The sequence below is a fragment of the Microlunatus sp. GCM10028923 genome (assembly GCF_042666975.1).
Taxonomy (GTDB): Bacteria; Actinomycetota; Actinomycetes; order Propionibacteriales; family Propionibacteriaceae; genus Microlunatus.
The window spans coordinates 225,075-280,862 of record NZ_JBHTFF010000010.1 but is presented as its reverse complement, the minus strand read 5'-3'; the positions used below and the strand labels follow the sequence as shown (position 1 = coordinate 280,862).

The 55,788-nt window shown below is 70.1% G+C and carries 55 protein-coding genes (3 of these 55 only partly in view); 14 read left to right on the top strand and 41 right to left on the bottom strand.

Features of this window, described 5'->3' with window-relative positions; all coding sequences use genetic code 11:
• The 3 genes in view from ACFQU4_RS24360 to ACFQU4_RS24350 are tightly spaced (each overlapping or abutting the next) and all read right to left on the bottom strand, a layout consistent with a single transcriptional unit that may run on beyond the window.
• Positions 1-306, bottom strand: the beginning of a protein-coding gene (locus ACFQU4_RS24360; protein ID WP_377496915.1) for a carbohydrate ABC transporter permease. Its footprint begins 588 nt before the window's first position; only the first 306 of its 894 coding nucleotides appear in the window; its start codon is at positions 304-306; its stop codon lies off the left edge, out of view.
• On the bottom strand, positions 303-1,268 hold the full coding sequence (locus ACFQU4_RS24355; protein ID WP_377496913.1) for a carbohydrate ABC transporter permease: 966 nt from the start codon (positions 1,266-1,268) through the stop codon (positions 303-305). The genes ACFQU4_RS24360 and ACFQU4_RS24355 overlap by 4 nt, the downstream gene beginning before the upstream one ends.
• On the bottom strand, positions 1,265-2,584 hold the full coding sequence (locus ACFQU4_RS24350; protein WP_377496911.1) for an extracellular solute-binding protein: 1,320 nt from the start codon (positions 2,582-2,584) through the stop codon (positions 1,265-1,267). The genes ACFQU4_RS24355 and ACFQU4_RS24350 overlap by 4 nt, the downstream gene beginning before the upstream one ends.
• 237 nt (positions 2,585-2,821) lie before the next feature.
• Here ACFQU4_RS24350 and ACFQU4_RS24345 point away from each other — a divergent pair, with 237 nt between their 5' ends.
• Positions 2,822-4,171, top strand: a complete 1,350-nt coding sequence (locus tag ACFQU4_RS24345) for a hypothetical protein (protein ID WP_377496909.1) — start codon at positions 2,822-2,824, stop codon at positions 4,169-4,171.
• A gap of 82 nt (positions 4,172-4,253) precedes the next feature.
• Here ACFQU4_RS24345 and ACFQU4_RS24340 read toward each other — a convergent pair whose 3' ends face one another.
• From ACFQU4_RS24340 to ACFQU4_RS24330, 3 genes are all read right to left on the bottom strand, one after another.
• Complete coding sequence (locus ACFQU4_RS24340) at positions 4,254-5,144, bottom strand: hypothetical protein (protein ID WP_377496907.1); 891 nt, start codon at positions 5,142-5,144, stop codon at positions 4,254-4,256.
• Positions 5,145-5,345: 201 nt separating this feature from the next.
• Complete coding sequence (locus ACFQU4_RS24335; protein ID WP_377496905.1) at positions 5,346-6,185, bottom strand: hypothetical protein; 840 nt, start codon at positions 6,183-6,185, stop codon at positions 5,346-5,348.
• 144 nt (positions 6,186-6,329) lie between these two features.
• Positions 6,330-6,983 (bottom strand): TetR/AcrR family transcriptional regulator, encoded by a 654-nt coding sequence (locus ACFQU4_RS24330; RefSeq protein ID WP_377496903.1) that lies wholly within the window; start codon positions 6,981-6,983, stop codon positions 6,330-6,332.
• A gap of 66 nt (positions 6,984-7,049) precedes the next feature.
• Between ACFQU4_RS24330 and ACFQU4_RS24325 the strand changes: the two genes are divergently transcribed.
• Complete coding sequence (locus ACFQU4_RS24325; protein WP_377496901.1) at positions 7,050-8,069, top strand: SDR family oxidoreductase; 1,020 nt, start codon at positions 7,050-7,052, stop codon at positions 8,067-8,069.
• Between the two features lie 14 nt (positions 8,070-8,083).
• On the opposite strand, the gene ACFQU4_RS24320 is transcribed toward ACFQU4_RS24325, so the two are convergent.
• From ACFQU4_RS24320 to ACFQU4_RS24240, 17 genes are all read right to left on the bottom strand, one after another.
• Positions 8,084-9,058, bottom strand: coding sequence for a polyprenyl synthetase family protein (locus tag ACFQU4_RS24320; RefSeq protein ID WP_377496899.1), 975 nt, complete (start codon positions 9,056-9,058; stop codon positions 8,084-8,086).
• A gap of 27 nt (positions 9,059-9,085) precedes the next feature.
• Positions 9,086-10,672, bottom strand: a complete 1,587-nt coding sequence (gene nuoN / locus ACFQU4_RS24315; RefSeq protein WP_377496897.1) for an NADH-quinone oxidoreductase subunit NuoN — start codon at positions 10,670-10,672, stop codon at positions 9,086-9,088.
• Complete coding sequence (locus ACFQU4_RS24310) at positions 10,672-12,213, bottom strand: NADH-quinone oxidoreductase subunit M (RefSeq protein WP_377496895.1); 1,542 nt, start codon at positions 12,211-12,213, stop codon at positions 10,672-10,674. The genes nuoN and ACFQU4_RS24310 overlap by 1 nt, the downstream gene beginning before the upstream one ends.
• A gap of 11 nt (positions 12,214-12,224) precedes the next feature.
• Positions 12,225-14,144, bottom strand: a complete 1,920-nt coding sequence (gene nuoL, locus ACFQU4_RS24305) for an NADH-quinone oxidoreductase subunit L (RefSeq protein ID WP_377496893.1) — start codon at positions 14,142-14,144, stop codon at positions 12,225-12,227.
• 16 nt (positions 14,145-14,160) lie between these two features.
• Positions 14,161-14,460, bottom strand: a complete 300-nt coding sequence (gene nuoK / locus ACFQU4_RS24300; RefSeq protein WP_377496891.1) for an NADH-quinone oxidoreductase subunit NuoK — start codon at positions 14,458-14,460, stop codon at positions 14,161-14,163.
• Entirely contained in the window at positions 14,461-15,366 is a 906-nt protein-coding gene (locus ACFQU4_RS24295; protein ID WP_377496889.1) for an NADH-quinone oxidoreductase subunit J, read from the bottom strand. It abuts the gene before it with no gap.
• A complete protein-coding gene (gene nuoI, locus ACFQU4_RS24290; RefSeq protein WP_377496887.1) occupies positions 15,363-16,001 on the bottom strand; it encodes an NADH-quinone oxidoreductase subunit NuoI in 639 nt (212 codons plus the stop codon). Before nuoI ends, ACFQU4_RS24295 begins: the two co-directional genes overlap by 4 nt.
• Positions 16,001-17,401, bottom strand: a complete 1,401-nt coding sequence (nuoH, locus tag ACFQU4_RS24285) for an NADH-quinone oxidoreductase subunit NuoH (RefSeq protein ID WP_377496884.1) — start codon at positions 17,399-17,401, stop codon at positions 16,001-16,003. The genes nuoI and nuoH overlap by 1 nt, the downstream gene beginning before the upstream one ends.
• A gap of 2 nt (positions 17,402-17,403) precedes the next feature.
• A complete protein-coding gene (locus ACFQU4_RS24280) occupies positions 17,404-19,911 on the bottom strand; it encodes an NADH-quinone oxidoreductase subunit G (RefSeq protein ID WP_377496882.1) in 2,508 nt (835 codons plus the stop codon).
• Positions 19,911-21,233, bottom strand: coding sequence for an NADH-quinone oxidoreductase subunit NuoF (gene nuoF, locus ACFQU4_RS24275; protein ID WP_377496880.1), 1,323 nt, complete (start codon positions 21,231-21,233; stop codon positions 19,911-19,913). The genes ACFQU4_RS24280 and nuoF overlap by 1 nt, the downstream gene beginning before the upstream one ends.
• Complete coding sequence (nuoE, locus tag ACFQU4_RS24270) at positions 21,233-21,994, bottom strand: NADH-quinone oxidoreductase subunit NuoE (protein WP_377496878.1); 762 nt, start codon at positions 21,992-21,994, stop codon at positions 21,233-21,235. Before nuoE ends, nuoF begins: the two co-directional genes overlap by 1 nt.
• Positions 21,991-23,334 carry an NADH-quinone oxidoreductase subunit D gene (locus ACFQU4_RS24265; RefSeq protein WP_377496874.1) on the bottom strand — a complete coding sequence of 448 codons (1,344 nt, stop codon included), beginning with the start codon at positions 23,332-23,334 and terminating at the stop codon, positions 21,991-21,993. Before ACFQU4_RS24265 ends, nuoE begins: the two co-directional genes overlap by 4 nt.
• On the bottom strand, positions 23,334-24,152 hold the full coding sequence (locus tag ACFQU4_RS24260; protein WP_377496871.1) for an NADH-quinone oxidoreductase subunit C: 819 nt from the start codon (positions 24,150-24,152) through the stop codon (positions 23,334-23,336). Before ACFQU4_RS24260 ends, ACFQU4_RS24265 begins: the two co-directional genes overlap by 1 nt.
• The gene (locus ACFQU4_RS24255; protein ID WP_377496869.1) at positions 24,149-24,703 is read right to left on the bottom strand and encodes a NuoB/complex I 20 kDa subunit family protein; all 555 of its coding nucleotides are present in this window, start codon (positions 24,701-24,703) and stop codon (positions 24,149-24,151) included. Before ACFQU4_RS24255 ends, ACFQU4_RS24260 begins: the two co-directional genes overlap by 4 nt.
• A 1-nt stretch (position 24,704) precedes the next feature.
• On the bottom strand, positions 24,705-25,064 hold the full coding sequence (locus tag ACFQU4_RS24250) for an NADH-quinone oxidoreductase subunit A (protein ID WP_377496867.1): 360 nt from the start codon (positions 25,062-25,064) through the stop codon (positions 24,705-24,707).
• A 403-nt stretch (positions 25,065-25,467) separates the two neighbouring features.
• Positions 25,468-26,379, bottom strand: a complete 912-nt coding sequence (locus ACFQU4_RS24245; RefSeq protein ID WP_377496864.1) for a molybdenum cofactor guanylyltransferase — start codon at positions 26,377-26,379, stop codon at positions 25,468-25,470.
• Positions 26,380-26,384: 5 nt separating this feature from the next.
• Entirely contained in the window at positions 26,385-27,662 is a 1,278-nt protein-coding gene (locus ACFQU4_RS24240) for an isochorismate synthase MenF (RefSeq protein ID WP_377496862.1), read from the bottom strand.
• 195 nt (positions 27,663-27,857) lie between these two features.
• On the opposite strand from ACFQU4_RS24240, the gene ACFQU4_RS24235 reads away from it, so the two are divergent.
• On the top strand, positions 27,858-28,655 hold the full coding sequence (locus ACFQU4_RS24235) for a hypothetical protein (protein ID WP_377496860.1): 798 nt from the start codon (positions 27,858-27,860) through the stop codon (positions 28,653-28,655).
• 21 nt (positions 28,656-28,676) lie between these two features.
• Here ACFQU4_RS24235 and ACFQU4_RS24230 read toward each other — a convergent pair whose 3' ends face one another.
• Both ACFQU4_RS24230 and ACFQU4_RS24225 read right to left on the bottom strand, forming a co-directional pair.
• Positions 28,677-29,519 (bottom strand): DNA polymerase beta superfamily protein, encoded by an 843-nt coding sequence (locus ACFQU4_RS24230; RefSeq protein WP_377496858.1) that lies wholly within the window; start codon positions 29,517-29,519, stop codon positions 28,677-28,679.
• 60 nt (positions 29,520-29,579) lie between these two features.
• Complete coding sequence (locus tag ACFQU4_RS24225) at positions 29,580-30,353, bottom strand: DUF4097 family beta strand repeat-containing protein (RefSeq protein ID WP_377496856.1); 774 nt, start codon at positions 30,351-30,353, stop codon at positions 29,580-29,582.
• A 201-nt stretch (positions 30,354-30,554) separates the two neighbouring features.
• Here ACFQU4_RS24225 and ACFQU4_RS24220 point away from each other — a divergent pair, with 201 nt between their 5' ends.
• On the top strand, positions 30,555-31,499 hold the full coding sequence (locus tag ACFQU4_RS24220; protein WP_377496854.1) for an aminoglycoside phosphotransferase family protein: 945 nt from the start codon (positions 30,555-30,557) through the stop codon (positions 31,497-31,499).
• 4 nt (positions 31,500-31,503) lie between these two features.
• Here the strand turns inward: ACFQU4_RS24220 and ACFQU4_RS24215 are convergent, their stop codons facing one another.
• From ACFQU4_RS24215 to ACFQU4_RS24205, 3 genes are read right to left on the bottom strand one after another with little or no spacing between them, the layout of a single operon-like run.
• Positions 31,504-31,815 carry a hypothetical protein gene (locus tag ACFQU4_RS24215; protein WP_377496852.1) on the bottom strand — a complete coding sequence of 104 codons (312 nt, stop codon included), beginning with the start codon at positions 31,813-31,815 and terminating at the stop codon, positions 31,504-31,506.
• Positions 31,808-32,572, bottom strand: coding sequence for a hypothetical protein (locus ACFQU4_RS24210; RefSeq protein WP_377496850.1), 765 nt, complete (start codon positions 32,570-32,572; stop codon positions 31,808-31,810). The genes ACFQU4_RS24215 and ACFQU4_RS24210 overlap by 8 nt, the downstream gene beginning before the upstream one ends.
• A 2-nt stretch (positions 32,573-32,574) precedes the next feature.
• Positions 32,575-33,186: a hypothetical protein gene (locus ACFQU4_RS24205; RefSeq protein WP_377496848.1), complete on the bottom strand. Its 612-nt coding sequence runs from the start codon at positions 33,184-33,186 to the stop codon at positions 32,575-32,577.
• A gap of 118 nt (positions 33,187-33,304) precedes the next feature.
• Between ACFQU4_RS24205 and ACFQU4_RS24200 the strand changes: the two genes are divergently transcribed.
• Both ACFQU4_RS24200 and ACFQU4_RS24195 read left to right on the top strand, forming a co-directional pair.
• Positions 33,305-33,913, top strand: a complete 609-nt coding sequence (locus tag ACFQU4_RS24200; RefSeq protein WP_377496846.1) for a ClpP family protease — start codon at positions 33,305-33,307, stop codon at positions 33,911-33,913.
• A 2-nt stretch (positions 33,914-33,915) separates the two neighbouring features.
• On the top strand, positions 33,916-34,527 hold the full coding sequence (locus ACFQU4_RS24195) for a ClpP family protease (RefSeq protein WP_377496951.1): 612 nt from the start codon (positions 33,916-33,918) through the stop codon (positions 34,525-34,527).
• Here ACFQU4_RS24195 and ACFQU4_RS24190 read toward each other — a convergent pair.
• The 6 genes from ACFQU4_RS24190 to ACFQU4_RS24165 all read right to left on the bottom strand — a co-directional run bounded on the left by ACFQU4_RS24190 (position 34,524) and on the right by ACFQU4_RS24165 (position 38,836).
• On the bottom strand, positions 34,524-34,949 hold the full coding sequence (locus ACFQU4_RS24190) for a helix-turn-helix domain-containing protein (protein WP_377496844.1): 426 nt from the start codon (positions 34,947-34,949) through the stop codon (positions 34,524-34,526). The two genes, ACFQU4_RS24195 and ACFQU4_RS24190, sit on opposite strands and share 4 nt — an antisense overlap.
• 63 nt (positions 34,950-35,012) lie before the next feature.
• Positions 35,013-35,480, bottom strand: coding sequence for a hypothetical protein (locus tag ACFQU4_RS24185; RefSeq protein WP_377496842.1), 468 nt, complete (start codon positions 35,478-35,480; stop codon positions 35,013-35,015).
• A gap of 50 nt (positions 35,481-35,530) precedes the next feature.
• Complete coding sequence (locus ACFQU4_RS24180) at positions 35,531-35,752, bottom strand: hypothetical protein (RefSeq protein ID WP_377496840.1); 222 nt, start codon at positions 35,750-35,752, stop codon at positions 35,531-35,533.
• 189 nt (positions 35,753-35,941) lie between these two features.
• Positions 35,942-36,475 carry a DUF6886 family protein gene (locus ACFQU4_RS24175; RefSeq protein ID WP_377496838.1) on the bottom strand — a complete coding sequence of 178 codons (534 nt, stop codon included), beginning with the start codon at positions 36,473-36,475 and terminating at the stop codon, positions 35,942-35,944.
• 76 nt (positions 36,476-36,551) lie between these two features.
• Positions 36,552-38,195: a DUF6297 family protein gene (locus tag ACFQU4_RS24170; protein WP_377496836.1), complete on the bottom strand. Its 1,644-nt coding sequence runs from the start codon at positions 38,193-38,195 to the stop codon at positions 36,552-36,554.
• Positions 38,195-38,836, bottom strand: coding sequence for an ATP-binding cassette domain-containing protein (locus ACFQU4_RS24165; protein ID WP_377496834.1), 642 nt, complete (start codon positions 38,834-38,836; stop codon positions 38,195-38,197). Before ACFQU4_RS24165 ends, ACFQU4_RS24170 begins: the two co-directional genes overlap by 1 nt.
• A gap of 102 nt (positions 38,837-38,938) precedes the next feature.
• Between ACFQU4_RS24165 and ACFQU4_RS24160 the strand changes: the two genes are divergently transcribed.
• From ACFQU4_RS24160 to ACFQU4_RS24150, 3 genes are all read left to right on the top strand, one after another.
• The gene (locus tag ACFQU4_RS24160) at positions 38,939-39,640 is read left to right on the top strand and encodes a demethylmenaquinone methyltransferase (RefSeq protein WP_377496832.1); all 702 of its coding nucleotides are present in this window, start codon (positions 38,939-38,941) and stop codon (positions 39,638-39,640) included.
• Between the two features lie 9 nt (positions 39,641-39,649).
• Positions 39,650-41,407, top strand: coding sequence for a TM0106 family RecB-like putative nuclease (locus tag ACFQU4_RS24155; protein ID WP_377496830.1), 1,758 nt, complete (start codon positions 39,650-39,652; stop codon positions 41,405-41,407).
• A gap of 344 nt (positions 41,408-41,751) precedes the next feature.
• Complete coding sequence (locus ACFQU4_RS24150) at positions 41,752-42,147, top strand: hypothetical protein (RefSeq protein ID WP_377496828.1); 396 nt, start codon at positions 41,752-41,754, stop codon at positions 42,145-42,147.
• Between the two features lie 192 nt (positions 42,148-42,339).
• Here the strand turns inward: ACFQU4_RS24150 and menD are convergent, their stop codons facing one another.
• Entirely contained in the window at positions 42,340-43,968 is a 1,629-nt protein-coding gene (gene menD, locus ACFQU4_RS24145; RefSeq protein ID WP_377496826.1) for a 2-succinyl-5-enolpyruvyl-6-hydroxy-3-cyclohexene-1-carboxylic-acid synthase, read from the bottom strand.
• The gene (locus ACFQU4_RS24140) at positions 43,965-44,924 is read right to left on the bottom strand and encodes an o-succinylbenzoate synthase (RefSeq protein ID WP_377496824.1); all 960 of its coding nucleotides are present in this window, start codon (positions 44,922-44,924) and stop codon (positions 43,965-43,967) included. The genes menD and ACFQU4_RS24140 overlap by 4 nt, the downstream gene beginning before the upstream one ends.
• Positions 44,925-45,072: 148 nt before the next feature.
• Between ACFQU4_RS24140 and ACFQU4_RS24135 the strand changes: the two genes are divergently transcribed.
• The 4 genes from ACFQU4_RS24135 to ACFQU4_RS24120 all read left to right on the top strand — a co-directional run bounded on the left by ACFQU4_RS24135 (position 45,073) and on the right by ACFQU4_RS24120 (position 51,685).
• On the top strand, positions 45,073-46,479 hold the full coding sequence (locus tag ACFQU4_RS24135) for a PhoX family protein (RefSeq protein ID WP_377496822.1): 1,407 nt from the start codon (positions 45,073-45,075) through the stop codon (positions 46,477-46,479).
• 33 nt (positions 46,480-46,512) lie between these two features.
• A complete protein-coding gene (locus ACFQU4_RS24130; protein ID WP_377496820.1) occupies positions 46,513-47,628 on the top strand; it encodes an AMP-binding protein in 1,116 nt (371 codons plus the stop codon).
• 10 nt (positions 47,629-47,638) lie between these two features.
• Positions 47,639-48,541 (top strand): 1,4-dihydroxy-2-naphthoate polyprenyltransferase, encoded by a 903-nt coding sequence (locus tag ACFQU4_RS24125; RefSeq protein ID WP_377496818.1) that lies wholly within the window; start codon positions 47,639-47,641, stop codon positions 48,539-48,541.
• A gap of 87 nt (positions 48,542-48,628) precedes the next feature.
• A complete protein-coding gene (locus tag ACFQU4_RS24120; protein ID WP_377496816.1) occupies positions 48,629-51,685 on the top strand; it encodes a CDP-glycerol glycerophosphotransferase family protein in 3,057 nt (1,018 codons plus the stop codon).
• A 273-nt stretch (positions 51,686-51,958) separates the two neighbouring features.
• On the opposite strand, the gene ACFQU4_RS24115 is transcribed toward ACFQU4_RS24120, so the two are convergent.
• Complete coding sequence (locus ACFQU4_RS24115; protein ID WP_377496814.1) at positions 51,959-52,612, bottom strand: hypothetical protein; 654 nt, start codon at positions 52,610-52,612, stop codon at positions 51,959-51,961.
• 55 nt (positions 52,613-52,667) lie between these two features.
• The gene (locus ACFQU4_RS24110) at positions 52,668-53,813 is read right to left on the bottom strand and encodes a glycosyltransferase (protein ID WP_377496812.1); all 1,146 of its coding nucleotides are present in this window, start codon (positions 53,811-53,813) and stop codon (positions 52,668-52,670) included.
• A gap of 29 nt (positions 53,814-53,842) precedes the next feature.
• Here ACFQU4_RS24110 and ACFQU4_RS24105 point away from each other — a divergent pair, with 29 nt between their 5' ends.
• Entirely contained in the window at positions 53,843-54,157 is a 315-nt protein-coding gene (locus ACFQU4_RS24105) for a nucleotide pyrophosphohydrolase (protein WP_377496810.1), read from the top strand.
• Here ACFQU4_RS24105 and ACFQU4_RS24100 read toward each other — a convergent pair whose 3' ends face one another.
• Positions 54,158-54,919: an amino acid ABC transporter ATP-binding protein gene (locus tag ACFQU4_RS24100; protein ID WP_377496807.1), complete on the bottom strand. Its 762-nt coding sequence runs from the start codon at positions 54,917-54,919 to the stop codon at positions 54,158-54,160.
• Positions 54,916-55,788, bottom strand: the 3' portion of a protein-coding gene (locus ACFQU4_RS24095; protein ID WP_377496805.1) for an amino acid ABC transporter permease. 3 nt of this gene lie beyond the right edge of the window; 873 of the gene's 876 nt are visible here — the last part of the coding sequence; its start codon lies off the right edge, out of view; the stop codon is at positions 54,916-54,918. The genes ACFQU4_RS24100 and ACFQU4_RS24095 overlap by 4 nt, the downstream gene beginning before the upstream one ends.
• Position 55,788, bottom strand: partial view of an ABC transporter substrate-binding protein gene (locus tag ACFQU4_RS24090; RefSeq protein ID WP_377496803.1) — a 1-nt sliver only. The gene runs 872 nt beyond the window's last position; a 1-nt sliver of its 873-nt coding sequence is all that appears in the window; the start codon falls outside the window, past its right edge; the stop codon is cut by the window's right edge — 1 of its three bases falls inside, at position 55,788. The genes ACFQU4_RS24095 and ACFQU4_RS24090 overlap by 4 nt, the downstream gene beginning before the upstream one ends.

Below are 55,788 nucleotides of genomic sequence, written 5' to 3'. Positions count from 1 at the left end.
GGCGGTCAGGGTGGCCACGATCGCACTGTTCGCCATCGCCCGGGGCAGGTTCTGCGCGGCCCGGGACGCGAACTCCGCCTGGTCCGGGTTGAGGAAGCGCAGGTAGTTGTCCAACGTGGGCCGCAGCGGGATCCACTGCGGCGGCACCGACACCGCGTCCGCCTCCTGCATGAAGCTGGTCGCGACGATCCAGTAGAACGGCGCCACGAAGAAGATCGCGAACATGATCGCCAGCAGGTAGACGACGATCTTCCGCCAGGGGATCCGGTAGCGCAGCGGGACCGGCGCTTCGACGAGTTCGCTCATACCTCGAAGCTCCCCCGCTTGTGCAGGACCACCACGTAGACGATCGAGATCACCAGGGTGATCCCCATGATCACGTACGCGTAGGCGCTGCCCAGCCCGAGGTCCGTGTACGACAGCGACGTCCGGATCGCCTGCAACGAGATCACGTTCGTCGACTCGCCCGGGCCGCCGCCGGTGAGCAGATAGACGATGTCGAACGCCCGGAACGCGCCCATCGTCTGCAAGATCAACACCATCAGCAGCGGATGCAGCAGCCACGGCAGCGTGACCTGCCAGAACCGCTGCAGCGCGCCGGCCCGGTCCACCCGGGCGGCGTCGTACATCTCGGACGGGATCGCCGTCAGCCCGGCCAGCAGGATCATCGACGCGAACGGCAGCATCCCCCAGACCTCGGCCGCCACGATGACCAGGAAGGCCGAGGTCGAGGTGGCCAGGAACGGCTGGTACTCGTCGATCACGCCGAGGCCGACCAGCAGCCCGTTCAGCGCTCCGACCTTCGCGTCGAAGATCCACCGCCACATCAGGCCGCCGACCACGCCCGGGATCGCCCACGGCAGCAGGATCAGGCTGCGCAGCACGCCGCGGCCGAGGAACGTCTCGTTGAGCACCAGGGCCAAGATCAACGACAGCACGGTCGTGATCACCACCACGACCACGGTGAACAGCGACGTGATGCCGAGCGAGTTGAGGAAGGTCTGGTCGGTGATCAGCGACAGGTAGTTGTCGGCACCGATGAAGCCACGCTTGGCCGGCTGCTTGAGGTTGTTCCGCTGCAGGCTGAGCCAGAACGAGTAGCCGATCGGGAACCCGATGATCAGGGCGATCACGGCCAGGGCCGGCGCGTTCAGCAGCCAGGCCCGGGCGGTGTCGCCGAGCCCGCGGCGGGGCGGGTCGGCGTCGGCGCGCCCGGGCGGAGGTGGCTCGCGCCGGGTCGGGTCGCGCTGGGCGGTGGGAGCGGTCACGCGTACTTCTTCTCCAGGTCGCGGGCCGACGTGGCGAGTGCTGCCACCACCGACGCCGGGTCGTCCTGGACGGTGAGGATCCGCTGGATCCCCTTCTGCAGTTCGGTTTCGAACTCCGAGTACCACGGCTTGGCAACCACCGACCGGGACTTCGCGGTTGCGGACAGCTCGGCATAGACGTCCGGATCGCCCCACCGTTTCAGCTCGGCGATCACCTCCGGGTCCTTGGCCAGCTCCTCGAAGGCGAAGCCGAGTCCGTAGTTGAGGAACCAGAACTTCGCCGTGTACGGCTTCCCCTCGCCGTCGAAGCCGCCGAGATAGGTGAGCAGCTTGATCGCGTCGTCGCGGCGTTCGGTGTTCGCGCTGAGCCCGTACATCCTGGTGGTCAGGACGCTGCCCTGCCCCGGCCCGCCGAGGCCCGGGATCAGCGCCATCTTCATCTTGCCGGCGATCTTGGACTTCTTCGGATCGTTGTACGCCCGGGCGCCGTAGCGCGAGGCGAAGGTGAAGGCGTACTGGCCGGACGACAGCGCCTCGTCCACCGGCGTCGGCCCCATCTGCACCGACGCCGGATCGATGATCTTGGAGACCCGGACCGCGTCGTCCAGCCAGCTCAGCAACCCCTTCGGCACCGGGTCGCTGCTGTCCATGATCGGCTGGAGTTGATCATCGAACATGGTCCCGCCACTGCCGTACAGCAGCGCCCAGAACCAGCCCCAGTAGGAGTCGCTCAGCTGCGCGGCGAAGCCGATCGAATACTTGAGGATGCCGCGCTCCCGGAGCGTGATCGCCTGGTCGGTCAACTCCTCCAGCGACTTCGGCGGCCCGGACAGGCCGGCCTTCTCGAGCAGCTCGGCGTTGTAGAGCAGGGCCGAACAGTCGGTGTAGTACGGCAGGCAGTAGCGCTTGCCGTCGTGGGTCATCGCGTCGGCGTTGCCGGGGAAGATCGCCTGGTACACCTCGTCCACGCCGGGCAGCCCGTCGATCGGCTGCAGGTAGCCGGCGTCCGCCCAGCCGGCCATCGAGTCGTCGTACACGTAGAGCGCGTCCGGCTCCGAACCGGCGGTGAACTCGGCCACCGTCTTCTGCACGTACTGCGAGCCGGTGATCGAGGTGAAGCCGACCTCGATGCCGGACTGTTCCTTGAACCGGGCCAGGTTGTCCTCCACCGCCTGCGGCTCGTAATCCCAACCCTGGAAGGCGATCGCGCCGCCGGGATCCCTGGCCGGAGCACCGCACGCGGACATCGCCGCGGAACCGAGGGCCAGGCCGCCGAGTTGCAGCAACCGGCGCCGGCCGATTTCGTCGTTGATCATGATCCACCTCCAACACGGGTCAATCCGACGGTCCTCCGCCGACCGACCCGCGTCCAGACACCGCGGTCATCACCGCTAGACCACGCGCCGACTCGGCCGTGGTGGGATTTACCGTCGCGCTGGTGTCACGACGCCAGGTACTTCCGGCAACTCGATGGGCGACTGGTCTAACGGGAGTTGCAGGCAGCGGGTCGGCCCCCGGTCCGGGCTCGCTAGCGTGGCGCATCGGAGGTGGTCATGACCGATCTCGCGTACTACCTGACCTTCGGCCGGATGCCGACCCTCGGACTGGACGCCTGGCAGTCGATCTATCGCAGTTACGCCGCCGACGGCGCGACCCGGATCGTGCTCTGGACCGGCGGTGCGTTCCGCTCCCGGCTGTTTCCGATCACCTGGCAGTACAACCGGGAGCATCGCAACATCGAGCAGGACTTCCTCGGCGACCTGATCGACTACGGGCACACGCTCGGGATCAAGACGCTGCTCGGCTTCGTCCCGTACGACTACGACGGGATCAACCAGTTCCCGCTGGAACAGCCACGACTGCGGGCGATCGGCGCGGACGGCAACTACCTCGAGTCGCAGGGCATCCACTGCTGGGGGTACGCCCTCAACCCGGCCCTGTCGGAGTCCCGGCGGCTGGTGCTGGACTACGTGCGGGAGCTCTACCGGGACTTCTACCCGCAGGCCGATGGCATCCTGATCGAGTCCTCCGATCTCAAGCTGGGCAATGGAACCGGCGACTACTTCAGCCTCGAGTACGACCTGATCAAGGAGCTCTCCGAGGACTACTGGAGTGATCATCCGGACGGCGAGCTGATCATCTACCCGCACTACTTCCGGTCCGACCGCGGCCAGGCACATCCGTACGACCCGCGCTGGCAACTGGTCTTCACCTCACACAGCGCCGACCTCGAACCCGGCCTGATCGACCGGGCCAGCTACAGCTACTACGCCGACTATTCGATCATGGTCGGCGACCCGGAACAGGTCCGCCGGTCCTGCCGGCTGGTCAGCGCTCAGGGCATCTCCTGCTACTTCCCGCCGTTCGAGTTCTTCACCTACCGGCCGCCGCAGGCCGACATGCGCGAGCCGCACCTGATCGGCCGGCCGCTGCGCCCGTTCGGCTTCGAGCACCTGTCCCGGCACGACAACCCGTACGAGGATCCGCTGGTCGCCGTGAACCGGCACGCCGTCCGCGCCTTCCTCGCCGACCCCGAGCTCTCCCTGGACGACTTCACCGCCGGCCTCGGCCCCAGCCTGCTCGGCCCGGCCGCCCGGCCGAGCGACATCGAGGACCTGCTCACCCTGCACCGGCTGTACTTCCGCTCGAAGTCGTACTTCAGCGCCGGCCCGGCCGCCGACCCGCGGATGCTGCACCACCGACTCGGCGAGGGCTCGACCGGCCCCGACGAACTGGCCTGGATCGCCGACCGACTCGCCGCCCTGCCCGACCTGCGCACCCGCCTCGCCGCCAGCCCGGAACCCGCCGCCGTCGCCCTGGCCACCCGAGCCGACGACGTCCTGTCCGCCTGGTCCCAGCCCGACCGAGACTTCCTGCACGCCCACCTGGTCGAACGCGCCTAGCGGGCGGAATGTCGACAACCCCACGCGCCTCGGCCGATTCTGCGTGGGAATGTCGACAACCGCACCGTTTCCGGGAGTGGAGTCAGCGGTGTTCGAAGAGGTTCCGCCAGGTGGCGTTGAAGGATGGGGCGCGGCCACGGTAGCCGCGGGCCCGGAGCTGTTCGTCGACGGTCGCGGCGAGCTCGCTGGGTTGCTGCAGCCGGCCGTTGGTGACCCGGATGACGGCGTACCCGGCCTTGATCGCGGCCTCGTGGCGCGCGATGTCGCGGCTCCACTGCATCGGGTCGGTGCGGTGATGATCACCGTCGTACTCGATGAGGGTCAGGTACTCGTCCAGCACCAGGTCGAACCTTCCGATCGGTGCCGTCTTCGTGCCGATCATGGAATTGCACGTCGGCTCGGGCAGGCCCGCGAGCACCAGGAGCAGCCGGAGCCGCGTTTCCTGCGGCGATTCTGCGCCGCTGCGCGCCAGTCCCGCCGCGCGTCGGGCGAGCCTGCCGCCCGGTCCCGTCGCGCCGGCAGCTCTGCTGCGTAACGCGTCGACGGTCACCGCGCCGAGCCGGATCAGCCAGTCGGCGGCGACCGTCGCCTCGACCAGGTCGAGTTCGGCGCAGGCGGCCAGCCAGGCGTCCACCGGCAGGGCGAGCCGGCGGCGGGCCGCCGGCAACCGCCCGAGCCGGGAGAGTCGGATCCCCGCATGAGTGGTGTGGCTGGTGGTGGCCGTGGCCACCCGTACCGGCTGCGCGGAGCCGACCTCGACCCCGTGGAGCCAGAGCGCGGTCACGCCGATGATCACCGCGTCCGCGGGCATGACCAGCAACGCGGCAGCCGCCTGCTCGGTCAACGTCGGCTCGTCGGGCGCGTTCAGGTAGACCCCGCGCAGCAATCGACGAAACCGCGGACCGGAGAGCTGGCGCTCGCTCAGCCCGTGCCGTCTCGCACTCCGTACGGTCAGCAATCTGGGGAGTTCCACTCCAGCACGATCACGCCCTTTCCCCCGCCCCGCTACCCCCGCGGCGAATTCTGTGGACAACCCCGAGCACCCTTTCCCGCCTGTGGACAGCGCGCGGAAGTGGTTCGGTTGTCGACAAACCCACGTGATCGGGCGCGCGTGCCGTCGGGTTGTCGACAATGCCGCGCCGTTCGGGGCGGCAGGCCAGGGCGGGGCGCGGGTTCAGCAGGGGCGGGTCACGGCGTAGTCGTTCTCGTCCTTGCCCTCGGCGGGGTCGTAGTAGCGCACCGTCAGTTCCACGGCTTGGCGATCACCGAGTCGTTCCCGGGCCTGGGCGCAGGCGCGGTCGGCGCGGGTCGGGCCGCTGGCGGACAACTGCACCTGGACGAGGTCGCCCAGCATGACCCGGCGGATGAGGCCCACGCGTTCCAGGTCGGTGAGGATGGCGGCGGTCTCGGCCGGGCGGGCGAAGGCGGCGCGTTGCAGGGTCACGGTCGCGTCGTCGGAGGCGCCGGAGATGATCACCCGGTCGGCGGCCAGCGGTGAACCGGCGGAGAGGTCGCGGACCAGGCCCGCGGCGAACGGGACCGTCGGGGCCGAGGAGGCGAGGGCGGCCTCCGCGGACGAGCCGTACGGGTCGACGGTGATCACGGCCGGAGCGGTCAGCCGGACGACGCCCAGCCGGCGCAGCAGGTTGACCGCGGCCACGTCGTCGGTGGCCTGGTCGCCGACGTTGGCGCGGCTCGCCAGGCGGGCGGATCCCAGCACCAGGATCCAGCCCTCGTCCCGGTCGCGCGCCGCCTGCAGCACCGCGAGGACCTCGTCCGCCGTGGCCCCCGACGCGAGTTCGATCTCGTGCGTGGTGCCGTTGGCGCGGGCGACGCCGGGCAGGCGCTCGATCGCGGCCTGGCGGTTCGCGATCACGGCCCAGATGATCCCGGCGATCAGCGCGACGACCAGACAGAGTGCGACGAACCGGTGCACTCCGTACCGCGGATTCATCAGCAGGTCCCGCACCGTCCGTCGAGTCGTCGGTGCCGCTCCCGCATCGCCTGCATTCATTCGGTTCTCCCGGTTCGCTCCCGATGCTGCGCCGACCCCCGGGGACGCGATCGCGACCCTACCGGGCCGGCGGTCCAGGGCGGTGCGTCAGGCGAACCGACGAGTCGCTGTCGGGCCGAGAGACCTCGCACCCTTGGCGGGTGACTAGCCGGACAGGGCCGCGATCCAGGGCTGGGCCTGCCCGACCGACCGTTCGAGCAGGTCGTCGGGGTCGGCCTGCCAGGACGCGGCGAGATGCGCGAGTTGGCCGTCGATGCACAGGGCGGCGAGACCGTGACTGAGTGCCCAGAGCGCCATCGCGAGCGCGCGGGGATCGGCGACACCGAGTTGGTCGACCAGATCGGTGAGTACGGCCAGCGCCGTGTCGCCCGCCTCGCGAACGGCCGGATGCTTCTCGGGTTCGGAGAGCTCCGGACGGAACATCAGCTGGAAGTGGCCGGGTCGTTCCCGGGCGAACGCGACGTAGGCGGCGACCGCCCGGGCGACGGCATCGGGCGGTTCCCCGGCATCGCTGGTGGCGGCCGTCAGCCGGTCGGCGAGCAGCTCGAAGCCCTGCGCACAGATCGCCGACAGGAGGGCGGCCCGGTCCGGGAAGTGGTGGTACGGCGCTCCTGGACTGACCCCGGCCTCCCGGGCGACCCGGCGCAGACTGACGGCGCCGACTCCCTCGGTTTCGACCAGTCGGGCGCACGCGTCGATCAGTTCGGATCGGAGCGACCCGTGGTGATAGGTGTCGCGCCGACCGGCGCGGCCTCCCCCGTTCGACTGCTCCGGAACTGGTTGAGCATTGACCGGCATGACGGCAATCTATACGATGCTCAGTATCTGAACACTGCTTAGTTGGAACCACGAACCGGAGGCTCCATGGCCAGCGTGCTGGTGACGGGCGGGACCGGCTTCATCGCCGGTCACGTCATCGAAGATGCGTTGCGCAGCGGACATCGGGTGCGCGCCACCGTCCGCTCGCTGCGGGACCCGTCGCGGGTCGCGCACCTGGAGCGGCTGGGCTCGGACCATGACGGCCGGCTCGAGTTGGTGGAAGCCGATCTGACCGACGACGCCGGCTGGGATGCCGCCGTGGCCGGCATCGAGCACGTGCTGCACGTCGCCTCACCGTTCCCGACGACGGCTCCGCGGGACGAGGCGGAGCTGATCAGGCCGGCGGTCGACGGAACGCTCCGGGTGCTGGGGGCCGCCAGCCGCGCCGGCGCCCGACGGGTGGTGATGACATCGTCGATCGCCGCGGTCTCGTCCGGCCGGCCGCGCGAGGAGGTCCGCACCCGGACCGAGGCCGACTGGAGCGATCTTGATCATTCCGCGGCGTACGCGAAGAGCAAGACGCTGGCCGAGCAGGCCGCCTGGCGGTTCGCCGATGATCATCCCGAGCTCGAGGTGGTCGCGATCAATCCGGGGCTGGTGCTCGGTCCGCTGCACCACGCCGCTGCCGGGACCTCGTTGACACTGGTCCGCCGGCTGCTGAACCGGGAGGTGCCTGCCGTACCCGCTCTCGGGTTCGCCACCGTCGACGTCCGCGACGTCGCGATCGCCCACCGGCTGGCGATGGAGACGCCGGGCGCTGCCGGACAGCGCTACATCTGCGCCGGCGCCAACCTGTGGCTGGCGGACATGGCAGAGGTCCTTGCGGACGAGTTCGGGCCGCTCGGTTTTCGGGTCCCCCGGCGGCGGATGCCGTACTGGATGCTCTGGCTGGCCGGCCGGTTCGACCCCGAGGTCCGGCTGGCCCTGAACTTCGTCGGCAGCCCGGAACGGGTCAGCTCGGACAAGGCCCGCGACGAACTCGGCTGGAGCGCCCGGCCGGTGCGCGAGACCCTCGCCGACACCGGCCGCAGCCTGATCGACCACGGCCTCGCGAAGGTGCGCTGACCGGGGAACGTGAGTCAGGCGGTTCGGGTGACGACGGTGTCGCAGAGCTCGACCAGGGCGTCCTTGGCGGGGCCGGTCGGGAGGGGATCGAGCAGGGCCCGGGCGGCTTCGGCGCGCTTGCCGACCTGGGCCCGGGCCTCGTCGATCACCGGGTGGGTCCGCAGCTCCGCCAGCACCGCGGCCAGCGCGGCGTCGTCGTGCAGGTCGCCGTCCAGCCGGCTCCGAAGATCACGATCGGCCGGTGCGTCGTACCCGCGCAGCAGCAGGGTCGGCAGGGTCGGGATGCCTTCGCGCAGGTCGGTGCCGGGCGTCTTGCCGGTGTCGTCGCTGGTGATGTCGATGATGTCGTCGCTGAGCTGGAAGACCAGGCCGATCTCCTCGCCGAACCGGGCCAGCCGCCGCTGGACGTCCGGGTCCGCGTCGGCGACCATCGCGCCGAACAGCGCCGAGGTGGCGATCAGGGCGCCGGTCTTGCCGGCCAGCACGTCCAGGTAGTGCTGCAGCGGATCGTCGCCGTCGGACGGGCCGACCGTCTCGGCGATCTGGCCCTGCACCAGCCGGGCGAAGGTCTGGGCCTGCAGGCTGACGTACTCGGGACCCAGCTCGGCCACCAGGTCGGAGGCCCGGGCGAACAGGTAGTCGCCGACCAGGATCGCGACCGTGTTGCCCCACCGGTCGTTGGCGCTGGGCGAGCCCCGCCGCAGCACGGCCTCGTCCATGACGTCGTCGTGGTAGAGGCTCGCGACGTGGGTCAGCTCGACCACGCTGGCCGCCTTCACGACGGCTTCCGGATCGTGCCGCGGCCCGAACGACGACGCCAGCACGACGAGCATCGGCCGGAACCGCTTGCCGCCGGCCGCGATCACGTGCTGCGCGGCCTCGGTGACCAAAGCGGTGTCGGCCTCGGCGGCACGCAGCAGCGACGCCTCGATCTCGGTCAGCCGATCTTCGACCGCGGTCGCAAAGTCGGCACTCGGCTCTGCTGTCACGGTCCTCCTCCTGGAACGGGGTGCGGGCTAACCCGAGTAGCGCAGGAACTCGCCGGCGGTCTGGGCGATGTCCAGAACCGGGCCGGGGAAGATTCCCAAAGCCACAGTAGCGACCACGCCGATGCCGACCGCGACCAGTGTCGTCCAGCCCGGCCGGATCACACTCGGAGCGCCCTCGCCCGGCTCGGCGAAGAACATCAGCACGATCACCCGGACGTAGAAGAACGCGGCGATGACGCTGAGCACGACGGCCGCGACGACCAGCCAGTGCGCGCCGCCGGACCAGGCCGCCGCGAACACCGTCCACTTGCCGATGAAGCCGCCGGTCAGCGGGATCCCGGCGAAGCTGAGCAGGAAGATCGAGAACACGATCGCCGTCAGCGGGGACCGCTTGCCCAGGCCGGCCCAGCTGGCCAGCCCGGTCGACTCACCGCCCGCGTTGCGGACCATGGTGACGACGGCGAACGCGCCGATCGTCGCCGCACCGTACGCGACCAGGTAGAACATCACCGACGAGACGCTGGTCAGCCCGCCGCCGGCGCCCGTGGTGCCCTGGAAGGCGCCGACGAACGCGGTCATCAGGAAGCCGGCGTGCGCGATCGAGGAGTACGCCAGCATCCGCTTGATGTCGGTCTGGGCGATGGCGAGGATCGCGCCGACGGCCATCGTGGCGATCGCGATCACGGTCATCAGCGGCTGCCAGTCCCAGCGGTCCGCGCCGAGCGCGACGTAGAAGACCCGGAGCAGGGCGCCGATGGCGGCGATCTTGGTGCAGACGGCCATGAACCCGGTGACCGGGGTCGGTGCGCCGGCGTACACGTCGGGGGTCCAGGAGTGGAACGGGACCGCGCCGAACTTGAACAGCAGGCCGACCCCGAGCAGCCCCATGCCGGCCAGCAGCAGCCCCGGGCCCTGCTGGCTGGACCGCAGCGCCGCGTCGATCGCGGCCAGCTCGAACGAGCCCGCGTAGCCGTACAGCATCGCGACGCCGTAGATGAAGAAGGCCGAGGACAGGGCGCCGAGCAGGAAGTACTTCAGCGCCGCTTCCTGGCTGAGCAGCCGGCGCCGACGGGCCAGGCCACAGAGCAGGTAGAGCGGCAGCGACAGGATCTCCAGCGCGATGAACATGGTGATCAGGTCGTTCGACGCCGGGAACAGCATCATGCCGGTCAGCGCGAACAGGGCCAGCGGGAAGACCTCGGTGTGCTCCACCTTGGCCTCGATCGCCTCCCGCTCGGCCACGGTGCCGGGCACCGTCGCGGCCTGGGCGGCGAACACGCTGGCACCGTTCTCCACCTTGCGCTCGGCGAAGGTGAGGAACGAGACCGCGCCGAAGATCAACAGCAGGCCCCAGATGAAGTAGACCGGGCCGTCGACCACGACCGAGGTGCCGGCCGTGATGCCGGCGCCGATCACGCCGACGTTGCGCAGCGTCATGAACAGCGCGGCGGCGATCAGCGCGAAGCTGACGATCAGCTGCGCCGACAGCCGGTACGCCCGCGGCACCAGGGCCTCCACCAGGACGCCGATGCAGCCGCCGACGAAGACCAGCAGCAGGGGCATGATCAGCCCGTAGTCGATCGCCGGCGGATCGATCTGCAGGATGGCGATCATCACCGTTCTCCCTCCGCGCTGATCATCGGTTTCGGATCAGTCATTCCGGCCTGGCTCATGGTGGCCGCCACCGCCGGCTCGATGGCGTCCAGCAGCGGCTTCGGGAAGAACCCGATCGCCAAGATCAACAACACCACCGGGGCCAGGGCGAGACGCTCCCGGATCCCGATGTCGGACATCTTCTCGGACACCTCGTCGGAGATCGGGCCGGTCATCGTCCGCTGGTACGCCAGCAGCATGTAGACCGCGGCCAGCACGATGCCGAGCGTCGCGATGATCGCGAACACCGGATGCCGGCCGAAGGTGCCGGCCAGCACCATGAACTCGGAGATGAAGCTGGACAGCCCCGGCAGCGACACCGTCGCCAGCGAGCCGAACAGGAACAGCGCGGCCAGCACCGGCGCCACCTTCTGCACGCCGCCGAAGTCCGCGATCTGCGCCGACCCGCGGCGCTTGATCAAGTAGCCGGCGACCAGGAACAGCGCCGCCGTGCTCAGCCCGTGGTTCAGCATGTAGAGGGTCGAGCCGACCATGCTCTGGGTGGTGAACGCGAAGATGCCGAGCACGATGAAGCCGAAGTGGCTGATCGAGGTGTACGAGATGAACCGCATCAGGTTCTTCGACACCACGGCCATCACCGCGCCGTACACGATCGACAGCACGGCCAGCACCAGCACCACCGGGGTGGCCCAGCGGCTCGCCTCCGGGAACAGCTCCAGGCAGAACCTGATCATGCCGAAGGTGCCCAGCTTGTCCATCACGCCGACCATCATGGTGGCGCCGCCCGGCGTCGACTCCTCGGCCGCGTCCGGCAGCCAGGTGTGGAACGGGACCATCGGCGCCTTGATCGCGAAGGCGAACATGAAGCCGCAGAAGAGCAGCCGCGCCGTGTTCTCGTCGATCGGCAGGTTACGCAGGTCGGACAGCAGGTAGCTCGGCGCACCGTTCTGCGCGGAGACCACCCACAGCCCGATCACCGCGGCCAGCATGACGAAGCCGCCGAGCAGGCCGTAGATCAGGAACTTGGTGGCTGCCTGGGCGCGCTTGGCGCCGCCGAAGCCGCCGATCATGAAGTACATCGGGATCAGGATGATCTCGAAGAAGATGTAGAAGAGGAACACGTCGGTCGCCGTGAACAGCAGCAGCGAGACGCCCTCGACGACCAGCACCAGGGCGAAGAACACCCGGGCGTCGTACTTCGGCTGCACGGCCGCGTCCGCACCAGGGATCGGGTCGGCGTCGTTCCAGGCGGCCAGGATCACCACCGGGGTGACGACCGCGACCAGCAGCACCAGGGTCAGCCCGATGCCGTCCAGGCCGAGCGAGTAGTGCACGCCCAGCGCCCGGATCCACGGCACCTGCTCGACGAACTGCATGCCGCCGGCCGGGTTGAACCGGGTCGCGACGACGATGCCGATGATCAAGGTCAGCACCGAGACCGCGAGCGCGACCTGCTTGGCTGCGGTGCCCTTGATGAAGATCAGCGCGACGGCGCCGATCAGCGGCAGCACCGCGAGCGTGGTCAGGAAGGGAAACATCATCTATGCCTCTCTCAGCCCAGCCGACCGAGCACGAGGACCAGTCCGACCACGGCCGCACCGGCGGTCATGGTCAACGCGTAGGTCCGGACGAAACCGTTCTGCAGCAGCCGGAGCCGAGCGCCGAAGCCGCCGATCATCCCGGCCACCCCGTGCACCACTCCGTCGACCCCGCCGCGGTCGGTGGCGGCCACGCCCTCGCTGAGCTTCTGGCCGGGCCGCATGAACACCGCCTCGTTGAAGGCGTCGCCGTAGAGATCGTTCCGGGCCGCCAGGGTGAACGGCGACCGCGAGGCCGGCGCCACCTTCGGGATGTCCTTGCGCGGGCCGAACAGCAGGAACGCGATCACCACGCCGATGGCGACCACGGCGAGCGTGATCAGTCCGACCGGCGAGAAGTGCACCAGGCTCGGGTGGTGGTCGCCGTGCGAGACGCCCACCGCCGGGTCGAGCCAGCCGTTGATCCAGTTGTTCAGGGCCAGGCCGCCGACCACCGAGCCGAGGCCGAGGATGATCAACGGGATCGTCATCGCCAGCGGCGACTCGTGCGGGTGCACGCCCTTCTCCCAGCGCTTCTTGCCGAGGAAGGTCATCAGCATCAGCCGGGTCATGTAGAACGCGGTCACGCCGGCGCCCACCATGGCCAGCACACCGATGATCTGGTTGTGCTCGAAGGCGGCCTCGATGATGTGGTCCTTGGAGTAGAACCCGGACAGGAACGGGAAGCCGATGATCGCCAGGTAGCCGGCGGCGAAGGTGACGAAGGTGATCGGCATCGCGCGGCCCAGGGCCCCGTAGTTGCGCATGTTCACGTCGTCGTTCATCCCGTGCATCACGGAACCGGCGCCGAGGAACATGTTGGCCTTGAAGAAGCCGTGCGTGATCAGGTGGAAGATCGCGAACGCGTAGCCGGCCGGGCCGATGCCCGCGGCCAGCATCATGTAGCCGATCTGGGACATCGTCGATCCGGCCAGTGCCTTCTTGATGTCGTCCTTGGCGCAACCGATCCAGGCCCCGGCCAGCAGCGTGACCGTACCGACGATCACGACGGCCGTGCTGGCCGCCTCCGACTGGGCGAAGATCGCGTGCGACCGGACCACCAGGTAGACACCGGCGGTGACCATGGTCGCGGCGTGGATCAGCGCCGACACCGGGGTCGGGCCCTCCATCGCGTCCAGCAACCAGGACTGCAGCGGAACCTGGGCCGACTTGCCGCAGGCGCCGAGCAGCAGCAGGCAGCCGAGCGCGGTGGCCACCCACGGGGTCAGCGAGGCGGCACCGTGGTTGACGTCGACGAAGGCCGAGGAGCCGAAGGTGAACAGCATCAGCATGATCGCGATCGACATGCCGAGGTCACCGACCCGGTTCACCACGAAGGCCTTCTTGGCCGCGACCGCTGCGCTCGACTTGTGCTGCCAGAACCCGATCAGCAGGTACGAGGCGAGGCCGACACCCTCCCAGCCGACGAACAGCACCAGGTAGTTGTCGGCGAGCACCAGCAGCAGCATCGCCGCGATGAACAGGTTGAGGAAGGCGAAGAAGCGGCGCCGGCGCTCGTCGTGCGCCATGTAGCCGATCGAGTAGATGTGGATCAGGCTGCCGACGCCGGTGATCAACAGCGTGAACAGGATCGACAGCTGATCGATCTGCAGGCCGACGCCGATGTTCCACGAACCGGTCGGGATCCAGTCCCACAGCGGCAGGCCGACGGACCGTTCCGCCTCCTCCCGGCCGAGCAGCTGGACGAACAGCGTCAGGCCGAGGGCGAAGGAGAAGATCGGCGCCAACGTGCCGAGGAAATGGCCCCAGGCGTCGCCGAGCCGGCCGACCAGCAGCAGGATCGCGGCGCTCACCAGCGGCACCGCGATCAGCAGCCAGGCGAGGCCGAAGACGCCCTCGGCCGGGACCGGCGTTGGCACTTCGAGCAAGATCATGTCGTCCTAGCCCTTGTCAGAATTTCAGCAGGTTGGCGTCGTCGACCGAGGCCGAGCGTCGGGTCCGGAAGATCGTCACGATGATCGCCAGGCCGACCACGACCTCGGCGGCGGCGACGACCATCACGAAGAAGGCGGCGATCTGGCCGTCCAGCGCCCCGTACTGGCGGGAGAACGTGACCAGCGCCAGGTTCGTCGCGTTCAACATCAACTCGACGCACATGAACGCCACGATCGCGTTCCGCCGCACCATGAAGCCGACGGCGCCGATCGTGAACAGCAGCGCCGACAGGATGATGTAGAGGTTCGGGTCCATTTACTTCCCCTCCTCTTCCTCGGTGCCGGTAGCGGCGTCGTCCGTGCCTTGCCCTTCGGCAAGCTCGGGGAGCGACTCGATCGCCGGGGTCGGCGGCGGCTTGTAGATGTCGGACTTGTCTCCCGCGACCTGCTTCAGCGACTCGGTGATCGGCCCGGTCAGGTCCCGCGCGTCGAGCACCGTACCGCGGGCCTTGAGGGTCTGCGACACCGACTTCTCCGCGACGGAGCCGTCCGGCAGCAGGGCCGGCACGTGCACCGCGTTGTGCCGGGCGAAGACGCCCGGGGTCGGCAGCGGGCCGGGGTGCTCGCCGGTCTCGGCGTAGCGGCGCATCCGCTCGCCGGCCAGGTCGCGCTGCGTCTTCTTCTCCTTGAGCCGCTCCCGGTGCGCCAGTACCATCGCGCCGACCGCGGCGGTGATCAACAGCGCGGCGGTCGCCTCGAAGGCGAACACGTAGTCGTTGAAGATCAGCGCGGCCAGGCCCTGGGCGTTGCCGCCGTGCGTCGTGTTGGCCTGCTCCAGGCCCATCGGCGTGCCGACGATCGCGTTGCCGATGGCGGCGATCAGCAGGATCGCGAAGCCGAGGCCGGCGATCCCGGCCAGCACGCGCTGGCCCTTGATCGTCTCGACCAGCGAGTCCGCGGCGTCGACGCCGACCAGCATCAGCACGAAGAGGAACAGCATCAGGATGGCGCCGGTGTAGACGATGATCTGCACCGCGAACAGGAACGGGGCGTCCAGCGCCGCGTACTGGATCGCCAGCGAGATCATCACCACGGCCAGGCAGAGCGCCGAGTGGACCGGCCGCTTCGCCAGCACCAGGCCCAGCGCGCCGAGCACCATGATCGGTGCCAGCATCCAGAAGGCCACCTCGGCCCCCGTCACCAGGGGAACCACAGTGATCATCGGTTCGCCTCCCGCTCGGCCTCGCGCTCGGCCTGCTTGGCTTCCTTCTTCTTCTGCTTCCAGCCGCGGATGCCCTGGTTGATCAACTTCGGCTTGGCGCCGCTGATGTCACCGGCCCGGTCGTCCGGCTTGCCGGTGGCCGGCAGGCCGAGGAAGTACGCCTGCTCGTCGTCGCCCAGGCGACGCTCGTGCGGCGGCTGCTCCATTCCCGGCAGCAGCGGAGCCAGCAGGTCCTGCTTCTCGTAGATCAGGGCCTTGCGGTTGTCGTCGGCCAGCTCGAACTCGTTGGTCATGGTCAGCGCCCGGGTCGGGCACGCCTCGATGCAGAGTCCGCACAGGATGCAGCGCAGGTAGTTGATCTGGTAGACGCGGCCGTACCGCTCACCCGGGGAGAACCGTTCCTCCTCGGTGTTCGAGGCGCCCTCGACGTAGATCGCGTCGGCCGGGCAGGCCCAGGCGCACAGCTCACAGCCGACGCACTTCTCCAGTCCGTCCGGCCAGCGGTTCAGCTGGTGCCGGCCGTGAAAGCGCGGCGCGGTGATCCGCGGCGCCAGCGGGTACTCCTCGGTGAACGTCTTCCGGAACATCGTCCGGAACGTGACACCGAAGCCCGCGATCGGATCCAGCAGACCCATCAGGACTCAACCCTCCCCGCGGCGGAGCCGCCATCGGATGCAGTGGTCGGCGTGGCCGACCGTCTCGGTTGATGATGATCATCGTCTTGGGTGATCACGCCGGCCAGCTCGGGCAGTCGCTGATCACCCATCGGCGGCACCGGATAACCACCGGCGAACGCGTCGAACGGCTCGTCCGACACCGGCGCCTCTTCCTCCTGGCCGCGGTCCCCGATGAACAGGACCACCACCAGCGCGACCAGGATGACGCCGGCCGCGATCCAGAACACCTGCGGCGGGAACCAGCCGTCCCGGGTGCCCAGCCGGAAGGCCGAGACCAGGACGATCCAGGCCAGCGAGATCGGGATCAGGAACTTCCAGCCGAAGTGCATGAACTGGTCGTACCGCAGCCGCGGCAGGGTGCCGCGCAGCCAGACGAACAGGAACAGGCAGGCGCACACCTTGAGGAAGAACCAGAGCAGGCCCCACCAGCCCTGGTCGAACGCGCCGACCCCGTCCGGTCCGGGCGCGATGAGGTTGAACGGGAGCGGTGCCCGGTAACCACCCAGGAACAGCGTGGTGGCGAGCGCCGACACCGTGATCATGTTCATGTACTCGGCCATGAAGAACATCGCGTAGCGCATCGAGGAGTACTCGGTGGCGAAGCCGGCAACCAGCTCGCCCTCGGCCTCCGGCAGGTCGAACGGCGCCCGGTTCGTCTCGCCGACCATCGAGATCAGGTAGATCGCGAAGGACGGGATCAGGACCACCGCGTACCAGGTCGGCATCGGGAGCTCCGCGCCGAAGATCACCGCGGTCCGCGGCACCGCCTGCGCGGCGACGATCTCCGAGGTGGACATCGAGCCCGAGTAGAGGAAGACCGCGACCAGGGCCAGGCCCATCGCGACCTCGTAGCTGATCACCTGCGCGCTCGACCGCAGCCCACCGAGCAGCGGGTACGTCGAGCCGGAGGACCAACCGGCCAGCACGATGCCGTACACACCGACCGCGGCGACCGCGACGATGAACAGCACCGACACCGGAAGATCGGCGACCTGCAGCGGCGTCACGATGTCGGTGCCGGGCACCTGGACCGGGCCGGCCATCGGGATCACGGCGAACGCGGTGATCGCCGGGATGGCGATCACGAACGGCGCCAGCATGAAGACCAGCTTGTCCGCCGCCTTCGGCGTCAGGTCTTCCTTGAACATCAGCTTCATGCCGTCGGCGAGCGACTGCAGGCTGCCGAACGGGCCGTTCATGGTCGGGCCGTGCCGGTGCTGCATCTTGCCGACGACCTTGCGCTCGTACACGATCGTGAACAGCGTCATCACCAGCAGGACCACGAACGCGAAGACGGCCTTGAGCAGCACCACCCACCACGGAGCGGTGCCGAAGATCGTCAGATCGAGCGGTGTCATGATCAAGCTCCCTGCCCATCGTCCGTGGACACAGTCTCTGCGGGCTCGGCTGCGTCGGAGTCACCCGAAGGCGATCCTGTCGAATCCGACCCCACCGCGGCAATCCGGACCACATCGCCGGCGGCCGCGGCCAGGTGTTCGGCGACGCCGAGACCCGGGGCCAGGGTCGGCACCCAGACCACACCGTCGGCCATCTCCGGGACCAGTTCCACCGGCAGTTCCAGCGAGCCGTGGTCGGTCTCGATCTGAACCCGGTCGGAGATCCCGGCCGCCTCGGCGGTGGCCGTGCTGAGCCGGGCCACCGGCTTCCGGCCGGTCGCCAGCAGGGCCGGCTCGTTGTCGACGGCCCGGCTGGCGTCGATCGCCAGCCGCCAGGTGGCCAGCACGACGGTCGTCGTACCGGGCACGCTGGCCCGGACCGGTTCGATCGCCGGAGCCGCGGCCACGTGGCCGTCCCACGGCCCGAGCTCGGCCAGTTCGGCGTCGGCCTCGGCGGCGCTGCGCACCCCGAGATCCTTGCCGAGCAGGTCGGCCAGGGCGGCGAGCACGCGCAGGTCGGTCATCGCGTTGTCGCGCTTGATCACCACGCCGAAGGGCCGCTCGCGGCCCTCCCAGGTGAGGAAGCTGCCGGCCCGCTCCTCGTTCAGCGCGACCGGGAGCACCACGTCGGCACGCTCGGTCACCTGCGAGGCGCGCTGCTCGATGCTGACCACGAACCCGACCTGCTCCAGGCCTTCCAGCGCTGACCGCGGATCGAGCAGGTCGCCCGGGTCGACCCCGGCCACGACCAGCGCGCCCAGCTCCGAGTCGGCCGCCGACATGAGCATCTCGTCGGTGTCCCGGCCGGCCAGCGCCGGCACCTCGTCGATGCCCCAGGCACCGGCCAGGTCGACCCGCGCGGCGGCATCGCTGACTGGACGTCCGCCCGGCAGCAGGTTGGGCAGGCAGCCGGCCTCGACGGCGCCGCGATCACCGGCCCGGCGCGGGATCCAAGCGATCCGGGCGCCGGTGGACCGGCTCAGTTCGAGCACGGCGGTGAGGGTTCCGGAGGACAGCGCGGCCCGCTCGCCGACCAAGATCACCGAGTCGGCGTCCAGCTCGACGCCGGCCGGCAGCCGGTTCAGCGTCGCCGCCTCGGCACCGGGCACGGTCTTGATCAAGGTCGCACCGTGCTTGCGGGCGCCGTTGCTCAGGTACGGGGCCAGGGTCCACGACTTCAGGCCGCTCTTGCGATGCGCCTTGCGCAGCCGGAGGAAGACCGAGCCGGCCTCCTCCTCGGCCTCGAACGAGACCAGCAGCACGCCGGACGCGGACTCCAGGTCGGCGTACGTCACCGGCGACGCCCCCGGCTTGGCCGCCGAGCCGGCGACCTTGTGGGCCAGGAACTCCGCCTCCTCGGCGGTGTGCGGCCGGGACCGGAAGTCGATGTTGTTGGTACCGAGGACGGCCCGGGCGAACTTCGAGTAGCCGTACGCGTCCTGGACGGTGAGCCGCCCGCCGGTCAGCACGCCGACCGACTCGCCCGCCTTGCGCAAACCGTCCGCCGCGACCTGCAGCGCCTCGGGCCAGGAGGCCGGACGCAAGACGTCGCCGTCCCGAACCAGCGGGTACGTCAGCCGGTCCTCACCGCGGCCGTACCGGAAGGCGAACCGGTCCTTGTCGGTGATCCACTCCTCGTTGACCTCGGGATCGTTGCCGGCCATCCGCCGCATCACGGTGCCGCGCCGATGATCAACGCGCACCGCCGAGCCGCACGCGTCGTGCTCGGCCACCGACGGCGTCGAGACAAGATCAAAAGGCCGCGACCGGAACCGGTAGGCGGCGCTGGTCAGCGCACCGACCGGGCAGATCTGGATCGTGTTGCCGGAGAAGTAGGACTCGAACGGCTCGTTCTCGTAGATGCCGACCTGCTGCAGCGCACCGCGCTCGATCAGCGCGATGAACGGGTCGCCGGCGATCTGCTCGGAGAACCGGGTGCAGCGGGCGCAGAGCACGCAGCGCTCGCGGTCCAGCAGCACCTGCGCCGAGATGTTGATCGGCTTCGGGAAGGTCCGCTTCACGTCGGTGAACCGGGACTCCGCGTACCCGTGGCTCATCGCCTGGTTCTGCAGCGGGCACTCGCCGCCCTTGTCGCAGATCGGGCAGTCCAGCGGGTGGTTGATCAACAGGAACTCCATGTTCCCGTTCTGTGCCTTCTCGGCGACCGGCGAGGTGACCTGGGTCTTGACCACCATGCCCGGCATCACCTCGAGGGTGCAGGACGCCTGCGGCTTCGGCATCCCGCGGCCGTTGCCGGCGTCCGGGATGTCGACCAGACACTGCCGGCAGGCGCCGACCGGGTCGAGCAGCGGATGATCACAGAACCGCGGCACCTCGACGCCGATCAGCTCGGCAGCCCTGATCACCAGCGTGCCCTTGGGCACCGACACCTCGACATCGTCGATGGTGAGGGTGATCAGATCCTCCGCCGGAGTCACCTCGGCGGACTTCTTGTCGGTCGTGACCGTCATCAACTGGCTCCTGCTTCAGCCGGCTTGCGGACGAAGATCGTGCTGCGTTCGTACGGGAAGAGCTCCCAGGCCGGGGTGTGCATGCCGGCCTCGAACTCGTCCCGGAAGTACTTGATCGCCGAGGAGATCGGCGACGTGGCGCCGTCGCCCAGCGCGCAGAACGAGCGGCCGAGGATGTTCTCGCACAGGTCGAGCAACTTCTCGATGTCGCCCTCCTCGCCGCGGCCCTCCTCGAGCCGCTTGAGGATCTGCACCAGCCACCAGGTGCCCTCCCGGCACGGGGTGCACTTGCCGCACGACTCGTGCTTGTAGAACTCGGTCCAGCGCAGCACGGTCCGGACCACCGAGGTGGTGTCGTCGAAGCACTGCAGGGCCCGGGTGCCGAGCATCGATCCGGCGGCGACCACCGAGTCGAAGTCGAGCACAAGATCAAGATGCTCGTCGGTCAGCAGCGGAGTCGAGGACCCGCCCGGGGTCCAGAACTTCAGCGTGTGCCCCTCCCGCATCCCGCCGGCCAGCTCGATCAGCTTGCGCAGGGTGATGCCGAGCGGTGCCTCGAACTGGCCCGGGTTGGCGACGTGGCCGGACAGGGAGAAGATCCCCATCCCCTTCGACTTCTCGGTCCCCATCGAGGCGAACCAGTCCGCGCCGTTGCCGATGATGCCCGGCACCGACGAGATCGACTCGACGTTGTTGATCACCGTCGGGCTGGCGTACAGGCCGGCCACGGCGGGGAACGGCGGCCGCAGTCGCGGCTGACCGCGGCGGCCCTCCAGCGAGTCCAGCAGGGCGGTCTCCTCGCCGCAGATGTACGCGCCCGCGCCCGCGTGCACGATCACCTCGAGGTCGAAGTCGGTGCCCAGCACGTGCTTGCCGATGTAGCCCGCCGAGTACGCTTCGCGGACCGCCTGCTGCAGCCGGCGGATCACGTGCAGCACCTCGCCGCGGACGTAGATGAACGCGTACTTCGCCTTGATCGCGTACGAGGCGATGATCACGCCCTCGACCAGCGTGTGCGGGCTGGCCATCATCAGCGGGATGTCCTTGCAGGTACCCGGTTCCGACTCGTCGGCGTTGACCACCAGATAGGTCGGGTTCGGGTTGTCCTTGGGGATGAAGCTCCACTTCATCCCGGTCGGGAAGCCGGCGCCGCCGCGACCCCGCAGGCCGGAGTCCTTGACCGCCGCGACGACGTCATCGGGCTGCATCTCCAGCGCCTTGCGGAGGGCCCGGTAGCCGCCGCTCTGCTCGTAGTTGTTGAGCTTCCAGGCGCGGTCGTCGCCCCAGTTCGCGGTCAGGACGGGCGTCAGCGTGTCGGCCATCAGGCCTTCCCCTCCTCGGTCTCTTGCTCGGGCTGCGGCAGGTTGTCCGGATCGGGAGCCTTCCAGCCGTTGGCGCGGGCCAGTTCGAGGCCGCGCAGCGACTGCGGTCCCGCGGTCGGTCCCTCGTCGGCCCGGCCGTCGGGGAAGCCCGCCAGCACCCGCTCGCCCTGCTTCCAGCTGCACAGCCGCGCCCCGCGGGTGGACTGCACCTCGTCGCCGGCCCGGAGCCGGTCCACGACGTCGACGGCGGAGTCCGGGGTCATGTTGTCCATGAACTCCCAGTTGACCATCATCACCGGCGCGAAGTCGCAGGCGGCGTTGCACTCGATGTGCTCGAGCGTGATCTTGCCGTCCTCGGTCGTCTCGTCGTTGCCGACCTCGAGATGATCTTGGAGCCGGGCCAGCACCTCGTCGCCGCCCATGATCGCGCAGAGCGCCGTGGTGCAGACGCCGACGTGGTACTCGCCGACCGGCTTCCGCTTGTACATGGTGTAGAACGTCGCGACGCCGGAGACCTCGGCCGGGGTCAGGCCGAGGATGTCGGCGCAGATCTCGATCCCGGCCGGCGTGACCCGGCCGTCGACCGACTGCACCAGGTGCAGCATCGGCAGCAGCGCGGACCGGGCCTGCGGGTAGCGGGCCGCGATCTGGCGCAGCTCGTTGATCGTCTCTTCGCCGATCGCGGTCCCGGTCTCGCTGTAGTCGAGGCTCGGCTCGTCGAAGTGGGTCTTCATCTGGTGATGCCCGTTCTCGCCGCTCATCGATCAACACCTCCCATGACGGGGTCCAGCGAGGCGACCGCGACGATCACGTCGGACACCATGCCGCCCTCGCACATCGCCGGCATGGCCTGCAGGTTGACGAAGCTCGGGTCCCGGAAGTGGGCCCGGAACGGGCGGGTCCCGCCGTCGGAGACGACGTGCGCGCCGAGCTCGCCGCGCGGGCTCTCCACCGGCACGTAGGCCTGGCCGGGCGGCACCCGGAAGCCCTCGGTGACCAGCTTGAAGTGGTGGATCAGGGCCTCCATCGACTCACCCATGATGTGCTTCAGGTACTCGTTGGAGTTGCCCATCCCGTCGCTGCCGACGGCCAGCTGGGCCGGCCAGGCGATCTTCTTGTCGGCCACCATCACCGGATCGCCCTGCATCTTGTCCAGCCGGTCGATGCACTGCTCGACGATCTTGACGCTCTGCCACATCTCCTCGAGCCGGATCCGGAACCGGCCGTAGGAGTCGCAGGTGTCCCAGGTGGGCACCTCGAAGTCGTACGTCTCGTAGCCGCTGTACGGCTGCTTCTTGCGGAGGTCCCAGTCGTACCCGGTGGCGCGCAGCGGCGGCCCGGAGATGCCGAGGGCCATGCAGCCGGCCAGGTCCAGGTAGCCGACGTCGCCGAGCCGGCCCTTGAAGATCGGGTTCTCGTTGCAGAAGTCCGCGTACTCGGGCAGGTGCTTCTTCAGCCACTTGACCAGGTCGCGCAGATGATCAAGACCGTTGTCCGGAAGATCGTTCGCGACGCCGCCGGGCCGGATGTACGCGTGGTTCATCCGCAGACCGGTGATCAACTCGAACGCGTCGAGCACCTTCTCCCGCTCGCGGAAGCCGATCGTCATCACGGTCAGCGCGCCGATCTCCATGCCGCCGGTGGCGATGCAGACCAGGTGCGAGGAGATCCGGTTCAGCTCCAGCATCATCACCCGGATGACCTGGGCCTTCTCCGGAATCTGATCTTCGATGTCGAGCAGCCGCTCGACGCCGAGGCAGTAGCTCATCTCCTGCGACAGCGGCGACAGGTAGTCCATCCGGGTACAGAAGGTCACGCCCTGGGTCCAGGTGCGGAACTCCATGTTCTTCTCGATCCCGGTGTGCAGGTAGCCGATGCCGGTCCGGGCCTCCGTGACCGACTCGCCCTCCATCTCCAAGATCAACCGGAGCACGCCGTGGGTGGACGGGTGCTGCGGGCCCATGTTGACGACGATCCGCTCGTCGCCGCGCTCGGCCTGATCGGCGACGACCGCGTCCCAGTCCTGACCGGTGACGGTGTAGATCTGGTCAGCGTCGTCGTCGCTGAAGGCACCGTACGGATCGCTGGTGGTGGCAGACATCAGTTGTAGCTCCTCCGCTGATCGGGTGGCGGAATGGAGGCGCCCTTGTATTCCACCTCGATGCCGCCGAGCGGATAGTCCTTGCGTTGCGGGTGGCCCGGCCAGTCGTCCGGCATCAGGATCCGGGTCAGCGCCGGGTGCCCGTCGAAGACGATGCCGAACATGTCGTACGTCTCGCGCTCGTGCCAGTCCGCGGTCGGATAGGTCGGCGTGACCGACGGGACGTGCGGGTCGGCGTCCGGCGCCGTGACCTCGATCCGGATCCGCCGGTTGTGGGTCATCGACTGCAGGTGCAGCACCGCGTGCAGTTCGCGGCCGGTGTCGGCCGGGTAATGCACGCCGGACACGCTGCTGCAGAACTCGAACCGCAGCTGCGCGTCGTCGCGGAGGTACCCGACCAGCTCGGTCAGGTGCTCCCGCTCGATGTAGAAGGTGATCTCACCGCGGTGTACGACGACCCGGCTGATCGCCGCGCGCGGATCGGACAACAGCTCGGTCATCCGGTCGTACACCTCGTCGAACCAGCCGCCGTACGGGGGCTGCGTGCCGGCCGGGAACTCGACGGTCTTGATCAGGCCGCCGTAGCCGGAGGTGTCCGGGGAACCGCTGGCGCCGAACATCCCGCGGCGCACGCCGATCACCTCGGCACGGGTCTCAAGATCACCAACGTCCCCTGAGCCCGTCGAAGGGTCTTCGGCGGTCTCGGCGCCCGGCACCGGCTCGGTGGACGGCGCTGCCGTACCTCCGGTCCCCTGGGACTTCGGCGAGCTCTCCGTACCCTCGTCGTCGCCCATGGCGCGGCGCGGCTTGTCGCTCATCGGAGCAGACCCTTCAGTTCGCGGGTCGGGACGTCGATCAGGGCACGCTGCTCGGCCATCTCGGCCGCCTCGTCGGCGTTCAGGCCGACCGGCAGGTCACGCACCTTGTCGCGCAGCTTGAACATCGCGTCGATCAACATCTCCGGCCGCGGCGGGCAGCCGGGCAGGTAGATGTCGACGGGCACCACGTGATCGACACCCTGGACGATCGCGTAGTTGTTGAACATGCCGCCGGTGCTGGCGCAGACGCCCATCGCGAGCACCCACTTGGGGTTGTGCATCTGGTCGTAGATCTGCCGCAGTACCGGGGCCATCTTCTGGCTCACCCGGCCGGCGACGATCATCAGGTCGGCCTGCCGAGGAGAGGCCCGGAAGACCTCCTGGCCCCAGCGGCCCGAGTCGTACCGCGGCGCGCCGTACGTCATCATCTCGATGGCGCAGCAGGCCAGCCCGAAGGTGGCCGGCCAGAACGACGCACTGCGCATGTAGCCGAAGATGTTCTCGACGGTGGTCAGCAGCACCCCGGTAGGGAGCTTCTCTTCTACGCCCATGTCAGTCCCACTCCAATCCGCCACGGCGGAGCACGTAGATGTACGCGACGAAGACGGTCACGATGAACAGGACCATCTCGACCAGCGCGAACGTGCCCATCTGATCGAACGAGACCGCCCACGGGTAGAGGAAGACGATCTCGATGTCGAACACGATGAACAGCATCGCGGTGATGTAGTACTTGACCGGGAACCGGCCGCCACCGATCGGCTGCGGGGTCGGCTCGATGCCGCACTCGTACGAGTCGTACTTGGCCCGGTTGTACCGACCGGGGCCGACGATCATGGTGGTCAGGATCGTCAGGCCGACGAACGCCGCGGCGATCGCCAGCATCATGACGATGCCCAGGTAAGGACTCACCACTGACCTGCCCTCCTCGTATCGTGCGCCGGAAGCGCGGCGCGATCAGGGCGCGCCGCAAGCACGACGCCGGACAGGGTGGGACCCATTTCCGCTCCTGCTTGGTGTTGTTACCTGGCGCGCGCCGGCACCACGGCATTACGGGGTCTTGAGTTAGTGAAAACAATCACTAGCTCGGCGTCAGTCTACGACTCCTGATTCTGACCCGCCACTTGACCCACCCCGGAGTCGCCACGCCGGTTTTCCCAACCCTGTAAGGAAGATCCGCGTCATTTACGCACGCCAGACCTTGCGTAAATGGGTCGGCGGCCGGCTCCGCGGCGTTCCCCGAGCTCCGGACCACAACGTTCCCCGAGCTCCGGACCACAACGTTCCCTGAGCTTGTCGAAGGGCAGGCAAGGGGTCAGGACACGACGAGCTCGACGCCGTCCGGTACGGGCCCGGGACCGACCCCGATCCGGAGGGTGGCCGAGCGATGCGGCGGCGGTACGTGAAGCGACCGGGTGAACCAGCCGTCGACGTCCGCGGCGTCCGCGGTCGGCCGGGCGTCACCGGCCAGCTCGACGGCGTCGGCCAGCGCGTCCACCTGGTCCCGATCGCCCCCGATCAAGATCACTGCAGTCGGTGCTCGCTCTTCCAGCAACTGCCGCACGGCCCGGACGGCAGCGCCGTCGCGGAGGACCCAGGCGCGGTGCTGGCGGGCGGTGTCGATGTCCCAGGTCGCGGCCCGGTCGAGTTCGAGGCGGGGCAGGTCGAGGGTCGCGACCAGGCGGCGCGCGGACCGGCCCTGGGCGCCGTCCGGCTCGGACGCCCGGACCAGGTGCTCGGCGGCAGGGCGGCGCAGCGCCAGCTGCAGCGGCTGGTCCCGGCCGGACCGGTCGACCGCGAGCAGGCCGGGCGACTCCGGCCGGCGGGCCAACTCGGCCGCCAGCTTCTCGGCCGCGATTCCGGCGCCAGGGGCGTCGCCGGGCAGCACCAAGATCAACTCCGCCGTGCTGTCCAGGGCGGCGCGGAGTCCGGTGATCATCGCGGCCGCCGGTCCGCCGTCGGGATGATCATCGGGTACGAACCGGACACGCACGGGGTCGGACCAAGGCGGCTCATGCCCAACGCGCACTGAGCTTGTCGAGGTGCCAGGTTCATGGCCCCCGCTGGTCAGTGCGCGGGCCGGACCGACGATGATCACCTCGCGGTCGTCGTGCAGCCCGCCGATCGCCCGGTCCAGCAAGGTTTGGCCGTCGACGTCCGCGGTCAGCTTGTCGCTGCCGTACCGCCGCGAAAGGCCGCCGGCCAGCACCACAGCGACGGCGCTCATAATCATCAACCGGCGAGCGCGTCCCGCATCGGCACCAGCTTGGCGTTGGACTCGGCCAGTTCCGCCTCGGGATCGGAGCCGGCGACGATGCCGCAGCCGGCGTAGAGCCGGATCTGGCTCGGGTCGGTGTCGTCGATCTGACCGCAGCGCAGCGCGATCCCCCACTCGCCGTCGCCGCGGGCGTCGATCCAGCCGACCGGCCCGGCGTAGCGGCCGCGGTCCATCTTCTCCAGCTCGGCGATCGTGGTCCGGGCCAGATCGGTCGGGGTCCCGCACACGGCGGCACTCGGGTGCAGCGCAGCCGCCAGGCCGAGCGCCGTGGTGCCCGGATCGAGCGCAGCGGTGACGTCGGTGGCCAGGTGCAGCACGTTGGGCAGCTCCAGCACGTACGGGGCGTCGGGCACGTTCATCCCGGAGCAGTACGGCGCCAGGGCCGCGGCCACCGAACGGACCGCGTACTCGTGCTCCTCCAGGTCCTTGCTGGACCCGGACAGCGCCGCGGCCAGGGCAAGATCATGATCGTCGCGGCCGGTCCGGCGGATGGTCCCGGCCAGCACCCGCGAGGTGACCAGGCCGGCCTCGGAACGGACCAGCATCTCCGGCGTCGCGCCGACCAGCCCGTCGACCAGATAGGTCCAACAGCGCCGGTAGGTCGCGGACAACTGGCGGACCAGCCAGCGCGGGTCCAGGTCGCGGTCGGCGACGGCCAGTAGGTTGCGGGCCAGCACGACCTTGTCCAGCCCGTTCGCGTTGATCCGGCGGACCGCCTCGGCCACGGCGCCCTCCCACTGCGGCCCGCTCAGCGCCCCGTCGGCGTAGCTGACCGTGCGCGGCGGCTCGGGCGTCCCGTCCGGCTCCGCGGCCGGCGGCGCGGACCCGGTCAGCGGCGGGGTCAGGGCCTGCCGGGTCGGGTCGGAGATCTCGGTGATCCAGCTGCGGCCGCCGCGGTGTCCGTAGATCACCTCGGGGACGATCAAGATCGACTGCGAGTCGGTGTTGTCGGGATCGAAGACGAAGCTGCCGAAGGCCACCAGCCCGGATCCGGACGGCGGATCGTCCAGGTCGGACTCGATCTCCGCGGCGTCGACCAGCTCGGCCCACCAGCGCTCGGCGTCGGCGAACGAGCTCGCCTTGTAGCGAGCCACCTCGCCACAGCCGATCAGGCCGGAACCGTCCCTGACCCATGCGACGCCTTCGCGCCGCGGTAGCCGTACCGCAAGATCCCCGAGGTCGGCAGCCTCCGTGGTACGGACCCGGAGCGCCGGGCGCTGCACAGCATCCACACCGATCAGGGTATGCCGAGTCCTGCCGAACCTCCCCACGCCCGGACCCGCGGCGGGCCCGGCTGACCGTCCGGGTGTGACCAAGATGACGGAGTTGAGGGCCGCTACGCAGGATTGCGTAGCCGGGAGCCGCGCCCGGGCGGACGCGCCGGACCGGGTCCCGGAGCGACGATGCGGAGGTCGGAGGAGGACACCATGAACACGCTCGTCGCCACCACCCGCGGCCTGGCCGGCGCGGTGCTGCGGATCTGGACCACGGCCCGGCCGCTGGAACGGTCCTGGTACGTCATCGCCGCGGTGCTGTTCGGCAGCGGCCTGTTCCACGTCGGCGAGCTGCTGGTCACCGGCGCCTCCTGGGACGGGCCGACCTCGCTGCGGAAGGCGGCCACCTTCGGGTTGTCCTTCGGGCTGACCCTGGCGTCGGTCGCCTGGGCGAGTTCGTTCATCCGGATGTCGGCGACGGTGCGCGGCGCCGTGCTGTCCGCCTTCGCGGTGGTCTGCGTGATCGAGACCACGTTGATCACCCTGCAGGCGCAGCGCGGCGTGCCGTCCCACTTCAACTTCGAGACCCCGTTCGACACGGCGGTGTCGATGACGCTGGCCGGCGGCGGCCTGGTGATCATCGTCGTCGGGCTGATCCTGGCCGGCGCCGCGCTGCGGCAGACCGCCGAGCTGGCGCCGGAGTTGCGGCTGGCGCTGCGGTTCGGCTTCGTCACCCTGCTGGTCGCGTTCGGCACCGGGGCGATCATGATCGCGACCGGCGTCACCCTGGTCCGGTCGGGCGACCCGGCGACGGCGTACGCGACCGCGGGCTTCCTCAAGCCGCTGCACGCCGTCGCGATGCACGCGATCCTGGTGCTGCCGGGGATCGCCTGGCTGCTCGGCTTCACCGGCTGGGGCCCGGCGCGCCGGCTCCTGATCACCCGGTACTCCGTCGTCGGCTACACCCTGCTGCTGGCCGGTGCCGTGATCAGCTCCCTCGCCGGCCGCTGAGCCGGTCGGCGCGCGGTCCGCTCAGGCCCGCCACTCCTGCTGATAGGCGGCGATCAGCCACGCGTCGATCCAGCGGCGGTCCGGCTCGTCCGGAAGCCGATCCTGGTCGAGTTCGGCGACCAGGTCGTCGCGCAGCTCGTTGATCATCCGCAGGGTCTCGGCCAGCGGCACGTCGCCGGAGCGGATCGCCCGCAGCGTGGTCCGCTGAGGTTCCGGGATCGGCAGCGTGATCCGGCCGGTCCGGGCGAACTCCAGGCCCTGCACGCCGAGGCGCGCCGCGTGCATGGCGAACTTCGTGTCGTAGCCGTGCTCGGCGATCAGCTCGGGCCGGTTGGTGTGCCGGGACCGGGTGCCGTTCATCGCGCCGAGCTGGCTCTCCAGATAGCCCAGGAACCTCCGGATCGACCGCTTGCTGGCGAACCGGTGCGCGTTGGCCCGGACCTCGTCGGCCACCGCCGAGCCGACCACGATCTCGTCCTCCGGTACGAAGATCGGCAGCAGGACGGTCGGGTTGCCGTCGGCGGCCAGCCGGGCCCATTTGCGCAGCGAGTAGACGAGCACGTCCAGATCGCCGGCGCCGGACCGGTTCCGGATCCCGCCCGGCCGGTCCCATGCGGTGTGCCGCTCGAACTGGTCGAACGGCAGGCTGCCGCCGCCAGGGGTGGTGATCCGGGCCAGGCCGATCAGGTACTCCTCGGGCTCGATGCAGAAGCCCATCTCGTCCCGGTCGTCCTGCCCGCTGATCGACGTACCGTGCACGCCGGAGCCGACCTGGACCAGCAGCTTCAGCCCGTTCTGGGCGATCCGGCGGGCGTCCTCGGAGGCATGCCGGTGCCGCGGGTAGGCCGACGGCAGCTGGTGCATGATCACTCCTCGTTCGCTGGGCTTCGATTGTGACAAGCCACTGCGCCGGCCGCGAACGGTTTACCGGGATTCGATCCGGAGCCGGCCGTTGGACACGGCCGCGGTGATCTTGCGGTCGGCGTCGCTCCGCTTGGCGATCTTGATCGTGGACTTGGCGTCCCGCAGGTCGGTCTTGATCTTGTAGCCGGAGTCGGGCACCCGGATCGTCGTGTTCCCGTCGGTGGAGCGGGTCTCGACCGTGGCGGGCGGCTCGTCGAACTCCAGGATCACGTACCCGTTGTCGGACTTCGCGGTGACTTGGTCCGAGGTGAGCCGCTCCGCGCGCAGGCTGCCGTCCCGAGTGTTCAAGACCACCGGGCCGGAGACCTGGTCCAGGTTGACGTTGCCGTCGGTCACCTTGACCTCGAGCGCCGCCGTGAAGCCGTTCGCGACCACGCTGCCGGCATCGGCGGTGATCTTGACCGGTACGTTCGACGGCACCTCGACCCGGTGCCGCAGTCGGCAGTCGATCACGACGCCGGAGCAGACGCCGCCGAGCTTGATCGTGTCGTCGCCGACCTTGGACCAGTCGGCGCGAGCGGTGCCGGCGGTCTTCTCCGCCTCGAACCAGCGGGTCACCGTGATCTTGCGCTGCGGGCCTTCGACGGGAGCCACCGGCACGACTTCGAGCTCGCCGAAGTCGGAGTCGATCACGATCCGGTCGCCGGTCAGTTCATAGGTCGCGACCTCCGGCGCACCGCTGCCGACCTTGGTCACGGCACAGGACGTGCCGGCCAGGGCGACCATGATCACGGCGAGCACGGCGCCGACCCGGGAGGGAGTGAAGGAAGTCATGACAGGTGAGGCTACGAAGATCAACACCGGCTGCACATGCGGCAACCCCCTGGCAACCGCCCCCACCTCCCCCGTACCCCCGTCGTCCGACCGGCCTACGACTGCTCTCCCACACTGTGGAACTTTCCGCCGGGTCTGGTGGGCTCGAGTTTCCCCATAACCGGGTGGCCCGACCGCCCGAGCCAGGGCACACTGACCGGCATGGTTCCGCCCACGCCGATCCCCGTCGGAGCAACCGCGCTGCGCCCGGTCTGGACCGACCTGCCGGCGCAGGTCCGGCAGGAGATCCAGACGCTGGCCGGCGGCGAGGTCGTCGAGGCCCGGTCCCAGGGCAGCGGCTTCACCCCGGGCTTCGCGTCCCGGCTGGTGCTGGCCGACGGGCAGCGGCTGTTCGTGAAGGCGGCGAGCTCGGCGTACCCGTGGATGATCGAGGCCTACCAGGCGGAGGTGGACAAGCTGCGCCTGCTGCCGGCCGCGGTCCCGGCGCCGCCGGTGATCTTCGACCGGCTGTTCCAGGTCGACGGCGAGGACTGGCTGATCGCCGGCTTCACCGACATCGACGGCCGGCCACCGCTCCGGCCCTGGCGCGAGGAAGAGGCGAGGGACGTGCTGCGCTGCGCCGCCGACCTCGGCCGGACCCTGACACCGCCGCCGACCGGTGCGGACTGGATCGGCCTGGACATCGAGTTCGCCCAGAACGGCGACGACTGGGCGGCGATCGCGGAGCACGGCTGGCTGCCCGCCGACATCATCGAGTCCGGTGCCCCGTTGGCCCGGGACTTCCTGGGCCGGATGCCGAGGACGACCCTGATCCACTGCGACCTCCGCGACGACAACGTGATCATCGGCAGCGACGGCCGGGTCCACGTCTGCGACTGGAACTTCCCCGTCCTCGGCCCGAGCTGGACCGACACCGTCACGCTGGCGATCTCCATGCACGGCGACGGCCTGGACGCCGAGCGGCTGCTCGCCGAGACCGGCGTGGTCGACGACCCGGCACTGGTCGACGGCTTCCTCGCCATGCTGCTCGGCTACTTCACGATGGCCGGCCGGCGGCCCGAGGTGGACAACTCGCCGTACCTGAGAACCCACCAGCGCTGGTACGCCGACGCGACCGGGGACTGGCTGCGCCGCCGCATAGGTTAGGCCGTCAGAACCAGGGCGGGTCCGGGGGTGTTTCTGCGTTCTCGAACAGATAGTCATAGGCAGCGTGGAGATAGCTGTAGAGCTCGACCTCGGTATCGAAGTCAAGATCGCTCATCATGCAGAACTCGCGCAGCGTGAGCCGCCTGTTGTCCACGAGGTCGCGGAAATCCGCACGGAGCTTCAACAAGGCTGCTTCGCCTCTTCTGGGCAGTCCCCTACGCACGTCTTCCAACGATCCCGCCACCTCGGCAGAGAAGGCGATGCTGACGAAGGACTTCAGGCTCGGATCCATCGCGTACGGTTCTGCATCAACCATTTCGACCCCTTTCCGGATCGGGATACATCGTTGTCAAATTGAGTGCGCCATCGTCAGACTCCACGTAGAAACTCTTGATCGTGCAGTCCGTGAAGTCCACGGATTTGAACCTGGGTTTTCCGTCGTTGTCCTCAGGCTGATTCGGATCCTGGTAGAACCCGTCGAACAGATCGTTGGGATGTTGCCCCGGGAACAGATCCGAGGCTCGGGCTTCCTGGTTGAGCTCTCCGGTATCCACGGCTCGACGACGCAGTTCCTCGTCTGCTCGACAGTAGTCGGCAGGATCGTTGAACTTGCAGGCATAGGGACCGCAGAAGTGGAGTCCGCCATTCATGGCATCGGTCGGTGTGCCGGTCTCGGGATCGATCTGACTTCCTCGCTGCTTCTTCACGTGACCGTCAGGTCGGTACATGACGTCCCCGTTCTCATCATGGGCGGCCGTACCGAGACGTCCCTTTCGTCCATCGTCGGTGATCTCCACGTGGCGTTGCGGTCCATGCCCCTCGTTCTTGAGTTCATCGATCTGAGTGCCGGTCGTCTCCGAATCGTCCCATTTGTCACGTTCGGGCGCCTCGGCGTCGTCGGGCGGATCCAGATTCCGCCGCGGATGCTGCTCGTTGTCGGCACGCACCTCGGCCGCCGCCTCGGCGAAGATCCGGGCCCGCTGCTCCTGACTCGGTGGCGGCGGCAGCGTGATCTGATCCAGGCCGCCAGCGGCGTCGGTCTGTTCCGGTTTATCGCGTTCCGAACGTTCCATCGTCACCACCGCCCAGCCAACTGTTCGGTCACCCAAGCGCAGCCGCGAAGATCCTCGACGGCCGCCACCATCCGCTCTGGCCAGCCGGGCTCGCCGTGCGAGCACCCGACAGCCGTCTCCAGCCGGGACGGACGGTCGGCGCCGAAGACTAGGGCACGCAAGTCACGTTCGGACCTCGGCACGCTCCAGGTCCCCACTTCCTCGGGACCGCAGTCCGTGCCGTTGTACGACACCAGGCCCTTCATGGCGTCGTTGACGTGGGCGGCCAGGGCCTTGGCACTGAGCTGCCGAGCGAACGCCGGAATCCGAGCCCGCGCGGCGGCATCCACCGCATGGGAGAACGTGCACTCCCGATGCCGGGACCCGAAACGATGGAGCGCATCGAGCAGCCAGGTCGCCGGGACCGGCATCGGTTGGCCCAGCAGGTGGCTCAGCACGCTCAACTCGGCCCACACGATGAGGACGGGCTCTTGATCAAGTTCGCGCTCGGCGTACCGGATCTCGCGCAGGGTGCACGGACGTTTCCGGCACTCCGGGCCACAGGTCGCGCTGCGCGGCCTCACCAGGGACGCGGCCGAGGCCAGCGCCGAGCCGGCGCCCTGCTCCGTGGTCATCCCGTCCTCCGTTCCGCAGCCGACCTCAGAATACGGGACTCTGCCCTCAGCTAAACGATCTTGGGCAGCGGCCTCGGGTCGGTCAGGGTTGGTCACACCACGAAAGGCAGGAGTGATCATGACCGCAACCCAGACCGAACGGCCGCAGCCGTTCGGTGACCATCTCAACGCTCGGCTGCTGGAGCAGCGGATCATCGTGCTCGGCGTCGAGGTCGACGACGCGATCGCGAACCAGATCTGTGCCCAGCTGCTGCTCCTGTCGGCGCAGGACCCGCGCCGCGACATCACCATCTACATCAATTCGCCGGGCGGTTCGGTCAGCGCCGGGCTGGCCATGTACGACACGATCCAGATGATCCCGAACGACGTCAGCACGCTGGCGATGGGACTGGCCGGCAGCATGGCGCAGATCCTGCTCTGCACCGGCACCAAGGGAAAGCGGTACGCCCTGCCGCACGCGCAGATCCTGATGCACCAGGGTTCGGCCGGCTTCGGCGGCACCGCCGCGGACATCGAGATCTACGCCCGCCAGCTGGACCGCACCTCGCAGGTGATCAACCAGTTGATCTCCGACCACACCGGTCAGCCGGTGCGCAAGGTCATCGAGGACAGCCAGCGGGACCGCTGGTTCAGCGCCGACGAGGCGCTGGCGTACGGGATGATCGACAAGATCATCCACCGCGTCGAGGACGTACGGCCCGCGTCGGCCGGGAAGGTCGGTTTGTGATCATGGGGCAGTACACGATTCCCACCGTGGTGGAGCGGACGCCGACCGGCGAGCGCGCCTTCGACATCTATTCCCGGTTGCTCAACGAGCGGATCATCTTCCTCGGCACCGAGATCGACGACGGCGTGGCCAACGTGATCATCGCGCAGTTGCTGCACCTGGACTCCGAGAGCGCCGGCCTCGACATCAACCTGCACATCAACTCACCGGGCGGTTCGTACACCGCCATGATGGCGATCTACGACACCATGCAGTTCGTCCGGTCCGACGTGGCCACCTTCTGCATGGGCCAGGCCGGTGCCGCCGCTGCCGTCCTGCTGGCGGCCGGGACCCGCGGCAAGCGGGCGGTGCTGCGGCACAGCAAGGTGCTGCTGCAGCAGCCGTCCGGCGGAGCCCGCGGCACCCTGCCCGATCTCGCCGTACAGGCCAAGGAGATGGCCAAGCTGCGGGAGGAGATCGAGGAGGTGATGGCCGAGCACACCGGGCATCCGGCGGACAAGATCAGGATCGACAGCGACCGGGACCGCGTGTTCGGCGCCGAGGAGGCCGTCGCGTACGGCCTGGCCGATCAGGTGGTGACCACCCGGAAGGTGCTGGAGCCGGCCTACAGCTAGGCGGCGAGGCAGGTGATGTCGCCGCGGCCGGACTGGCGCGGGGCGAGCGGTCGGGCGATCTCGAGCGGCCGCTCGTCCGTCGCCGGCAGATCGTGCAGCCGGCGCCGGGCCCGCCGCCTGCGGGACCCGATCGGCACGACGACCCGAGAGGTCCGGAGCTCGACCAGTTCCCGCCCGACCATGGCGACCAGGTCCACCAACTCGATCCGGAGCGCGTCGCAGACCGCGCCGAGCACCTCCGACGACGGTTCCTTGCGGCCCCGCTCGATCTCGGAGAGGTACGGCACCGAGACGCCGGCCGTCTCCGCGACGTCGGCCAGCGTGCGGCCCTGCCGCTGCCGGGTCCGGCGGAGCGCGGCGCCGATCAGCGACCGCAGCAAGGGGTCCTTGGCCTTCGGCTGATCGATCTCGTCGGCGCGCATGCGCCCAAACTAACCCGGCCCGAGAAATTCAGTCGCTGTGGTTCGCTGCCGGCTGAACCGCCGTCAGCCCTGGTCCTCCGCATTCTCGGACTCTGCTTCACCCGGTTCCGCTTCGGACGCTTCCTCGACCCGGGTATAGCCCGCACTGTGCGCCGCGACCCCCAGGATGATGCTGACCAGGACGATGACCCCCGCGATCCAGGACATGTGCCAGAACCCGGCCGCCAGGCCGATCAGGCTGGCCAGCACGGCGAGCGACCTGATCACCTCCACGAACCTGGAGTTGCTGGGCCGGCCGCGGAACTTCTCCTGCTCGGTGATCAAGATCAGCGCAGCCAGCAGCGGCACCGCGGCGGCGAACGCGAACACACAGATCGTGGCCGACAGTCCGTCCAGCCCGGTGGTCAGGAACGGTTGCACCATGATGAGTGCGACCCCGACCAGACCGCCGTACATCAGGTTGTTCTGACGGATCCCCTCGCGCAGCTCACGCTGTCCCAGGCGCTGCCACCAACGGGTGTCGTCTTCCATGGCTCAGCACAGTAGTCGGCCGACGATGGCTCGGTCCGGAACGGGCAGATTCACGGCGTGAGCATCCAGAGCTGCTCGCACGGCAACGGCGCGAGTCCCTGGCCGGCTTGATCGTCAATGGTCACCCGAACGCCGGGGAATCGACTCCCGACGGCTTGGGCGTACTGCTCCGCGGCGGACGGGGCAGCTCGATAGGTCCGAAGGATGTGCGGCCCGAACCACAACTGCACCCGGTGCTCGGCCGACTCCACGGTGTCCGGCGGGAGCCTCATGACAGGCTCCGAGAAAAGTATGCGACAGCCATGATGATCACTGGATCCTCCCCGATGCCCGGCTCCAGTAGCCGGACGTGAACAATTCAGTCCAACCAACGATTCATCCGTGTTGATTATGTGCAGCGGGGCCTTCAGGACGTCGGCGGCATTGCTGCCGAACGGGACCAAGATCAGCGCAGGGTTCCCTCAAGACCGGGCGTTACGCAGCCGGATTCCGCTGAAGCCGAGCGTGCTGGTGATCACCGCGGCCCAGAAGTCCGACAGCGTGGGCAGCACCCGAAGCTGGATCCCGGCCCGCTCGTGCAAGGCGAGCAGGTCGCCGACGGGCTCCGCCGGACCGAGCGGTACGACCTCGGACTCGGTCACCACGGCCGGCGGCTCGTCGGTCTCGTCGGCCGGGCGGAAGCCGGCCGGGTCGAACCGGTAGACGTACAGCTCGACGGTCCGGATCGCCTCCAGCCAGCCGAACTCGACCGCGTGCACCCGGCTCCCGCCGCCCGGCCCGATGATCTTCGCGACGTCGTCGGGGTCGCTGTCCGGCCGGGCCCAGGCCATCGCCCGCGGGCACTGCCGCGGGAACCAGTAGTCGTGCGTCCGGTGCGCGGGCACCGCCCACACGTACGCGCCCTTGACCTGCGCGGTCTTCGCGACGTGCGGCGCGAAACGGGTGATCGTCGGGTCCTCGGAGAAGTGATAGACGGCATCCTCGGTGAACTCCACCGCGGCAGCCTAGGACGAGTTGATCAACGACACGCCCGTCGCTCCGCTCGCCCCGGAGCCGGCTCCGGCGTGTCGGTCAGCGCTTGCGCTGCTTCTGCTGCGACGCCGCCGCCTCGCGCCTGCGCTTCTGCTCGTCGAGCATCCGCTGCTGCTCCTGCTGTTGCTGGCGCAACTGGTCGGCGTCCACCGAGATCAACAGGAACAGCGCGACGATGCCGGCGATCGCGATCGACCAGAACGGCGAACCGCCCAGCAGCATCGGGAACGTCACCAGGACACAGATGTCGAAGCCGGCGATGATCTTGGTGGTCAGCCCCGGCGGGAACGCGCCGGCTTGGGTGGCGACCATCGGGGCGGCGAAGTTGACCGGCTTGGACTGGGTCCAGCGCACCGCGCCGAGCAGGCCGGCCGCACCGGTGGCCAGCGCCATCAGGAACGCATCGAAGATCGACCGCTGCTCGGCTCCCTCACCGAAGCCGACGAACGCGGCCGTGATCGCCAGCGCCCAGACCAGGGCGACGCCGGCCGGGATCGCGATCGTGGCGAGTTTGATCTTGCTCGTCGGGTACGGCAGGCAGCGAGCCAGTCCACCGGTCCGGGTCAGCACCCGCAGGCCCCCGAGCAGCGGGATCAGCGCCGCGAACAGGGCGATACCGCCGATCACCGGAGCGATCCGGCTCAGCCCGAGGGCGTCCGCCGCGTACGGAATCGCGACCGTGGCCAGCACCACCAGCAGCGGCTGCGGGAACCGCCAGAGCCGCTGCCACTCCCGCCAGGTCAACGCCTGCAGCCCGATGCCCTTGCCCCGCTTCGGCCTCACGTGACCGATCTCGACCGCCCGTTGCTCGACCACGATGTCGCGGACCAGGCCGACGTCGAGCGCGAAGAACGCACCGGAGATGCCGCCGGCCAGGGCACCGCCGCTGGTCAGCCGGGACCGCCGGATCCGGCGCAGCCGGGTGACCGCGAGCCCGAGGCCGATCACGAAGATCAACAACCCGGCCGCCATGACGGCCAGCGCGATCTCCAGCGACCGGTCCGGCCCGAGATCGATCGAGAACCAGTTGGCGGCGACCGCGATCACGCCGCCGAGGGCCGCGACACCGACCCAGGCGAAGAGGTACGTCAGCAGCCGTACCCAGAGCCGACGCTCGACGCCCTGCTCGGCCGCCGCGAACGTCACCGCGGCCATCGCCGCGACGCCCGTCGCCCCGGTCCAGGCCAGCACCGCCGGCAGCCCGGACCCGGTCAGGGCGGCAACCAGAGCACCGACTGCCGCGCCGCCGATCAAGGCGATCACCAGGGCCGAAGCCAGCCGCGAGGTGAGCAGCCGCCGCCGGTCCACCGGCGCGTCCAGCAGCCAGAAGCCCTCCGCCGCCGAGGCCAGCACCGGGCCGAACAGCCGGCTCGCGGTCAGCGCCACGGCGACCGACAGCGCCAGCGAACCCCAGGGCAGCACGGCCCGCGCGGACAGGCAGGAGTCGCTGGCGCACTGGGCGACCACCTGCTGCGCGCTGATGATCACGTTGACGATCATGGCGCCGACCATGGCCAGGCCGAGGATCGCGATGTAGGCGTCGTGCAGCGCCTCGCCCAGCTTCTTGGTGGCCCGGCCGGTCCGCCAGTCCTTGATCATCAGCTTCAGCTCGCGCGCGGACGCGGGCTGAAGGTCGGGCATCTGGTACGGAGTGAAGTCCTCCGCGCCGTCCGTGGAGCTCATCAGCGATTGATCCCGAGCTCGACCACCCGGGTCGCCACGGTCTCCACCAGCGACGGCTCGTGGCTGGCGAACACGATCGCCAGCCCCTTCTTCCGTTCGTTCTTCAGCCGCTCGGCCAGCCATCGCACGCCCTCGGTGTCCAGCCGCTGCTCCGGCTCGTCCATGATCAACAGCTTGCGCGGCCGTACGAAAGCGGTGGCCAGGGCCAGCCGCCGGCGCTGACCGGACGACAGGGTGCCGGGCAACTGGCCGGACTGCGGCACCAGCTGCACCTCCTCCAGCACCTCGTCCACCACCGACTCGGTGTCCTCGATGCCGTGCGCCCGGGCCAGCAGGTCCAGGTGCTCGACCACGCTCAGGTCCGGGAAGAAGTCGAGGTCGTCGATCACGGTGGCGACGTCGCGGCGGATCTGCGGCGAGGTCTCCGACATCGGCGTACCGTCCACCTCGATGGTGCCCTCGTCCGGCTTGTCGGCACCGACCAGGCAGCGCAGCAGGGTCGACTTGCCCGAACCGTTCCGCCCGGTCAGCGCGACCGCCTCGCCACCGTGCACCTCGATGCTGAACTTGTCCAAGATCGTGGTCGGGCCGTAGGCACGTTTCAGCCCGGAGACCTTGAGCACGGTGGGTCGCTTCGCCATGGCGTCGATTCTGGCGCACTCCCGGCGGATCGACCGCCCGACCCCCTGACACCGGCGTCGGGGTCGCGGACGAATGTCGGACCGGGATGGCAGGCTGGGCCCATGTCCGAGCACCCAGCCCGCGCGACCCTCGCCAAAAGGCGCGCCGACGTCTCCGCCATGTTCGACCGGGTCGCGGAACGGTACGACCTGGCCAACGACGTCATCTCGCTCGGGCAGGACCGGGCCTGGCGCAAGGCCGTCGTCGAGGCGGTCCGGCCCCGGCCCGGGATGCGGATCCTCGATCTCGCGGCGGGCACCGGCACCTCCAGCCAGACCTTCGCGGATGAGGGCGCGTTGGTGTTCCCGACCGATCTCTCGCTCGGCATGCTCACCGTCGGCAAGCGGCGGCTGCCCGGACTCGGCTTCGTCGCCGGCGACGCCCTGCAGCTGCCGTACGTGGACGACGCCTTCGACGCGGTCACGATCTCGTTCGGGCTGCGCAACGTCGAGCACACCGAGGCGGCGCTGGTCGAGCTGCGCCGGGTCACCCGGCCCGGCGGCCGGCTGGTGATCTGCGAGTTCTCGACGCCGACCTGGGCGCCGTTCCGGCTGGTGTACCGCAACTACCTGCTGGCCGCGCTGCCCCGGATGGCCGACCTCGTGTCCAGCAATCCCGCGGCCTACCGCTACCTGGCCGAGTCGATCCTCGACTGGCCCGACCAGCCGGGGCTGGCCGACCTGATCGCGTCCGCCGGCTGGACCGGCGTCGAGTGGCGCAACCTCAGCAGCGGGATCGTCGCGCTGCACCGGGCGACGGCCTGAGGCGGCGTTATGGCTGGCGACGTCATGCTCGGGTCCTACGCGGCCCGCAGCTGCGCGGTCAAGACCCACAACGCGTTCGACCGGACGGTCCCGCACCCGGGGGCGGAGCCGGACGACTCGCTGGCCGAGCTGTTCGACGGCGGGCTGACGTACCAGAGCGAGGTGCTGGACCGGCTGCTGCACGCCTGCGCCGAGCCGGTGCTCGATCTGCGCGAGCTGGCCGACCATCCGGGCGAGATCAGGACCGGCGCCTGCGCCGAAGCGGTCGCGGCGGGGCTGCCGGTGATCATGGGCCCGACGCTGCCGCCGGACGCCGACGGTCGCCGGCTGGGCAATCCGGACCTGCTGGTCCGCGGTGCCGACCGGTCCGACGGCCGGCCCGGCTACCACCCGGTCGAGGTGAAGTGGCACAAGATCATCGAGCGGCTCCGGCACCGGGAGGAGCCGGTCGCCGAGCTGCCGTACACGGAATTGATCAAGCCCGGCCCGCAGCACCGGACCATGATCAGCGGGTACGGGCCTCGGGTCGCCAGCCGGGAAGCCGACTTCCTGCAACTGGCGCACTACTGGCGGATGCTGGAGCAGCTCGGCTGGTCGGCCGACGAGCCGACCGTCGCCGTGATCGGCACCGATGATCATCCGGAGCGGGCCGGCGAGGGTCCGGTGCTGACCTGGCTCCGGCTGGACCGGCCGGTCGTGCGGACCTTCTCCCGCAGCCAGCCCGAGGGCTGGCGGCTGCGCACGCTGCTGGAGCGGTACGACCACGAGTTCGCGTTCCGGCTCGCCGTGGCCGACACGGCCGACCGGCGGCGCGGCGCGACGGACGACCCGGCGCCGCTGGTGCTGCCGATCGTGGTCGACGAGTGTGCCCGGTGCCAGTGGTGGGACCGCTGCCGCCCGCAACTGCACCAGGACGACGTCAGCCTGCGGGTGGACAAGGGCCGGCTCGACGTCCGCGAGATCGCCACCCTGCGGCGGAACGGGGTCTTCACGATCACCGACCTCGTCGATGCCGACCTCGAGGAACTGCTGGAGCGCTACCTGCCCGAGGTGCAGCACCGGGCCGGTGCCGAGAGCCGGCTCCGCACCGCGGTGCGACGGGCGTACCTGATCGCCAGCGGCATTCCGTTGGAGCGGGTCACCGAAGGCACGATCGACCTGCCGCCGGCCGCACTCGAGATCGACTTCGACATCGAGACGACCGCCGGCGGGCTGGTCTACCTGTGGGGCTTCCTGATCAACGACGGCGGCCGGCCTCGCTACCAGGCCTTCTCCACCTTCACCGACCTTGATCACGAAGCGGAGCAGGCGCTGGCCGTGCAGGCGCTCGGCTGGCTCCATGATCAACTCGCGGCGGCGGAGACCACGCTGATCTACCACTACAGCGGCTTCGAGCTGGCCGCCATCGAGCGGCTGGCCAAGGGCACCGACGATCCGGTCCTGACCTGGGCCCGCGGCCTGGCCCGGACGAAGCAGGAACGGGTCCGCGAGGAGCGGACCGGTTTCGTCGATCTGCTCGACGTGGTCAAGGAGCACTTCTTCGGCGCCGACGGCCTCGGCCTCAAGGTCGTCGCCCGCGCCGGCGCCGGCTTCGCCTGGCGCGATGAGGACCCGGGCGGCCTCAACTCCCAGCTCTGGTTCGCCGAAGCCGTCTCCGGTGAGACCGCCGACCAGCGCACCTCGGCCCGGCAACGGGTGCTCGACTACAACGAGGACGACGTCCGGGCCACCGCCGCGGTCCGCTCCTGGCTCCGCGCCCAACCCTGACCCCGCTCCAAGCCGAGCGCGCGGCGCGCCGGAGATCCGCCGTCGGCAGCCGCGACCGTTCCTCTCACGCGCGACCGTTGCTGCGGTCGCGGATCGGAGCGACAGTCGCGGATGGTGTGAGAGGTCCGCGATCGAGATTGCGCGATCGCACGCGGCCGGGCGGGCCCCGCGCCTAGCCTGGTTGGGTGAGGTGGGTCCTCGTCGTCGTGGTCCTGGGCTGCGTCGCGGCGTGCACCGCGGCGCCGCCGGACTTTGAGCGGCCGCCAGGGCCGGCGCCGAGCCGCGGTTCACCGTCAGTCCAGCCGTTGATCACCGGAGAGTGCCCCGCCGACGGGACTGGGTTGGTGCCGCCCTTCGAACAGGCCGAGGTCTACGCCGGGTCGCTCCCGCAGGTCGGGTTCCGGCCGACGGACGTGGTTCGCTGCGTCGTCGCGGATTCGGCCACCCAGCGCGACGACGGGAGCATGATCTACCGGATCTCGCAGGAGACCGGAACGCTGACCACGGAACTGGTGCAGCGGTTGCGGTGGCCGGACTCCGCCCCACCCACCCGGCCGAACGCGGCCTGCGACGCCAGCGCCAGGCCGATCCTGTACCTGCTGCTGGTCGACACCACCGGACGCGGCTATCGCCCGCGGATCCCGCTCGACTGGTGCGGTGAGCCGCGGCCCGAGGTGACGCAGGCCGTGCAGGCCGTTGAGTGGCGGACCACCGGGACCTACGAGGTGACGCGGTCGTGACGGACGGGACGGTCGCGGAATCCACGCCCGAGGAGCGACCTCCAACGGCCCGTACCTGCCGCTGAAGCTCGTGCCCGGCCGACCCATCCCCCTCCGGTCGCGCACTTCCTCCCTGCCATCGACCGGGTAAAGCGCAGCGACACGCCGTCAAAACGCCTGCTGTTGTGCCCGGTCGGCGGAGGGGGTGGGGGGTTAGAGGTTTGTGGTGAGTTGTTGGAGTTGGGCGTTCAGGGTTCGGCGGTGCCGGCGGTCGATGGTGGCTTCGACGACCTCGATGCCGAGCGGGGGTTCGGCGAGGACGTCGGACAGTTCCTGCTCGTTCTGGACCCGGTGGAAGTGAGCGCCGAGGCCGCCGGCGAGGCGTTCCAGGTCGACGGTGTGGGCGGTGCCGAAGATCCGTTCGAAGGCGCGCAGATGGGACGGGGCGCCGTACTCGAGGGTGGCGAAGATGCTGCCGCCGTTGTCGTTCGCGACGATCACGCGCAGGTCGGGGCGGGGCTCCTCGGGGCCGATGATCAAGCCGCCCAGGTCGTGCAGGAAGGTGAGGTCGCCGAGCAGGGCGTGGGTGGGGCGGCCGATCGCCAGCGCGATGCCGGCGGCGGTCGAGGCCGAGCCGTCGATGCCGGCCAGTCCCCGGTTCGCGTACGTGACGGGCGGCACGGCCGAGATCGGAGCAAGATCAAGATCGCGGACCGGGTTGGACGAACCGGTGAACAGCGTGTCCTGACCGCCCAGCGCGGCCCAGACGGTCCGGGCCAGTCCCGGTCCGGTGAAGTCGGGATCGTCGGCCAGCCTCCGGTCGATCAGGGCGGCCAGCCGTTGATCATGATCACGCCAGCGGTCCAGCCAGGCCGGGTCGCTCGGCTCCGGCGCCACCGCGGCGACCACCCGGGTCGCGCCGACGCCGGCGTCGTCCCACCGGGCGTACGGCGTCACGGCGATGATCTCCACGTCGTCCCGGGCCAGCAGCCGGCTCACCGGCCGGGACAGGGTCGGGTGCCCGATCACGATCACGCGTTCGATCTCGTCGGCCAGCTCGGTGGTCAGCAGCAGCCGGTAGAACGCGATCGCCGCAGCACCGCGACGGGCATTGCTGGACGGCTCGGCGAACAGCGGCAGCCGGGACTGTTCCGCCATCGCCGCGGCTCGCGCCCCGGTCTCCGGATCCGTGTCGCCGGCGATGATCACCGTCTGCGGGCCGGCCGGCACCGGCGCCGGCTCGACGGTCCGGGCCGGCGACTCGATGATCACCGGCGGCCGGGTGTTGATCGCGACGGGCGTCGGGGTCAACGGGTCGCTGAAGGCGATGTTGAGGTGTACCGGTCCCGGGTCCGCGGTCCGTTCGCCGGTCGCCGCGACGACCAGCCGGGCGGTGTGGAACTGCCAATGCCGTACGTCGCCGCGATGATCATCGAACTGGGCCGAGGCCACCACATGATCAGCGAACAGGCTGCGCTGCTCCGTGGTCTGGTTCGCTCCGGTGCCGATCAGGAACCCCGGCCGGTCCGCCGTGATCATGATCAACGGGATCCGGCTGTGCGCGGCCTCCAGCACCGCCGGATGCAGGTTCGCCACCGCGGTGCCCGAGGTGGTGATCACCGCGACCGGCTCGCCGCTCGCCTTGGCCAGCCCGAGGGCGGTGAAGCCCGCGCTGCGCTCGTCGGTCCGGATGTGCAGCCGCAGCAGGTCGATCCGGTCCGCCTCGAAGATCTCGTACGCCAGCGGAGCACTCCGCGATCCGGGCGCGACGACGATCTCCCGTACCCCGCGCGAGATCAACTCCTCGATCACCGTACGAGCGCACTGGGTGGCATCGGTCATCGCGAGTTCTCCCGGTCCAGCAGCCGCGTCTGCATGAGCCGAGCCTGCCAGAACGCGTGCTCCTCCGGGGCGGCGGCCAGCCGATCCAGCCGGCCGGGCTCGGGTTTCAGGTCGGACACCGGCAACCAACCGCCCTCCGCCACCAGCGACTCCGGCACAAGATCATCGCCGAGCAGCGGCACGGTGTTCAGCCCGCAGGCGTACGGCAGCTCGGGCAGCGCCGCCGCCAGCGCCACCCCGGCCCGGATCCCGAGCGAGGTCTCCAGCGCGCTGGACACCACCACCGGCAGCCCGATCCGCTCCGCGATCTCCAGCGCCGCCCGGACCCCGCCGAGTGGCTGCACCTTCAGGACCGCGATGTCCGCCGCCGCCAGCTCGACCACCCGGTACGGGTCCTCGGCCCGCCGGATCGACTCGTCGGCGGCGATCAGGATCCCCGTTCCGCGCAAGGACCGGCGCAGCTCGGCGAGCTCCTCGACGGTCCGGCACGGCTGCTCGGCGTACTCCAACCCGAACCGGTCCAGCTCCCTCAGCGCGGCACCGGCCGCCGCGACCGACCAGCCGCCGTTGGCGTCGACCCGGATCCGGCCAGCCGGCCCGAGCGCGTCCCGGACCGCCTCGACCCGGGCCAGGTCGTCGGCCAGCGTCTGGCCGGCCTCGGCCACCTTCACCTTCGCGGTACGGCAGCCCGACCCGGCCGCGATCGCCCGGGCCCGCTCCGGCCCGACCGCCGGCACCGTCGCGTTGACCTCGATCCGGTCCCGGACCGGCTTCGGCCAACCGACGTTGGCGGACTCGTCCGCGGCGCGCAGCCAGGGCACCAGCTCGGCGCCGTCGTAATCCAGGAACGGGCTCCACTCGGCCCACCCCGCCGGGCCCTGCCAGACCATCCCGTACCGGGTGTCGATGCCGCGGAACCGGACCCTCATCGGGATGCGATAGGTGATCGGCTGCACCCGACCAGTCTCGCCTGTGCCGGTCGACGAGCTGCGCCAACCCGTTCGCCACTGTTCGACCAGGCTTCCGCCGGAAGGTCTCGCGGGTGTCGTGGAGCCGTCCCTAGGTTCGAAAGGTCCAGGGACGAGAACTTCGAGGAGACGCACGATGCCCGACCCCCAATCCCCTTCCCAGCCCGGCGCCGACACCGACGGCACCGGCCGGCGCCGGTTCCTGCGCGGCGGCCTCGCCACGGCGGCCTCGCTGGTCGCGCTCGGTCCGCTCGAGGCGCTCGGCGCCCGGACCGCCGGCGCGGCGCCGATGACCAAGCACGCGGTCGGCCCCGACTACGGGCCGCTGAGCCCGGTCAAGGACCACACCACCGGCCTGGAGCTGCTCCAGCTGCCGAAGGGCTTCGAGTACCTGTCCTTCGGCTGGACCGGTGACGAGATGTCCGACGGCAGCCCGACTCCGGGCATGCACGACGGGATGGCCGCCTTCCACCGCCGCGACGACAAGATCGCGATCGTCCGCAACCACGAGGTCGGCAGCTTCACCGGGGCGTTCGCCGACCCGGCCTACGACCGGAACGCGGGCGGCGGCACCACGACGTTGACCTTCGACCCGAGTGCCGGCAAGTTCACCGAGGCCCGGGCCAGTCTGTCCGGCACGATCCGCAACTGCGCCGGCGGCCCGACCCCCGGTGGCAGCTGGCTGACCTGCGAGGAGACCACGGCGGTCGGCGCCGACGGCACTCGGCACGGGTACGTCTTCGAGGTGCCGCACCACAAGGCCGGCGACCCGCGGCCGATCAAGGAGATGGGCCGCTACAGCCACGAAGCCGTCGCGGTGCACCCGCGGACCGGAGTTGTCTACCTCACCGAGGACGACACCCCCGCCGGCTTCTACCGCTTCCTGCCCAAGCGCCGGCACGACCTCGCGGCCGGCGGCAAGCTACAGATGATGGTGATCAAGACCGACGACGGCTCCTCGTACAGCACCTATGCCGATCCCACCGGCACCGAGTACGAGACCTCCTGGGTCACGATCGACAACCCGGACTACGCGCCCGGCGAGGTACGGCCCGCGCTGCAGGGCCAGGCCAAGGGCGCGGCCGTGTTCCGCCGACTCGAGGGCGCCTGGTGGGGCAACGACCGGGTCTATCTCGTGTCGACCAGCGGCGGGCCGAAGGGCCAGGGCCAGGTCTTCGAGTACGACCCGGCCGAGGAGCGGATGCGCGTCCTGTTCGCGTCGCCCGACGCGACCGTCCTGAACAACCCGGACAACATCTGCGTCAGCCCGCGCGGCGGCATCGTCCTCTGCGAGGACGGCGACTCCGGCGAGTACCTGCACGGCCTGACCACCGACGGCGAGATCTTCCCGTTCGCGCTGAATCAGGTGGTGATCCCGGAGGGCGGCGTACCGGGGAAGAAGGTGGCGCCGGGCAACTACGGCGGCTCGGAGTGGTGTGGCTCGACGTTCGAGCCGGAGGGCGGCAAGTGGCTGTTCGCCAACGTCCAGTCCCCCGGGATCACGTTCGCGATCACCGGACCGTGGAAGGACGGCTCCCTCTGAGCGGTACGGGAGCGCCGCTGGGAGACTGGCGGGGTGCTGACCGTTGAACCGACCCCGGAGGCGTTGACCCCGGTGCTGGCGGCGGCGCTGGCCGGCGGTGAGCCGGTCGCGCCGCTGCCGCTCGACCCGGCCGAACGGGACGCGACGCTGGCGATGCTCCAGCCGGAGCAGCCGATCGAGCAGCCGGGCATCGCCGCGGTGCTCGGCACGTCCGGGTCGACCGGGCGGCCGAAGGGGGTGCTGCTGTCGGCGGCGGCCATGATCGCGTCCGCCGAGGCGACCCATGATCGACTCGGTGGGCCGGGAGCCTGGACGCTGGCGTTGCCGGCGCACTACGTCGCCGGACTGATGGTGTTGGTACGGGGCGTGCTGGCCGGCCGCCCGGTCTCCGTGACCAGCGGTGATCTTGCCGATCTCACCGCACCCTCCGGCGGCGGCCGGCACTACCTGTCGCTGGTGCCGACCCAGCTGGCCCGGGCACTGAACGATCCCGTGATCACCGCGGCGCTCGGCGGCTTCGACATGATCATGATCGGCGGCGCGCCGGCCGCGGCGGACCTGCTCGCCGCGGCCCGGGAGGCCGGGCTCTCCGTGATCACCACGTACGGGATGAGCGAGACCTGCGGCGGCTGCGTCTACGACCGCGAACCGTTGCCCGGCGTCACCATCGGACTCCGGCCGGAGGACGACCGGATCGAGATCACCGGGCCGATGGTGTTCTCCGGCTACCGGCTGCGGCCCGATCTGACCGAGCCGTCGCTCCGCACGAACGGCGAGACGCGGACCTTGGTCACCGCCGACCGGGGCCGCTGGGACCATGATCGACTTCAGGTGCTGGGCCGGATCGACGACGTCGTGATCACCGGCGGCCACAACGTCGATCTTGCCGAGCTGGAGCGGCTGGCCCGGCAGGCACCCGCGGCCGCCGGCGCCGAGCTGGCGATCATCGGCGTCCCGGACGACGTCTGGGGAACCATGATCATCGCCGTCGCCGACCGACCGGTCGACCTTGATCGACTTCGGGCCGATCTGGCCATCGACCTGCCCGCCCACGGGCTGCCCCGCCGGTTGCTCGACCTGCCCGCGCTGCCCCGGACCAGCAGCGGCAAGATCGACCGGCAGCGACTGGTCCGGCTGGCGACTGGGTAGCGTGAGGCAGGTGACCGAGGACGTGACCACGGCGACCCCGCGGCAATGGCTGGCCGGGGCGCGACCGCAAACCCTGCCCGCGGCGATCACCCCGGTGATCGTCGGCTCCGCACTGGCGCACGCCGCCGGCGGCTTCGCCCTGCTGCCCGCGCTGCTGGCGCTGCTGGTCGCGCTGGCCCTGCAGATCGGGGTCAACTACGCCAACGACTACTCCGACGGCATCCGCGGGACCGACAAGGACCGGGTCGGCCCGCTCCGCCTGGTCGGCTCCGGCCTGGCCCGGCCGAAGGCGGTCCGGACCGCCGCGTTCGTCAGCTTCGGCGTCGCGGCCGTCGCCGGGCTGGTGCTGGTCGTGCTGTCCGGGCAGTGGTGGCTGATCGCGGTCGGCGCGGCGTCGATCCTGGCCGCCTGGTACTACACCGGCGGCAAGCGCCCGTACGGCTATCTCGGCCTCGGCGAGCTCTTCGTGTTCGTCTTCTTCGGCCTGGTCGCCGCCTGCGGCACCACGCTGGTCCAACTCGGCTGGAGCAGCCCGGCGTCCCTGGTCGGCGCGGCCGCGGTCGGCTGCTGGACCACCGCCATCCTGGTCGCCAACAACCTGCGCGATCTGGTCGGTGACCAGGCCTCCGGCAAGCTCACCCTTGCCGTCCGGATCGGTGACCGGGCCACCCGGCTGCTCTACGCCGGTCTGATCGGCGCCGCCGCGGTCGGCCTGATCGTGGTCGCCGCGCTGACCAACTGGTGGGCGCTGCTGGCCCTGGCCGGGGTCGCTTTGCTGGTCCCGTCGGTGCTCGCGGTGCTCCGCGGCGCGGCCGGCCGGGATCTGATCGGGGTCCTGAAGACCACCGGCCGGACCGAGGTCCTCGCCGCGCTGGGACTGGCCGTCGGCCTGATCGTCGCCGGGCTCACCTAGCGGGAGGACCCCTTGCGTCGCACGCTGAGGGCGGGCCGAATCGGCTAGGCTCCCAGAATTCGTCCGGCGCACTTTGGGAGGCAAGGAGTGCTGATTGCGGTCGCGGGCGCGCCCGCTTCCGCGCCCGGAGTCTCGGACCGGCTGCGGGGCCAGTGCGCCGCTCTACCGGTACGGGCCCGCGCCCGCACCGCCGAGCTGCCCGACGTGGACCCGGCCGGCCTGCTGACCGGCCTTGCCGAACTGGCCGACGAGGCTGCGGCCAACGGCGAGCCGTTCGCGGTCTGCGCCGCCGACCTGCTGGTCTCCGACACTCCGCTGCTGCAACTGCTGGACGACCCCCGCGACGGTTCGCGGGCCCTGGTCGGACCGCTCGAGCCGGCCGCCGACGCCGCTCCCGTCGCCTCCGCCCTCCGGATCGTCCGCGGCCAGCTCGTCGGCGTTGCGTCGGCACGGCACCAACTGTCCGAGGCGACCAACGAGTTCCTCGGGCTGCTCGTACTGCGGCCGGCCGACCTGCCGGCCGCGGCCACGGCCTGGCGGGCCGCCGCCGCCCTGCTCGTCGAACGCGGCTGGACCGACCTGGACCCGGTGCAGACGGCGCTGCTCGCCCTGGTCCGCTCCGGTACGGCGCTCACCGCGGTCCCGGTCGACGGCTATCTCGGCGCCCGCGGCGCGAACGCCACCCCGGAGCTGCTCGGCCGGATCGAAGGACTGAACGAGGCCGACATCGCGTGGCGGCGGGCCTCCCGGCCGGGTGACGGCGTCTGGTCGACGTTCGTCCTGCGGCCGATCTCGCGGCGGCTGAGCCGGTGGTCGGTCGGCGTCGGGCTGACCCCCAACGCGCTGACCTTGATCAGCCTGGTGATCGCGTTCGGTGCCTGCGCCATGATCGCGTTCGGCCCACTGCCGGCGGTGATCATCGCCGCCGTCCTGCTCCAGTTCTCCTTGATCATCGACTGCTCCGACGGCGAGGTGGCCCGGTCCACCCGGTCCTACACCGCGTTCGGCGCCTGGGCCGACCTGACCTCGGACCGGGTCAAGGAGTACCTGGCGCTGGCCGCCCTCGCCGTCTGTGCGGTACGAGGCGACGGCGACGCCTGGCTGCTGGCGGTGGCCGCGCTCGGCCTGCAGACCGTACGGCATCTGCAGGACTACTCCTTCGCCGACACCGTGCTGATCTGGTGGCGCCGGCCGCGGCCCGACCTGCGCCCCCTCGCCGAGACCGGCCCGATCAGCCGCAAGTCCGGCCCGAGCGACGCGGTGGCCCGGATCATCGGCACCCCCACCGGCCCGGTGCACTGGATCAAGCAGGCCCTGCACGCGCAGATCGGGGAACGCTGGCTGGTGCTCACGGTCGGCCTGATCGTCGGCGGCCCGGTCGCCGCCCTGATCGCGTACCTGGTGCTGGTGGGGATCGCCGAACTCTGGACGCTGACCGGCTGGTTCCTGCGTACGGTCACCCGGCGGGACCGGGCCGCGCTGCCCGAGTCCGCCGCCGTGCTGCTGGCCCGGCTGCGCGACGACGGTGTCCTGGTCAAGGTGCTGGCCGGGCGGCCGCGGCGGCCGCTGGCCTGGCTGCTGCCGCCGTTCCTGACCGGGCTGGAGGGGCTGACCGTCCTGATCACGACCGCCTTGGTCGCGCCCTCGGCGTTGTGGCTCGGCTTCGCCTGGCTGGCGGTCGTCGCGGCGCGCCGGTACGACCTGTTCTACCGGCACCGCACCGGGCGGCACCCGCTGCCGTACCTGCTGTCGGTGCTCGGCGGCGGCTGGCCGGTCCGGATCCCCGTCCTGATCATCGGCGCGCTGAGCGGGCCGACCGGTCACACCTGGCTGCTCGGCATCGGCGCCGCCTGGCTGGCCCTGGTCGTGGTGCCGGAGAGCCTCGGCTCCGCCATGGCCTCGCTCCGGCCCGCCGGCCGCGACTACGGAGACCAGCCGCCGCTGACCGGCCCGGCCCGGCTGCGGCTGGCGAAGTCGGTGCTGCGTCGCGCCGTCTCGGTGCCGGTGAGCCGGCTGCTGATGCTGCTCCGGGCGCCGCGCCGGCAGGCCCTGGTCGGCGGGCTGCCGGACACCGAGGAGAACTCGCTGGTCACGGCGATCGGCCTGACCCGGCGGTACGGCGGCCGGGTGTTTCTGGTCGCCAACGACGTCGAGGTGGTGACCCGGCAACTGCGCCGGGTGGCCGAACTGCTCGGGGACGGCGAGGCCGCGGACCGGGTCACCGTGATCAACAAGGCCGGCCTCAGCACGTACCTGATCTTCGTCGACAGCGAACTCGTCCTCTACACGCACGGGCTGTACGACTCGCCGCGGCCGGTCCGGCGCCGGCTGCACGTCAATCTCTGGCACGGCACCGGGCCGAAGTGGAACGCCAACGCCAACTTCGCCCAGCGGATCGGCGCGCAGGCCCACTCGGCGTCCAGCCCGTTGTGGGGACTGGAGGCGATCAAGGCCCTGTCGATGCGCCCGGAAACCGTTCTGGTGACAGGAAATCCGCGGCAGGACGTGATCACCGCCGCGACCGACCGGACCGCCGTGGCCGGGCTCGGTGTCGATCCCGAGCGGCCGTACGTGCTCTGGCTGCCGACCTTCCGCCGCTCCACCGCGGCCGGACTGGTCGGTCTCGCCGAGGGCGAATCCCTGACCCCGGCGGCGGCCGCCGCGTTCATGGCGGCGGCCGACCGGGCCGGCGTGCAGTTGATCATCAAGCCGCACCGGCTGGACGCCGACCGGCTCGGCGAACTCGGCCTGACGGTGATCACCGACGCCGACCTCACCACCGCCGGAGTGACCCTCTATCAGCTGATCGGCCTGGCCGACGGACTGCTGTCGGACTACTCGAGCGTCTGGGTCGACTACCTGGACACCGGCCGCTCGATCGGCCTGTACCTCCCCGACCTGGCCAGCTACACCACTGGCCGCGGCCTGAACCTCCCCCAGCTCGGCGACGTCGCCGGCGAGTTGATCATCACCGAGGACACCGCAGCCGAGTTCTTCTCCGCGGTAGCCGACGACAAATGTTTCGCCGAGGACGCCCAACTCCGCCTCCGCCGCCGCCTCGCCATGATCACCCCGCCAAGCTCCCGTACCGACGCAATGCTCGACGACCTGCGAACCCTGGCCCCGTATCTGCCGCTGGACTGATCCAGAGCATGTCCCCGACCGTGCATGTGAAGAGTCAGAACTGGCCTACCTCGACCCCGGCCAAGAAACCGACTACTCCGACGGCAAGGTGATCGTCGCCGACCTCGACCGCGCGGCCACCGACCCCGAGTCCTTGGTCGACGACCTGCTCATCCTCAACGAGGCACTCGAAGCTGCCAGCCACGCCAACTCCGCGGACTGACCGAGATCCAGCGCACGTCACCCGATTGCGCCCGTCTGCCCTCAGTTTCGACCGAGTCCGCTGGAATTCGGTCAACGTGGCAGCCGCAGGGTCGCGTTCTCCAGGGTGGTGTAGAGGTCGCTCTCGGTGAAGTCGGGCCGATCCTCCTCGCCGAGATAGACGTCCAGGTGCTTGGCCCCGCCGAGCCCGGGTGTGAACTCGTCGTCGATGATCCAGGTCGGCTGCCGCAGCCTGGCGCAGACCTCGTCGGTGACCTCGGCGTCGCCGCAGCCGACGATCTCCACCCGGCTGCCGCGGGGCAGGACGTCGGCGTCGGTCGCCGCGGAGCCGTACGGACGCAGGGCGTCGCCGTAGGAGTTGCGGGCCTCGGTGTCGAGCCAGTAGCCGACGCCGTGCGACCAGTTCAGGTAGCGGCCCGCGTACTCGCCGCTGGTGATCCGGCCGGTGCCCTCGTCCTTGACGGCGGTGACGAAGTCGCGCGGATAGCGGCCGAGCGGGTCGTCGCCGTTCTCGCAGTCGAGCACCGGACAGCCGGTCACCGCGATCGGCTCGCCGTCGTGGAACGACTCGACCGCGGTGTAGTAGACCGTGACCTCCCACCCCGGCTGGACCACGCCCGACTCGACGGCGGCCGGCGCCGGGCGCGGATCCGGGGTTCCGGCGCAACCCAACAGGAAGAGCCCGGCGGCGATCACCGTGACGACACGAACGAGCCTGCGGGACATCGGCCTCCTTCGCTCCAGGTACGGACGAGGAGGCACCATCCTGCCGGGGCCGGGGTCAGCTGACCTCGTCGTAGATGCGTTCCAGGGCCGGCGTGCAGCGGCGGATGTCGAACTTCTCCAGAACGTGAGCGCGGCCCTGCCGCCCGAGCCGCTCGGCGTACGCGTCGTCGGTGAGCACGGTCTCCAACCGGTTCGACAGCGCGGCGACGTCCTTCTCCGGCGCGAGCAGGCCGGTGACGCCGTCGTCGACGGCCTCTCGCAACGGCCCGTGGGCGTACGAGACGACGGGCGCACCGTGCAGCCCGGCCTCCAGGAACGTCATCCCGAGACCCTCCGCGTCGCCGTCCGGCCCGGTTCGGGACGGCCCGCAGAACACCCGGGCCCGGTCCAGCGCAGCCGCCACCACGTCCGAACCGACGAAGCCGCGCAGTTCCACCGACAGGCCGAGCGATTCGGCCTGACGACGGATCTCGCCGGCCAGCGGCCCGTCCCCCAGGATCGTGATCGGCGTGCGCCGCAATTCTCCGGGCAGCCGGTCGACGGCCTCCAGCAGATCGAGCACGCCCTTCTTGGGCACCAGTCGCCCGACGAAGACGATCCCGCGCCGGTCCTGCCACGGCGGGAACGGCGACCGCTCGTCGAGGTCGCGGACGTCGATCCCCATGTAGTGCACGGTGACCCGGTCCTCCGGCGCACCGAGCCCGATCAGCCGGTCCGCGATGAACTCCGAGACCGCGATCAACCGGTCGGCGTACGCGAACAACCGGCGCAGCCGGCGCCGGTACTCCCGGCCCCGCCCCATCGACAGCCGCGGCACCCGGGTCACGTCGTACCCGTGGAAGGTCGCCACCATCGGCAGCCCGGCCCGCTTCGCCACCGGCAGCGCCCGGATCGCGGACGGCCCGAAGTGCGCGTGCAGGACCTGGGCCTCGGCCTCCATCAGGAAATTGACGAACCGCCGCTCCCAGCCGACGGTGCCGAACACCTCGCCGCGCAACTTCTGCACCGTCGACGCCCCCGTGAACGGCGCGTAGTCGGCCGGCACCAGCGGCTCCGGCAACTGCTGCAACCCGACCCGGACTGCCTGCCACCGGGTCATCGCCGCGATCTGATCCCGGATGAACGTCTCCGACCCCGGCAGCCAGACGTCCCGCCAGACCGCGACGGTCGGTCGGTCGGAGGCGGGAGCAGGGCCAGGCATCTGAGAAACCTTAGTGGTACGAATGCGCAGTGAGCATCAAGGCGCTGCAAGATCAGCTGGCCGACTTCGCCGACCGTCGCGACTGGGGCCCGTTCCACACGCCGCGCAACCTCGTCCTGGCGTTGACCGGCGAGGTCGGCGAACTGGCCGCCGAATACCAGTGGCTGACCGAGGACGAGGCCGCCAAGGCGATGGACGACCCGGAGCAGGCCCAGGCGATCCGGCTGGAGATGGCCGACGTGTTGATCTATCTGCTCCGGCTGGCCACGGTCACCGGCGTCGACCTCGAGGCTGCCGTACGGGAGAAGATGGCGATCAACGAGAGCCGCTTTCCCCCGGCCTGATCAGCTCGGCATGATCATCCGGGCCAGGAACTCCCTGGTCCGCTGCTCCCGGGGCTCGGTGAAGATCTGCTCCGGCGGGCCCTGCTCCAGGATCCGGCCGTCGTGCAGGAAGCAGACCTTGTCGGCAACCTGCCGGGCGAAGTCCATCTCGTGGGTCGCGATCACCATCGTCATACCGTCGTCGCGCAGGCTGCGCAGCAGCGCCAGCACCTCGCCGACCAGCTCCGGGTCGAGCGCCGAGGTGACCTCGTCGAGCAAGATCATCATCGGCCGGTTGACCAGGGCCCGGGCGATCGCCGCCCGCTGCTGCTGACCGCCGGACAACTGATCCGGCCACTGCCCCGCCTGTTCGGCCAGGCCGACCCGGGCCAGCATCGCCCGGGCCTCCTCGCGGGCCCGGGCCGGCGGCACCCGGTGCACCCGGATCGGCGCCAGCGTGACGTTGTCGAGGACGGAGAGGTGCGGGAACAGGTTGAACGCCTGGAACACGATGCCGATCCGGGCCCGGACCCGGTCGGCGTCGATCCGCGGATCCGAGATGTCCTCGCCGGCCAGCAGGATCCGCCCGTCGTCCAGTTCCTCGAGCAGGTTGAGGCAGCGCAGCAGGGTCGACTTGCCCGACCCGGACCCGCCGATCAGCACCACGCACTCACCCTCGGCGACCTCGAGGTCGAGGTCGTCCAGCACCACCCGGCGGCCGAACACCTTGCGCAGGCCTTCGGCCCGCAACAGCGGCTCCGTGGGTACGTCCCGGGCGGTCACAGGTGGCTCCCGCCCGCGCCGTACCAGCCCTGGCGCCGGGCCACCCAGTCGGTGACCCGGGCCAGTGGAACGGTCAGCGCGACGAACAGCGCGCCGGCGACCACGTACGGGGTGAAGTTGAAGTCCGACGCGGTCTCGATCTGGGCCGCCCGGATCGCGTCGATGACGCCGAGTACGGCGATCAGGCCGGAGTCCTTCTGCAGGCTGACCAGGTCGTTCAGCAGCGGCGGGACGACCCGCCGGACCGCCTGCGGCAGCACGACGAAGCGCATCGTCTTGGGGTAGCTCAGGCCGAGCGACCGGGCCGCCGCCCTTTGCGACGGGTGCACCGACTCGATCCCGGCCCGGAACACCTCGGCGACGTAGGCCGAGTAGGTCAGCACCAGCGCGGCACCGCCCCAGATCACCGCGTCGTTGGGCAGTCCCTGCAGCCGCAGCGCCGGCACGCCGAAGCCGAGCAGGAAGATCACCAGCAGCAGCGGCAGCCCGCGGAACACGTCCGTGTACGCCGCCGCGAACGCCCGCAGCGGGAAGAACACCGGCCCGCGCAACGTCCGCAGGATCGCGATGATCAACCCGATGATCAAGATCAGGATCCCGGAGACGATCATGACCCGGATGTTCAACCAGAGCCCGGATGCGACCGCCGGCAAGGCATCCAGCGCCTTCACCGGGTCGAAGAACGTCTGCTGGACGCGCGGCCAGCCGGGCGTCGACGTGATACCGATGATCACGGCAGCCACCACGACGACGGTACTCACGATCGCGATGATCATGGACCGGGTGGACCGGCGCCGCCGGTAGCGGATCCGTTCCAGTTGCAGCGGCGACGGGCGCCACGGCTCACCCGTCGGCGGTGACACGGCGGT

Bases quoted from the DNA above. Each gene is read 5' to 3' on its own strand.
- ACFQU4_RS24335 (WP_377496905.1), bottom strand. From the start codon at position 6,185: ATGAATGCAGGCGATGCGGGAGCGGCACCGACGACTCGACGGACGGTG.
- ACFQU4_RS24185 (WP_377496842.1), bottom strand. From the start codon at position 35,480: ATGGAAGACGACACCCGTTGGTGGCAGCGCCTGGGACAGCGTGAGCTG.
- ACFQU4_RS24245 (WP_377496864.1), bottom strand. From the start codon at position 26,379: ATGAGCGCCGTCGCTGTGGTGCTGGCCGGCGGCCTTTCGCGGCGGTAC.
- nuoL (WP_377496893.1), bottom strand. From the start codon at position 14,144: ATGATCTTGCTCGAAGTGCCAACGCCGGTCCCGGCCGAGGGCGTCTTC.
- ACFQU4_RS24225 (WP_377496856.1), bottom strand. From the start codon at position 30,353: ATGACTTCCTTCACTCCCTCCCGGGTCGGCGCCGTGCTCGCCGTGATC.
- ACFQU4_RS24280 (WP_377496882.1), bottom strand. From the start codon at position 19,911: ATGACGGTCACGACCGACAAGAAGTCCGCCGAGGTGACTCCGGCGGAG.
- ACFQU4_RS24115 (WP_377496814.1), bottom strand. From the start codon at position 52,612: ATGTCCCGCAGGCTCGTTCGTGTCGTCACGGTGATCGCCGCCGGGCTC.
- ACFQU4_RS24135 (WP_377496822.1), top strand. From the start codon at position 45,073: ATGCCCGACCCCCAATCCCCTTCCCAGCCCGGCGCCGACACCGACGGC.
- nuoN (WP_377496897.1), bottom strand. From the start codon at position 10,672: ATGATCGCCATCCTGCAGATCGATCCGCCGGCGATCGACTACGGGCTG.
- ACFQU4_RS24255 (WP_377496869.1), bottom strand. From the start codon at position 24,703: ATGGGCGTAGAAGAGAAGCTCCCTACCGGGGTGCTGCTGACCACCGTC.
- ACFQU4_RS24190 (WP_377496844.1), bottom strand. From the start codon at position 34,949: ATGCGCGCCGACGAGATCGATCAGCCGAAGGCCAAGGACCCCTTGCTG.
- nuoI (WP_377496887.1), bottom strand. From the start codon at position 16,001: ATGGGTCTGCTGGATCCGATCGCGGGCTTCGGTGTCACGTTCCGGACG.
- menD (WP_377496826.1), bottom strand. From the start codon at position 43,968: ATGACCGATGCCACCCAGTGCGCTCGTACGGTGATCGAGGAGTTGATC.
- ACFQU4_RS24325 (WP_377496901.1), top strand. From the start codon at position 7,050: ATGGCCAGCGTGCTGGTGACGGGCGGGACCGGCTTCATCGCCGGTCAC.
- ACFQU4_RS24260 (WP_377496871.1), bottom strand. From the start codon at position 24,152: ATGAGCGACAAGCCGCGCCGCGCCATGGGCGACGACGAGGGTACGGAG.
- ACFQU4_RS24345 (WP_377496909.1), top strand. From the start codon at position 2,822: ATGACCGATCTCGCGTACTACCTGACCTTCGGCCGGATGCCGACCCTC.
- ACFQU4_RS24350 (WP_377496911.1), bottom strand. From the start codon at position 2,584: ATGATCAACGACGAAATCGGCCGGCGCCGGTTGCTGCAACTCGGCGGC.
- ACFQU4_RS24195 (WP_377496951.1), top strand. From the start codon at position 33,916: ATGGGGCAGTACACGATTCCCACCGTGGTGGAGCGGACGCCGACCGGC.
- ACFQU4_RS24265 (WP_377496874.1), bottom strand. From the start codon at position 23,334: ATGTCTGCCACCACCAGCGATCCGTACGGTGCCTTCAGCGACGACGAC.
- ACFQU4_RS24110 (WP_377496812.1), bottom strand. From the start codon at position 53,813: ATGCCTGGCCCTGCTCCCGCCTCCGACCGACCGACCGTCGCGGTCTGG.
- ACFQU4_RS24160 (WP_377496832.1), top strand. From the start codon at position 38,939: ATGTCCGAGCACCCAGCCCGCGCGACCCTCGCCAAAAGGCGCGCCGAC.
- ACFQU4_RS24210 (WP_377496850.1), bottom strand. From the start codon at position 32,572: ATGGAACGTTCGGAACGCGATAAACCGGAACAGACCGACGCCGCTGGC.
- ACFQU4_RS24155 (WP_377496830.1), top strand. From the start codon at position 39,650: ATGGCTGGCGACGTCATGCTCGGGTCCTACGCGGCCCGCAGCTGCGCG.
- nuoK (WP_377496891.1), bottom strand. From the start codon at position 14,460: ATGGACCCGAACCTCTACATCATCCTGTCGGCGCTGCTGTTCACGATC.
- ACFQU4_RS24220 (WP_377496854.1), top strand. From the start codon at position 30,555: ATGGTTCCGCCCACGCCGATCCCCGTCGGAGCAACCGCGCTGCGCCCG.
- ACFQU4_RS24165 (WP_377496834.1), bottom strand. From the start codon at position 38,836: ATGGCGAAGCGACCCACCGTGCTCAAGGTCTCCGGGCTGAAACGTGCC.
- ACFQU4_RS24235 (WP_377496860.1), top strand. From the start codon at position 27,858: ATGAACACGCTCGTCGCCACCACCCGCGGCCTGGCCGGCGCGGTGCTG.
- nuoE (WP_377496878.1), bottom strand. From the start codon at position 21,994: ATGAGCGGCGAGAACGGGCATCACCAGATGAAGACCCACTTCGACGAG.
- ACFQU4_RS24215 (WP_377496852.1), bottom strand. From the start codon at position 31,815: ATGGTTGATGCAGAACCGTACGCGATGGATCCGAGCCTGAAGTCCTTC.
- ACFQU4_RS24230 (WP_377496858.1), bottom strand. From the start codon at position 29,519: ATGCACCAGCTGCCGTCGGCCTACCCGCGGCACCGGCATGCCTCCGAG.
- nuoH (WP_377496884.1), bottom strand. From the start codon at position 17,401: ATGACACCGCTCGATCTGACGATCTTCGGCACCGCTCCGTGGTGGGTG.
- nuoF (WP_377496880.1), bottom strand. From the start codon at position 21,233: ATGGCCGACACGCTGACGCCCGTCCTGACCGCGAACTGGGGCGACGAC.
- ACFQU4_RS24310 (WP_377496895.1), bottom strand. From the start codon at position 12,213: ATGATGTTTCCCTTCCTGACCACGCTCGCGGTGCTGCCGCTGATCGGC.
- ACFQU4_RS24180 (WP_377496840.1), bottom strand. From the start codon at position 35,752: ATGAGGCTCCCGCCGGACACCGTGGAGTCGGCCGAGCACCGGGTGCAG.
- ACFQU4_RS24205 (WP_377496848.1), bottom strand. From the start codon at position 33,186: ATGACCACGGAGCAGGGCGCCGGCTCGGCGCTGGCCTCGGCCGCGTCC.
- ACFQU4_RS24170 (WP_377496836.1), bottom strand. From the start codon at position 38,195: ATGAGCTCCACGGACGGCGCGGAGGACTTCACTCCGTACCAGATGCCC.
- ACFQU4_RS24330 (WP_377496903.1), bottom strand. From the start codon at position 6,983: ATGCCGGTCAATGCTCAACCAGTTCCGGAGCAGTCGAACGGGGGAGGC.
- ACFQU4_RS24200 (WP_377496846.1), top strand. From the start codon at position 33,305: ATGACCGCAACCCAGACCGAACGGCCGCAGCCGTTCGGTGACCATCTC.
- ACFQU4_RS24295 (WP_377496889.1), bottom strand. From the start codon at position 15,366: ATGATCACTGTGGTTCCCCTGGTGACGGGGGCCGAGGTGGCCTTCTGG.